General features: G+C 70.3%; 50 protein-coding genes and 1 pseudogene (1 of these 51 cut by a window edge). 27 read left to right on the plus strand and 24 right to left on the minus strand.

Annotated elements, in window-relative coordinates; all coding sequences use genetic code 11:
* The 8 genes and pseudogenes from JHN45_RS09070 to JHN45_RS09105 all read left to right on the plus strand — a co-directional run.
* Window positions 1–244, plus strand: a pseudogene (locus tag JHN45_RS09070) (hypothetical protein); the annotation flags it as partial.
* Window positions 245–415: 171 nt separating this feature from the next.
* Window positions 416–1,258: a nitrilase-related carbon-nitrogen hydrolase gene (locus JHN45_RS09075; protein ID WP_200716502.1), complete on the plus strand. Its 843-nt coding sequence runs from the start codon at window positions 416–418 to the stop codon at window positions 1,256–1,258.
* A complete protein-coding gene (locus JHN45_RS09080) occupies window positions 1,255–2,541 on the plus strand; it encodes an aspartate aminotransferase family protein (protein WP_200716501.1) in 1,287 nt (428 codons plus the stop codon). The genes JHN45_RS09075 and JHN45_RS09080 overlap by 4 nt, the downstream gene beginning before the upstream one ends.
* Window positions 2,542–2,568: 27 nt before the next feature.
* On the plus strand, window positions 2,569–4,131 hold the full coding sequence (locus tag JHN45_RS09085; protein ID WP_200716500.1) for a PucR family transcriptional regulator: 1,563 nt from the start codon (window positions 2,569–2,571) through the stop codon (window positions 4,129–4,131).
* A 155-nt stretch (window positions 4,132–4,286) separates the two neighbouring features.
* Complete coding sequence (locus tag JHN45_RS09090) at window positions 4,287–5,129, plus strand: nitrilase-related carbon-nitrogen hydrolase (protein ID WP_019071248.1); 843 nt, start codon at window positions 4,287–4,289, stop codon at window positions 5,127–5,129.
* 118 nt (window positions 5,130–5,247) lie between these two features.
* Window positions 5,248–6,651, plus strand: coding sequence for a dihydropyrimidinase (gene hydA / locus JHN45_RS09095; RefSeq protein WP_200716499.1), 1,404 nt, complete (start codon window positions 5,248–5,250; stop codon window positions 6,649–6,651).
* Between the two features lie 11 nt (window positions 6,652–6,662).
* A complete protein-coding gene (locus tag JHN45_RS09100; protein WP_201048630.1) occupies window positions 6,663–7,682 on the plus strand; it encodes a TIGR03842 family LLM class F420-dependent oxidoreductase in 1,020 nt (339 codons plus the stop codon).
* 127 nt (window positions 7,683–7,809) lie between these two features.
* Window positions 7,810–9,357 (plus strand): NCS1 family nucleobase:cation symporter-1, encoded by a 1,548-nt coding sequence (locus tag JHN45_RS09105; protein WP_201048631.1) that lies wholly within the window; start codon window positions 7,810–7,812, stop codon window positions 9,355–9,357.
* Window positions 9,358–9,404: 47 nt separating this feature from the next.
* On the opposite strand, the gene JHN45_RS09110 is transcribed toward JHN45_RS09105, so the two are convergent.
* Both JHN45_RS09110 and JHN45_RS09115 read right to left on the minus strand, forming a co-directional pair.
* Entirely contained in the window at window positions 9,405–10,076 is a 672-nt protein-coding gene (locus JHN45_RS09110) for a hypothetical protein (protein WP_200711302.1), read from the minus strand.
* Between the two features lie 177 nt (window positions 10,077–10,253).
* Window positions 10,254–11,249 (minus strand): carboxymuconolactone decarboxylase family protein, encoded by a 996-nt coding sequence (locus JHN45_RS09115; protein WP_201048632.1) that lies wholly within the window; start codon window positions 11,247–11,249, stop codon window positions 10,254–10,256.
* A gap of 166 nt (window positions 11,250–11,415) precedes the next feature.
* Between JHN45_RS09115 and JHN45_RS09120 the strand changes: the two genes are divergently transcribed.
* From JHN45_RS09120 to JHN45_RS09130, 3 genes are read left to right on the plus strand one after another with little or no spacing between them, the layout of a single operon-like run.
* On the plus strand, window positions 11,416–12,531 hold the full coding sequence (locus tag JHN45_RS09120; protein ID WP_200711300.1) for a sensor histidine kinase: 1,116 nt from the start codon (window positions 11,416–11,418) through the stop codon (window positions 12,529–12,531).
* Window positions 12,528–13,235, plus strand: coding sequence for a response regulator transcription factor (locus JHN45_RS09125; protein WP_200711299.1), 708 nt, complete (start codon window positions 12,528–12,530; stop codon window positions 13,233–13,235). The genes JHN45_RS09120 and JHN45_RS09125 overlap by 4 nt, the downstream gene beginning before the upstream one ends.
* Window positions 13,232–14,059, plus strand: coding sequence for a bifunctional 2-polyprenyl-6-hydroxyphenol methylase/3-demethylubiquinol 3-O-methyltransferase UbiG (locus tag JHN45_RS09130; RefSeq protein ID WP_201048633.1), 828 nt, complete (start codon window positions 13,232–13,234; stop codon window positions 14,057–14,059). The genes JHN45_RS09125 and JHN45_RS09130 overlap by 4 nt, the downstream gene beginning before the upstream one ends.
* A gap of 22 nt (window positions 14,060–14,081) precedes the next feature.
* On the opposite strand, the gene JHN45_RS09135 is transcribed toward JHN45_RS09130, so the two are convergent.
* The 7 genes from JHN45_RS09135 to JHN45_RS09165 all read right to left on the minus strand — a co-directional run bounded on the left by JHN45_RS09135 (window position 14,082) and on the right by JHN45_RS09165 (window position 25,301).
* Window positions 14,082–16,265 carry an alpha-galactosidase gene (locus tag JHN45_RS09135; RefSeq protein ID WP_201048634.1) on the minus strand — a complete coding sequence of 728 codons (2,184 nt, stop codon included), beginning with the start codon at window positions 16,263–16,265 and terminating at the stop codon, window positions 14,082–14,084.
* Window positions 16,266–16,360: 95 nt separating this feature from the next.
* Window positions 16,361–17,722 carry a sugar ABC transporter substrate-binding protein gene (locus tag JHN45_RS09140; protein ID WP_201048635.1) on the minus strand — a complete coding sequence of 454 codons (1,362 nt, stop codon included), beginning with the start codon at window positions 17,720–17,722 and terminating at the stop codon, window positions 16,361–16,363.
* Complete coding sequence (locus tag JHN45_RS09145) at window positions 17,719–18,756, minus strand: acetylxylan esterase (RefSeq protein ID WP_201048636.1); 1,038 nt, start codon at window positions 18,754–18,756, stop codon at window positions 17,719–17,721. Before JHN45_RS09145 ends, JHN45_RS09140 begins: the two co-directional genes overlap by 4 nt.
* Entirely contained in the window at window positions 18,750–21,167 is a 2,418-nt protein-coding gene (locus JHN45_RS09150) for a glycoside hydrolase N-terminal domain-containing protein (RefSeq protein ID WP_201048637.1), read from the minus strand. The genes JHN45_RS09145 and JHN45_RS09150 overlap by 7 nt, the downstream gene beginning before the upstream one ends.
* Before the next feature lie 32 nt (window positions 21,168–21,199).
* Window positions 21,200–22,138, minus strand: a complete 939-nt coding sequence (locus tag JHN45_RS09155; protein WP_201048638.1) for a carbohydrate ABC transporter permease — start codon at window positions 22,136–22,138, stop codon at window positions 21,200–21,202.
* A gap of 11 nt (window positions 22,139–22,149) precedes the next feature.
* Window positions 22,150–23,175 (minus strand): carbohydrate ABC transporter permease, encoded by a 1,026-nt coding sequence (locus tag JHN45_RS09160; RefSeq protein WP_201048639.1) that lies wholly within the window; start codon window positions 23,173–23,175, stop codon window positions 22,150–22,152.
* A 56-nt stretch (window positions 23,176–23,231) separates the two neighbouring features.
* Complete coding sequence (locus JHN45_RS09165; protein ID WP_236583512.1) at window positions 23,232–25,301, minus strand: fibronectin type III domain-containing protein; 2,070 nt, start codon at window positions 25,299–25,301, stop codon at window positions 23,232–23,234.
* A 369-nt stretch (window positions 25,302–25,670) separates the two neighbouring features.
* Between JHN45_RS09165 and JHN45_RS09170 the strand changes: the two genes are divergently transcribed.
* The 5 genes from JHN45_RS09170 (at window position 25,671) to JHN45_RS09190 (ending at window position 31,689) form a co-directional block, all read left to right on the plus strand.
* Window positions 25,671–26,825: an ROK family transcriptional regulator gene (locus JHN45_RS09170; protein WP_201048640.1), complete on the plus strand. Its 1,155-nt coding sequence runs from the start codon at window positions 25,671–25,673 to the stop codon at window positions 26,823–26,825.
* Window positions 26,826–26,905: 80 nt separating this feature from the next.
* On the plus strand, window positions 26,906–28,708 hold the full coding sequence (locus tag JHN45_RS09175) for a gamma-glutamyltransferase family protein (RefSeq protein WP_201048641.1): 1,803 nt from the start codon (window positions 26,906–26,908) through the stop codon (window positions 28,706–28,708).
* A 109-nt stretch (window positions 28,709–28,817) separates the two neighbouring features.
* The gene (locus JHN45_RS09180) at window positions 28,818–29,660 is read left to right on the plus strand and encodes an inositol monophosphatase family protein (RefSeq protein WP_201048642.1); all 843 of its coding nucleotides are present in this window, start codon (window positions 28,818–28,820) and stop codon (window positions 29,658–29,660) included.
* Window positions 29,661–29,764: 104 nt separating this feature from the next.
* Window positions 29,765–31,174 (plus strand): NAD(P)/FAD-dependent oxidoreductase, encoded by a 1,410-nt coding sequence (locus JHN45_RS09185; RefSeq protein WP_201048643.1) that lies wholly within the window; start codon window positions 29,765–29,767, stop codon window positions 31,172–31,174.
* Window positions 31,171–31,689 (plus strand): O-acetyl-ADP-ribose deacetylase, encoded by a 519-nt coding sequence (locus JHN45_RS09190; protein ID WP_201048644.1) that lies wholly within the window; start codon window positions 31,171–31,173, stop codon window positions 31,687–31,689. The genes JHN45_RS09185 and JHN45_RS09190 overlap by 4 nt, the downstream gene beginning before the upstream one ends.
* Window positions 31,690–31,725: 36 nt before the next feature.
* Here the strand turns inward: JHN45_RS09190 and JHN45_RS09195 are convergent, their stop codons facing one another.
* Window positions 31,726–33,462, minus strand: coding sequence for a serine/threonine-protein kinase (locus tag JHN45_RS09195; protein ID WP_236583513.1), 1,737 nt, complete (start codon window positions 33,460–33,462; stop codon window positions 31,726–31,728).
* Window positions 33,463–33,630: 168 nt separating this feature from the next.
* Here JHN45_RS09195 and JHN45_RS09200 point away from each other — a divergent pair, with 168 nt between their 5' ends.
* Window positions 33,631–34,776 (plus strand): FHA domain-containing protein, encoded by a 1,146-nt coding sequence (locus JHN45_RS09200; protein ID WP_201048645.1) that lies wholly within the window; start codon window positions 33,631–33,633, stop codon window positions 34,774–34,776.
* 53 nt (window positions 34,777–34,829) lie between these two features.
* On the opposite strand, the gene JHN45_RS09205 is transcribed toward JHN45_RS09200, so the two are convergent.
* The gene (locus JHN45_RS09205; RefSeq protein WP_201048646.1) at window positions 34,830–36,689 is read right to left on the minus strand and encodes a M1 family aminopeptidase; all 1,860 of its coding nucleotides are present in this window, start codon (window positions 36,687–36,689) and stop codon (window positions 34,830–34,832) included.
* A 292-nt stretch (window positions 36,690–36,981) separates the two neighbouring features.
* Between JHN45_RS09205 and JHN45_RS09210 the strand changes: the two genes are divergently transcribed.
* Genes JHN45_RS09210 through ppk2 form a run of 3 tightly spaced genes read left to right on the plus strand, consistent with a single transcriptional unit; the run spans window position 36,982 to window position 39,328 of the window.
* Window positions 36,982–38,136 (plus strand): inorganic phosphate transporter, encoded by a 1,155-nt coding sequence (locus JHN45_RS09210; protein ID WP_201048647.1) that lies wholly within the window; start codon window positions 36,982–36,984, stop codon window positions 38,134–38,136.
* Window positions 38,137–38,153: 17 nt separating this feature from the next.
* Complete coding sequence (locus tag JHN45_RS09215) at window positions 38,154–38,387, plus strand: hypothetical protein (RefSeq protein WP_200711283.1); 234 nt, start codon at window positions 38,154–38,156, stop codon at window positions 38,385–38,387.
* A 50-nt stretch (window positions 38,388–38,437) separates the two neighbouring features.
* Window positions 38,438–39,328 (plus strand): polyphosphate kinase 2, encoded by an 891-nt coding sequence (ppk2, locus tag JHN45_RS09220; protein WP_200711282.1) that lies wholly within the window; start codon window positions 38,438–38,440, stop codon window positions 39,326–39,328.
* A 24-nt stretch (window positions 39,329–39,352) separates the two neighbouring features.
* Here ppk2 and JHN45_RS09225 read toward each other — a convergent pair whose 3' ends face one another.
* Both JHN45_RS09225 and JHN45_RS09230 read right to left on the minus strand, forming a co-directional pair.
* Complete coding sequence (locus tag JHN45_RS09225; RefSeq protein WP_019071279.1) at window positions 39,353–39,739, minus strand: luciferase family protein; 387 nt, start codon at window positions 39,737–39,739, stop codon at window positions 39,353–39,355.
* Between the two features lie 113 nt (window positions 39,740–39,852).
* Window positions 39,853–41,139, minus strand: coding sequence for an aminotransferase class I/II-fold pyridoxal phosphate-dependent enzyme (locus JHN45_RS09230; protein ID WP_201048648.1), 1,287 nt, complete (start codon window positions 41,137–41,139; stop codon window positions 39,853–39,855).
* Between the two features lie 159 nt (window positions 41,140–41,298).
* Between JHN45_RS09230 and JHN45_RS09235 the strand changes: the two genes are divergently transcribed.
* From JHN45_RS09235 to JHN45_RS09245, 3 genes are all read left to right on the plus strand, one after another.
* Window positions 41,299–42,765 carry an AlkA N-terminal domain-containing protein gene (locus tag JHN45_RS09235; protein ID WP_201048649.1) on the plus strand — a complete coding sequence of 489 codons (1,467 nt, stop codon included), beginning with the start codon at window positions 41,299–41,301 and terminating at the stop codon, window positions 42,763–42,765.
* Between the two features lie 30 nt (window positions 42,766–42,795).
* Entirely contained in the window at window positions 42,796–43,281 is a 486-nt protein-coding gene (locus tag JHN45_RS09240; RefSeq protein WP_201048650.1) for a methylated-DNA--[protein]-cysteine S-methyltransferase, read from the plus strand.
* A gap of 95 nt (window positions 43,282–43,376) precedes the next feature.
* Window positions 43,377–44,177: a DeoR/GlpR family DNA-binding transcription regulator gene (locus JHN45_RS09245; protein WP_201048651.1), complete on the plus strand. Its 801-nt coding sequence runs from the start codon at window positions 43,377–43,379 to the stop codon at window positions 44,175–44,177.
* Here the strand turns inward: JHN45_RS09245 and JHN45_RS09250 are convergent.
* Both JHN45_RS09250 and JHN45_RS09255 read right to left on the minus strand, forming a co-directional pair.
* Entirely contained in the window at window positions 44,174–44,911 is a 738-nt protein-coding gene (locus tag JHN45_RS09250) for a Sir2 family NAD-dependent protein deacetylase (RefSeq protein ID WP_201048652.1), read from the minus strand. The two genes, JHN45_RS09245 and JHN45_RS09250, sit on opposite strands and share 4 nt — an antisense overlap.
* A 43-nt stretch (window positions 44,912–44,954) precedes the next feature.
* Entirely contained in the window at window positions 44,955–45,266 is a 312-nt protein-coding gene (locus JHN45_RS09255; protein ID WP_201048653.1) for a hypothetical protein, read from the minus strand.
* 66 nt (window positions 45,267–45,332) lie between these two features.
* Between JHN45_RS09255 and JHN45_RS09260 the strand changes: the two genes are divergently transcribed.
* Complete coding sequence (locus tag JHN45_RS09260; protein WP_200711274.1) at window positions 45,333–45,533, plus strand: type II toxin-antitoxin system VapB family antitoxin; 201 nt, start codon at window positions 45,333–45,335, stop codon at window positions 45,531–45,533.
* 26 nt (window positions 45,534–45,559) lie between these two features.
* Here JHN45_RS09260 and JHN45_RS09265 read toward each other — a convergent pair whose 3' ends face one another.
* The gene (locus JHN45_RS09265) at window positions 45,560–46,057 is read right to left on the minus strand and encodes an NUDIX hydrolase (RefSeq protein WP_201048654.1); all 498 of its coding nucleotides are present in this window, start codon (window positions 46,055–46,057) and stop codon (window positions 45,560–45,562) included.
* A complete protein-coding gene (locus JHN45_RS09270; protein ID WP_201048655.1) occupies window positions 46,054–46,911 on the minus strand; it encodes a helix-turn-helix transcriptional regulator in 858 nt (285 codons plus the stop codon). The genes JHN45_RS09265 and JHN45_RS09270 overlap by 4 nt, the downstream gene beginning before the upstream one ends.
* A 101-nt stretch (window positions 46,912–47,012) precedes the next feature.
* Here JHN45_RS09270 and JHN45_RS09275 point away from each other — a divergent pair, with 101 nt between their 5' ends.
* The gene (locus tag JHN45_RS09275; protein ID WP_201048656.1) at window positions 47,013–47,903 is read left to right on the plus strand and encodes an SDR family NAD(P)-dependent oxidoreductase; all 891 of its coding nucleotides are present in this window, start codon (window positions 47,013–47,015) and stop codon (window positions 47,901–47,903) included.
* Here JHN45_RS09275 and JHN45_RS09280 read toward each other — a convergent pair.
* On the minus strand, window positions 47,872–48,429 hold the full coding sequence (locus JHN45_RS09280; protein WP_200711550.1) for a TetR/AcrR family transcriptional regulator: 558 nt from the start codon (window positions 48,427–48,429) through the stop codon (window positions 47,872–47,874). The two genes, JHN45_RS09275 and JHN45_RS09280, sit on opposite strands and share 32 nt — an antisense overlap.
* Window positions 48,430–48,563: 134 nt before the next feature.
* On the opposite strand from JHN45_RS09280, the gene JHN45_RS09285 reads away from it, so the two are divergent.
* The gene (locus tag JHN45_RS09285; RefSeq protein WP_201048657.1) at window positions 48,564–49,583 is read left to right on the plus strand and encodes an NAD-dependent epimerase/dehydratase family protein; all 1,020 of its coding nucleotides are present in this window, start codon (window positions 48,564–48,566) and stop codon (window positions 49,581–49,583) included.
* On the opposite strand, the gene JHN45_RS09290 is transcribed toward JHN45_RS09285, so the two are convergent.
* Window positions 49,580–50,656 (minus strand): ADP-ribosylglycohydrolase family protein, encoded by a 1,077-nt coding sequence (locus JHN45_RS09290; RefSeq protein WP_201048658.1) that lies wholly within the window; start codon window positions 50,654–50,656, stop codon window positions 49,580–49,582. The two genes, JHN45_RS09285 and JHN45_RS09290, sit on opposite strands and share 4 nt — an antisense overlap.
* Before the next feature lie 198 nt (window positions 50,657–50,854).
* Between JHN45_RS09290 and JHN45_RS09295 the strand changes: the two genes are divergently transcribed.
* Complete coding sequence (locus JHN45_RS09295; RefSeq protein ID WP_200711557.1) at window positions 50,855–51,973, plus strand: glycerate kinase; 1,119 nt, start codon at window positions 50,855–50,857, stop codon at window positions 51,971–51,973.
* Between the two features lie 79 nt (window positions 51,974–52,052).
* On the opposite strand, the gene pssA is transcribed toward JHN45_RS09295, so the two are convergent.
* The 5 genes from pssA to JHN45_RS09320 form a co-directional block, all read right to left on the minus strand.
* Entirely contained in the window at window positions 52,053–52,871 is an 819-nt protein-coding gene (gene pssA, locus JHN45_RS09300; protein ID WP_200711556.1) for a CDP-diacylglycerol--serine O-phosphatidyltransferase, read from the minus strand.
* A gap of 22 nt (window positions 52,872–52,893) precedes the next feature.
* Window positions 52,894–53,550, minus strand: coding sequence for a phosphatidylserine decarboxylase (locus tag JHN45_RS09305; protein WP_200711547.1), 657 nt, complete (start codon window positions 53,548–53,550; stop codon window positions 52,894–52,896).
* Between the two features lie 169 nt (window positions 53,551–53,719).
* Window positions 53,720–54,925: an acyl-CoA dehydrogenase family protein gene (locus tag JHN45_RS09310; RefSeq protein WP_200711546.1), complete on the minus strand. Its 1,206-nt coding sequence runs from the start codon at window positions 54,923–54,925 to the stop codon at window positions 53,720–53,722.
* A 2-nt stretch (window positions 54,926–54,927) separates the two neighbouring features.
* The gene (locus JHN45_RS09315; RefSeq protein WP_201048659.1) at window positions 54,928–55,440 is read right to left on the minus strand and encodes a MaoC family dehydratase; all 513 of its coding nucleotides are present in this window, start codon (window positions 55,438–55,440) and stop codon (window positions 54,928–54,930) included.
* Window positions 55,441–55,442: 2 nt separating this feature from the next.
* Window positions 55,443–56,089, minus strand: the 3' portion of a protein-coding gene (locus tag JHN45_RS09320; protein ID WP_200711544.1) for a CoA ester lyase. Its footprint extends 325 nt past the window's final position; only the last 647 of its 972 coding nucleotides appear in the window; the start codon falls outside the window, past its right edge; the stop codon is at window positions 55,443–55,445.

Genomic DNA, 56,089 nt, shown 5'->3' on the forward strand with positions numbered 1-56,089 from the left:
GGCCCGCCCGGCCGAGGAGATCGGTGAGGCGGTGCTCGCGCTCGTCGCCGAGGGCCGCCGCCGCGAGATCAACGCCATGCTCGACGCCTACGTCCGGGTCCGCACCCCCGAGGAGGCGGCCCGCAGCGTCGCGGCCGACCCCCAGCAACTCGTCCCCCTGCTGCTGGAGGCCGCCCAGGGCGTCTCGGACGAACGCCACTGGGACCTGGTCCACGCCCTCCGGGTCGCGGGCTTCACTGCCTGACCGGCTGGGGCCGGTCGCCACAGACTCGCCCACCGGAGTGTGAAACGCGATCGACTCCGCGGGTTAACGACGATGGTCTTGGCAAGGCTCCTCCGGAGGCTTACGTTCATGCCTCTACGGCCTTTGTCTACGGGCGTAGAGGCTCTGACGTCCCCGTCGAAGGAGCAGCTCATGGCCAACGTCGTACGCGCCGCTCTGGTCCAGGCCACCTGGACCGGCGACACCGAGTCCATGGTGGCGAAACACGAGGAACACGCCCGCGAGGCGGCCCGACAGGGGGCCAAGATCATCGGGTTCCAGGAAGTGTTCAACGCCCCCTACTTCTGTCAGGTCCAGGAACCGGAACACTACGACTGGGCCGAGCCGGTGCCCGACGGGCCGACCGTGCGTCGTATGCAACAGCTCGCGCGCGAGACCGGCATGGTGATCGTCGTCCCGGTCTTCGAGATCGAGCAAGACGGCTTCTACTACAACACCGCGGCCGTGATCGACGCCGACGGCACCTTCCTCGGCAAGTACCGCAAGCACCACATCCCCCAGGTCAAGGGCTTCTGGGAGAAGTACTACTTCAGGCCGGGCAACGCCGGCTGGCCCGTCTTCGACACCGCGGTCGGCAAGGTCGGCGTCTACATCTGCTACGACCGCCACTTCCCCGAGGGCTGGCGCCAACTCGGCCTCAACGGAGCCCAGTTGGTCTACAACCCGTCCGCCACCTCACGCGGCCTCTCCGCCTACCTCTGGCAGCTGGAGCAGCCCGCCGCGGCCGTCGCCAACGAGTACTTCATCGCCGCGATCAACCGGGTCGGCAAGGAGGAGTACGGGGACAACGACTTCTACGGGACGTCGTACTTCGTCAACCCGCGGGGCCAGTTCGTCGGCGACGTCGCCAGTGACAAGGACGAGGAACTCGTCGTCCGCGACCTCGACTTCGGCCTCATCGAAGAAGTGCGGCAACAGTGGGCGTTCTACCGCGACCGCCGCCCCGACGCCTACGAAGGGCTGGTGCAGCCGTGACCAAGGATCTGCTGGGACGCCACAAGGCGGTGCTCCCGGACTGGCTCGCCCTCTACTACGACAACCCGCTCGAGATCACGCACGGCGAGGGCCGGCACGTCTGGGACGCCGAGGGCAACAAGTACCTCGACTTCTTCGGCGGCATCCTCACCACCATGACCGCGCACGCGCTCCCCGAGGTCACCAAGGCGGTCAGCGAGCAGGCCGGGCGGATCCTCCACTCGTCCACGCTCTACCTCAACCGCCCGATGGTCGAACTCGCCGAGCGCGTCGCCCAGTTGTCCGGCATCCCCGACGCCCGTGTCTTCTTCACCACCTCGGGCACCGAGGCCAACGACACCGCGCTGATGCTCGCGACCTCGTACCGGCGCAGCAACCAGATCCTGGCCATGCGCAACAGCTACCACGGCCGCTCCTTCAGCGCGGTCGGCATCACCGGCAACCGCGGCTGGTCCCCGACCTCGCTGTCCCCGCTCCAGACGCTGTACGTCCACGGCGGTGTGCGGACGCGCGGACCCTACGCCCAGCTGTCCGACGCCGAGTTCATCGCCGCCTGCGTGGCCGACCTGAAGGATCTCCTCGGTCACGTCCGGCCGCCCGCGGCCCTCATCGCCGAACCCGTCCAGGGCGTAGGCGGGTTCACCTCCCCGCCCGACGGCCTGTACGCGGCCTTCCGCGAAGTCCTTGCCGAGCGCGGGGTGTTGTGGATCGCCGACGAGGTGCAGACCGGCTGGGGCCGCACCGGCGACCACTTCTGGGGCTGGCAGGCGCACGCGCAGAACGGTCCGCCGGACATCCTCACCTTCGCCAAGGGTATCGGCAACGGCAGCTCGATCGGCGGTGTCGTCGCCCGCGCCGACATCATGAACTGCCTCGACTCCAACAGTATTTCGACCTTCGGCGGCACCCAGATCACCATGGCGGCGGGCCTCGCCAACCTCAGCTACCTCCTGGAGCACGACCTCCAGGGCAACGCCCGCCGCGTCGGCGGCCTCCTCATCGAGCGCCTGCGGGCCGCCGCGGCCAAGCATCCGGGCGTACGGGAAGTGCGCGGGCGCGGACTGATGATCGGCGTCGAACTGGTGAAACCGGGCACCGACGAGGCCGATCCGCAGGCCGCCTCCGCGGTGCTCGAAGCGGCCCGCGAGGGCGGGCTGTTGATCGGCAAGGGCGGCGGCCACGACACCAGCGCCCTGCGCATCGCCCCGCCGCTGTCCCTCACCGTCGCGGAGGCCGAAGAGGGCGCCGCCATCCTCGAACGGGCTCTGGCGAGCACGCAGTAGCAGCAGTACGAGCAAGGGAAACGCGCTATGGCCACCACCCTCGACCCCCTGGAACCCGCTCTGTCGGTCCGTCAGGTCCTCGCCCTGGAACGGGTGCTGGCCGGGGAACCCGAGGTGGTGGCCGGCGCGAGCCAACTCGACCGCGCCGTGCGGTGGGTGCATGTCGCCGAGGCCGCCGACGTCGGCGTGATGCTCACCGGCGGCGAGATGGTCCTCACCACCGGAGTGCTCCTCGCCGGTGACGAGGGCGCCCAGGCCGAGTACATCCAGTCCCTGCACCGCGCGGAGGCCTCGGCCGTCGTCCTCGGTCTCGGCCGCGCCTTCCCCGCCCCGCCGGACGTGATGCGCCGCGCGGCCGAGCGGTGCGGGCTGCCCATGGTGGTGCTCCACCGCCCCTTCCCGTTCGCGGAGTTGACGGAAGAGGTCCAATCCCGGCTGGTACGGCGGAAGTTCGCCGCCGTCAGCCTCTCCGAGGCCGTACGGACCGCGCTCACCGGACTCATCACCGGCGGCGCCCCGCTGCAGAGCCTGCTCGACGAGGTCGCCGCGCACAGCGCCTGTCCCGTGGTCGTCACCAACCTCGCCCACCGCGTCCTGGCCACGGCGGGGGAGCGGTCGGCGGTGGACGACGTGCTGCGCGACTGGGAGCGCATCTCCCGGCAGGCCGGCGGCAGCGAGGGCGACGGCTGGATCCGCGCCGAACTGGGCGGACGCGGCGAACGCTGGGGCCAGATCATGCTCTGCGGCCACCGCGGCGACACCGCCACCGGCCGCCTTCTCGCCGACCGCGCCGCCGAGGCCCTCGTCCTGCACCGCATGCTCGGCGGCTCCGCCCACACCTGGGAGGAACAGTCAGCGCAGAGCCTGCTCACCGACCTGGCGAGCGGCGTCGTACCGGCCCGCCAACTCCTGCCCCGCGCCCGCGCGGCCGGACTCCCCGTCAACCGGCGCACCTTCGTACCGATGGTCGTCCGCGACGGCGACACGGCCCAACTGGACCGGGTGCTACGGCTGTTGGGCCTGCCCGGACTCGTCGCCGAACTCGCCGACGGCGTCACCGCCGTCCTTCTCAGCCTCCCCCGCGACCAGGACGCGGACGCCCTCGCCGCGCACTTCGCGAGCCGGCTGCGCACCGAGTCGGGGGCGTTGAAGGCGGTCGTGGCCGCCGCCGGCCAGCGCACCGTCTGGGACGACGTGCCCGCCGGACTGCGCGAGGCACAGCACGTGGCCGACGCCGTAGCGGATTCCAGCGACGCCCTCGAACTCCCCACCGTCGTACGCCTCAAGGACGTCCATCTGCGCGGCCTGATCCGGCTGTTGCGGGACGACCCCCAGGTGCAGTCCTTCGCCGAACGGGAGTTGGACGGGCTGCTGTGCGCCGCCGACGAGGACCTGCTCGCCGTACTGCGCACGTATCTGGCCACCGGCCGCAACAAGTCGCGCACCGCGCAGCTCCACCATGTGTCACGGCCCGCGCTGTACCGCCGGCTGGAGGCGATAGAGGGCCGGCTCGGCGTGGACCTCGACGACTTCGAGCAGGCCGCGTCGGTGCACATCGCGCTCCTCGCGCACGACGCGCAACAGGGGTGAAACATGGGACTACCTGCGAAAACGGCGGTGAAACATGCGGCCACGACAGGGTGACACCGTGGAACGCCGAGCCTCCGCAGACGTGACACCGTGCAACTCAAAGACGACTTCCGGACTTCCTAGGCTCCTCCCACACCTAGCGACCGGAGGTCCCGATGAGCACCGTGATTCGTGCCGCCCTGTTCCAGACAGCCTGGACGGGCGACAAGGAGTCCATGATCCAGGTCCACGAGCAGGCGGTGCGCGATGCCGCCGCGCAGGGTGCTCAAGTCCTGTGCTTCCAGGAGCTGTTCTACGGACCGTACTTCTGCCAGGTCCAGGACAAGGCGTTCTACGAGTACGCCGAGGCGATCCCGGACGGCCCGATCGTCAAGCGCTTCCAGGCGCTCGCCAAGGAACACGGCATCGTGCTGGTCCTGCCGATGTACGAGGAGGAGCAGCCCGGCGTCCTCTACAACACGGCCGCCGTGATCGACGCGGACGGCTCCTACCTCGGCAAGTACCGCAAGCACCACATTCCCCAAGTCCCCGGATTCTGGGAGAAGTTCTACTTCCGCCCGGGCAACAGCGGCTGGCCGATCTTCGACACCAAGGTCGGCAAGATCGGTGTCTACATCTGCTACGACCGCCACTTCCCGGAGGGCTGGCGTGCGCTGGGCCTGGCGGGCGCGGAGATCGTCTTCAACCCGTCGGCGACCTCGCGCGGACTGTCGGCCTACCTGTGGCAGCTGGAGCAGCCCGCTGCCGCCGCCGCCAACGAGTACTTCGTCGGCGCCATCAACCGTGTCGGTGTCGAGGAGTTGGGCGACAACGACTTCTACGGCACGACCTACTTCGTCGACCCGGAGGCCCAGTTCGTCGGCGAGGTGGCCAGCGACAAGGAGCCCGAACTGGTCGTCCGCGACCTGGACTTGGCCAAGCTGCGGGAAGTCCGCGACCGCTGGCAGTTCTACCGCGACCGCCGCCCGGACGCGTACGGCCCGTTGACCGCACCGTAAGAGACCGTAGGTTCCCCCGCGCTTCTTTGGAGGGCGCAGCCCTCCCAAAGGGGCGCGGGGAACTGCGCGACCAGCCCCCACCGACCCGCACCCGACCACAACCCAGCGGAGTCAATCGATGAGCACCCGTACCGTAATCCGCGGCGGCCTAGTCATCACCGCGTCCGACGAACTCCACGCCGACGTCCTCATCGAGGACGGCCGCATCGCAGCCCTGGCCACCTCCGGCACCCCGACGGCCGACGCCTGGACCGCCGAGCGGGTCATCGACGCCACCGGGAAGTACGTCATCCCGGGCGGGGTCGACGCCCACACCCACATGGAGATGCCGTTCGGCGGCACCAAGGCCGCCGACACCTTCGAGACCGGCACCCGGGCCGCCGCCTGGGGCGGTACGACGACCATCGTCGACTTCGCGATCCAGAGCGTCGGCGGAGCCCTCCGCGAGGGCCTCGACGCGTGGCACGCCAAGGCCGAGGGCAACTGCGCCATCGACTACGGCTTCCACATGATCGTCTCCGACGTCAACGAGGACACCCTCAAGGAGATGGACCTGCTGGTCGAGGAGGGCGTCACCTCCTTCAAGCAGTTCATGGCCTACCCGGGCGTCTTCTACAGCGACGACGGCCAGATCCTGCGCGCCATGCAACGCGCCGCCGACAACGGCGGGTTGATCATGATGCACGCCGAGAACGGCATCGCCATCGACGTGCTGGTCGAGCAGGCGCTGGCCCGCGGCGAGCGGGACCCCCGCTACCACGGCGAGGTCCGCAAGGCCCTCCTCGAAGCCGAGGCCACCCACCGCGCGATCAAGCTCGCGCAGGTCGCCGGCGCCCCGCTCTACGTCGTGCACGTCTCCGCGATGGAGGCCGTCGCCGAGCTGGCCAAGGCGCGCGACGAGGGCCTCCCCGTCTTCGGCGAGACCTGTCCGCAGTACCTGTTCCTCTCCACCGACAACCTCGCCGAGCCCGACTTCGAGGGCGCGAAGTACGTGTGCAGCACGCCCCTTCGGCCGAAGGAGCACCAGGCCAAGCTCTGGCAGGGCCTGCGCACCAACGACCTCCAGGTGGTCTCCACCGACCACTGCCCCTTCTGCTTCGTGGGCCAGAAGGAACTCGGCCGGGGCGACTTCTCGAAGATCCCCAACGGTATGCCGGGCGTCGAGAACCGCATGGACCTGCTCCACCAGGGCGTCGTCGACGGGCACATCAGCCGCCGCCGCTGGATCGAGATCGCCTGCGCCTCCCCGGCCCGGATGTTCGGCCTCTACCCGAAGAAGGGCACCATCGCCCCGGGCGCCGACGCCGATGTCGTCATCTACGACCCGCACGCCGAGCAGACCGTCTCCGCCGAGACCCACCACATGAACGTCGACTACTCGGCCTACGAGGGCAAGCGCCTCACCGGCCGCGTCGAGACCGTCCTCTCGCGCGGCGAACTCGTCATCACCGAGCGGGAGTACACCGGGCACGCGGGCCACGGCGTCTACACCCCGCGCTCCACCAGTCAGTACCTCAACTAGGAGTGGCGCACATGGACTTCGGACTCGTCCTGCAGACCGACCCGCCGGCCTCGCGGGTCATCAGCCTGATGAAGCGCGCCGAGCGCAACGGCTTCACCTACGGCTGGACCTTCGACTCCGCCGTGCTGTGGCAGGAGCCGTTCGTGATCTACAGTCAGATCCTGGCCAACACCACGAAGTTGACGGTCGGCCCGATGGTCACCAACCCGGGCACCCGCACCTGGGAGGTCACCGCCTCCACCTTCGCCACCCTGAACGACATGTTCGGCAACCGCACGGTCTGCGGCATCGGCCGCGGCGACTCCGCGATGCGCGTCGCGGGCCGCACCCCGAACACCCTGGCCCGGATCAGCGAGGCCATGAAGGTCATCAGGGCGCTCGGCTCCGGCCAGGAGGCGGACCTCGGCGGCACGGTCATCAAGTTCCCCTGGGCCAAGGAGGACGCCCAACTCCCGGTCTGGATGGCCGCGTACGGCCCCAAGGCCCTGAAGATGACCGGCGAGGAGGCCGACGGCTTCATCCTCCAGCTCTCGGACCTCTACCTCACCGAGTACATGGTCAAGGCGGTGAAGGACGCGGCCGTCGCCGCCGGGCGCGACCCGTCCGAGGTCAAGATCTGCGTCGCCGCCCCCGCCTACGTCACCGAGGACGACTCGCCCGAGGCGCTCGCCCACGCGCGCGACCAGTGCCGCTGGTTCGGCGGCATGGTCGGCAACCACGTCGCCGACCTCGTCTCCAAGTACGGCGAACACTCCGCCGCCGTACCCGAGGAACTCACGGACTACATCAAGGCCCGTGAGGGGTACGACTATTCGCACCACGGTCGCGCCGACAACCCCGACACCGCCTTCGTCCCCGACGAGATCGTCGACCGGTTCTGCATCATCGGCACGGCCGAGAAGCAGATCGAAAAGCTCAACGCCCTGCGGGAGTTGGGCGTCGACCAGTTCGCCGTCTACGACATGCACGACGCGCAGGAGGCCACGATCGACGCCTACGGCGCGAAGATCATCCCGGCCGTCAACGCCTGAGCCGCACCGCTGAAACCGCTCAACTCCCCGTCCCCCCACTCCAGTTCTCCCCCTCCCCACCGTCCTGGGGAGGGGGGCCGGAGCCCCGCACGGCCTTTCCGGACCCACCTCATTGATTGGCCTGCCCATGACCGACACCGCTCCCACGGCCATAGAGCCGACCGCTCAAGTCACCCTCGCCGACGGGCGGGTGGAGATCGCCCCCGGATCTCCGCAGCCCAGCGGGCCGTACGCCAACGACGATCTGCTGCCGGTTCCCGTCGAGAAGCGCACCTGGACCACGTACAACTTCTCCGCGTTGTGGGTCGGCATGGCCCACAACACGGCCTCCTGGACCCTGGCTTCCGGGCTCATCGCCGTCGGCATGGACTGGAAGCAGGCGGTGTTCACCATCGCCCTGGCCAACCTGATCGTGCTCGTGCCGATGCTGCTCACCGGGCACGCGGGACCGAAGTACGGCATCCCCTTCCCGGTCTTCGCGCGTGCCTCGTTCGGTGTGCGCGGCGCCAACCTCCCCGCTGTCGTTCGGGCGTTGGTGGCGTGCGGCTGGTTCGGCATCCAGACCTGGATCGGCGGTGAGGCGATCTTCTTCCTCGCCGGCAAGCTGATCGGGGACAGCTGGGCCAACGCCTCGCAGATCGGCGGGTACGCCTGGACGATGTGGCTGTCGTTCGCGCTGTTCTGGGTGCTCCAAGTGGCCATCATCTACCGGGGCATGGAGACGATCCGCCGCTTCGAGAACTGGGCGGCGCCCTTCGTGCTCGTCGGCGCGTTCGTGATGCTGTGGTGGATGAGCAGCAAGGCCGGCGGCCTCGGCCCGCTCTTCGACCAGCCGTCCAAGCTCGGTTGGGGCGGCAGCTTCTGGAAGCTGTTCTGGCCCTCGCTCATGGGCATGATCGGCTTCTGGTCCACGCTGTCGCTGAACATCCCCGACTTCACCCGCTACGGCAAGAGCCAGAAGGCCCAGACCTGGGGCCAGGCACTCGGTCTGCCGACCACCATGACCCTGTTCGCGTTCCTGTCGGTACTGGTCACCTCCGGTTCGCAGGCCGTCTACGGCAAGGCGATCTGGGACCCGGTCCAGCTCGCGGCGAAGACCGACAACGTCGTAGGTCTGCTGTACGCGCTGGTGACCGTCCTGGTGGCCACCCTGTCCGTGAACATCGCGGCCAACCTGGTCTCGCCCGCCTTCGACTTCTCCAACATCGCGCCCCGGAAGATCAGTTTCCGTACCGGCGCCCTGATCACCAGCGTCCTCGGCGTGCTGATCTTCCCGTGGAAGCTGTACTCCGACCCGCAGGGCTACATCTTCACCTGGCTCGGGCTGGTCGGCGGTCTGCTCGGTACGGTCGCCGGCATCCTCATCGCCGACTACTGGATCCTGCGCCGCGGCAAGCTCGACCTGACCGACCTGTACAAGGCGGGCGGCCGTTACTGGTACGACGGCGGCTGGAACTGGCGTGCCGTCGTCGCCTTCCTGGTGGGTGGTGTGCTCGCCGTCGGCGGCGCCGACTTCCACCCGCTGATCGACGGCCGTCCCATCCCGGCCCTGTCCTCCCTCGCCGACTACGGCTGGGCGGTGGGCCTCGGCACGTCGATGGTGCTCTACGTGGCGCTGACGCTGCTGACCGGGAAGAAGGAGGCGCCGCAGGGGCCGACGCTCGTCAAGGCGTAGGACTCGTCGTGCCGGAGGGTGCTGGGGCCGGGCCTGACGTACAGGCCCTAGCTGGCCTTGGCGCCCTCCAGCGCGGTCACCGCTTCCTTCGCGGCCTTGATCGCGCCCTTGTTGATGACGTCCGTGCTCGGCGCCTTCTTGTTCTCGAAGTCGCTGCCGTTGTAGGTGATGGTCACCAGCGCGTTGCCCGCGCGGACGACGACCGTGCCCTCACGCGTCTGCTGCTTGTCCTCCGTGGTGAGGTTCACGATGGAGTAGGCCGCGTCCCCGAGCCCGGGCACCACCCCGCCGCCGCTCTTCTCCGTAGTCGTCTCGGTGTACGACTTTTTCGCCGCTTCGTCCGATTCCGTGATCTCGTACGACACGTCGAGCCAGCGGTAGTCGTAGCCCTTGAGCGCGTTCCACGAGCAGGTGCGGCGCACCTTCGTGTCCGTCGACGGGATCTCCTTGCCGGCCGTCTTGGCGCCCGGAACCAGTGACTTGAGCGTCGCCACCGTCACACTTCCGCACGGGGCGGGGGACGTGGAGTACGCCTTGACCACGGGCGCCGTCGACGGGGCTGAGCTCCCGGACGAGGAGTCGGACTCGGGCGTCGCCTTGTGATCGGCGGTCGTCGTCGCGGCGAACGGACCGGACGTCAGGGCCCAGCCCATCGCGGCGAGCACGACGACCGGCGACAGACGCGCGGTGAGAGCGAGCGGCAGAGGTAGAGAACGCAAGTCGCACTTCTCGTGGGGGAAGGGTGCGGAGCGGGTCCGCACTGCGGACAGGAACGTCAGTGTCACATGACTCCCTGTGAGGCGGAAGTGTGAACTCGCTCCGTGCCTGTGCGGTGACAGTGCCTGACTGTGGACGCGTTGTGTGTCCTCTTATGTCCGTCCTCCTGTGTCCACGTGTCAGGTGCGAGCGGCCGGCACCCGCATCGTCGTCTCGATCCGTTCGACGGCGGCGAACGCCCCGTACGCGACGAGCCGCACGAGACTCGCGTCACTCCGCGACGGCTCCCGCCAGGCGGCCACGTCCTCCTCCGTTATCCGGTACGGCGCGAGCGCGGCCAGTACCGCCAGTCGCGCCGCCGGCCGCTCCCGCCGGTTCGGGAAGCCGCGCAGCACGACCGGCGGATGCGATCCGTCCCAGGCCCACAGCGTCTCCCGTACGAGGGTCAGGTCGTCCGTGTCGAGAAGGTCCGCGCCCGCGAGCGCCGCCGTGCGCAGGGCGTCGTAGGCCGGGCCCACCGGGGTTCCGGCCGCCCAGCCAGGGCCGGGGCCGGGCGTGTCGAGCAGGGGGAGTGCCGCTCCCGGTACGGCGCTGCGGCGCACGGTGCGGGCCACGCTGCGGCCGGCGAGGCTGCGTACGGCCCGGAACCGCTGGGCGTTGCCCGGCAGCAGCTGCTCGGTCAGCAGGGCCGACACGATGCGGTTGATGAAGTGGAAGGCGAGCGCGGTGCCGAGGTAGGCGGGTGCCTGCTCGGGCGGGAACGGGTACGGCGCCAGGTCCGCGCCCGGGACCCGGGTGCGGCGGCCCCAGTCGAGCACACGGGCGTGCTCCTCGTCCTCCGGTGTGCCGCCGCGCGCCAGGTGCTCGGCGAGGGCGTGGTCGCCGGTGGCGTGCAGCAGGACGGTGTGCGCGTCCGCGCAGAACGGGCACTTGTTGGCGAGCGAGACCCCGAGCGCGGCCAGCTCCTTGCCGGTGCGGCTGCCGTCGCCCGCGATCAGCGACTCCCGCATCAACGCCCAGGTGGGCGCCAGGAGTTCGGGCACGGAGGACAGGACCACGAAGGTCGGGGGCCGTTCGATCCCGAAGTCGACGGCGATCTGCTCGAAGACCTCGGCGGTGCGGCCGGTGGCGGACTTGGGCGACGGGGGCAGGGTGTGACGGAAGGGTGTGGGCATGGCAGTAGCGTGCGCTGTCCGGGTGCCCCGGGTCGTCGTACGGCCGAAGCGAGTTGACGCTGCGTCGGCCGGGTGGCGCGGGGCCGGGGAGTACTGCGTGGGGAGTAGTCCAGGAGTTGTCCACAGGGCTGACGCCCGCGTCGGCGCGGCGGTCTACTGTGCGGTCATGAGCGGGTACCCGGTCGATGTGACCCCACGCAGGCGCCTCGCCGACGCTTCCCTCGCGGTCGTGATCGGCGCCCTCGTCATGACCGTCGCCGCCTTCGACGCGGACACGACCGCCGTCGACTACGCGCTGATGGCGCTCGCCTCGGTGACCCTGGCGTTCTACCAGACGGCTCCGCGCGCGGTCCTCGCCGTGGCCACACTGGGGGAGGCGGCCTACGTCCTGCACGCCCACCCGGGGCCGGTCGCCGGTCTGCCCGTGCTCGCCGCCATGCACACGGCGGCCCGCGCGGGACACCGCGGCTGGGCGGCCGGGGCGGGCGGGCTGTTCCTGGCCGCGTACTTCGCCACGGGCCCGACGACCCAGCAGGTGGTCGAGCGGACCGCGCTCATCGCCGGCTGGTTCCTGTGCGCGGTGGTCACCGGCCTCGCCGATCGCAACTGGCAGGCGTATCTGCGCCAGACCGAACAGCGCGCCCTGGAGGCCGAACGCACCCGCGAGGAGGTCGCGTTGCGCCGCGCGGGCGAGGAACGCCTGCGCATAGCGCGGGAGTTGCACGACTCCCTCACCCACAGCATCTCGATCGTCAAGCTCCAGGCGGGCGTCGCCGTCCACCTCGCCCGCAAGCGCGGCGAGGAGGTGCCACCCGCCCTGCTCGCCATCCAGGAGGCGGGCGGCGAGGCGATGCGGGAGCTGCGCGCCACCCTGGAGATCCTGCGCACCACCGAGGAACCCACCGGCACCCCCGAGCTGCTCGTCGAGCGGGCCTGCGCGGCCGGCCTCGCCGTCGAACTCGCGGTGACGGGCGAGGAGCGCCCCCTCGCGGCGACGGTCGACCGCGCGGTGTACCGCATCGTCCAGGAGGCCCTGACCAACGCGGCCCGGCACGCGGGCCCGGCCAAGGTCAGCGTCCAACTCGACTACGGAGACGACGACTTGACGATCCGGGTGGAGGACGACGGAGCGGCCGACCCCGGCTGTCCGCCGAAGCCCGGAATCGGACTCACCGGCATGCGCGAGCGCGTCACGGCCCTGGGCGGCACCCTGCACACCGCCCCGCGCGCGGAGGGCGGCTTCGCGGTACGGGCCGAACTGCCACTGGGGGAGGCGGGATGATCCGGGTCGTGGTCGTCGACGACCAGGCGCTGATGCGCGCGGGCTTCCGCGCTCTCCTCGACGCCGAGGACGGCATCGAGGTGGTGGGCGAGGCGGCCGACGGCGAACAGGGCGTGGCCCTCGTCCGTGCGCAACTGCCCGACGTCGCGCTGATAGACGTACAGATGCCGGTCATGACGGGCATCGAGGCGACCCGCCGTATCGCCGCGGACCCCGCGCTCGCCGCGGTCCGGGTCGTCATCCTCACCAACTACGGTTTGGACGAGTACGTCTTCGAGGCGCTGAGGGCGGGCGCCAGCGGCTTCCTCCTGAAGGACACCGATCCGGCGGACCTGCTCCAGGCGATCGGGATCGTCGCAGGCGGCGAGGCCCTGCTCTCCCCGTCGATCACCCGCACCCTCATCGGCGAGTTCGTCTCCCGGCCCCCCGACCGCTGCACCGCCACCGGCCTGGAACACCTCACCCGCCGCGAACGCGAGGTCACCGCCCTGGCCGCGCGTGGCCTCACCAACGAGGAGATCGCCGCCCACATGGTCATCAGCCCGTTCACGGCGAAGACCCACATCAGCCGGGCCATGACCAAGCTCGGCGCCCGCGACAGGGCCCAACTCGTGGTGTTCGCCTACGAGTCGGGCCTCGTGACGGCCCGCGCTCCGGAATCCCGTTGCGAGGCGGTGACGCCGGATCGCAGTCTGGGGCGATGACCGAGACGACACGCGCACAAGGCCCTGCCGTCGCTATTCGCGAGGAGATCCTCGCCTACTACGCCGAGGGCAACGAGGACGGACGCCTCAGACAGGGCTCCGACCGGCTGGAGTTCTGGCGGACCCAGGACGTACTGCGGCGCCTGCTGTCGACGGCCCCCGCGAAGGTGCTGGACGTCGGCGGCGGCAGCGGCATCCACGCCGAGTGGCTCGCCAGGGACGGGTACGAGGTCGAACTCGTCGACCCCGTACCGCTGCACGTGGAACAGGCGGGCCGGCTGCCGGGGGTCACCGCCCGTGCCGGGGACGCCAGGGCGCTGCCCGCCGAAGACGCGTCGTACGACGTGGTGCTGCTGCTCGGACCGCTCTACCACCTGCCCGAACGGGCGGACCGCGTACGGGCGTTGGGCGAGGCGCGTCGTGTCCTGCGACCGGGTGGGCTGGTGGTCGCGGCGACCATCAACCGGTTCGCGGGACTGCACGACATGCTCAGGCAGGAGTTGTACTTCATCGACCCGCATCGCACGCGGATCGACCGCGAGATGGAAGAGGGACGCCACGACTCCGAGGACGGCGGCCACTTCACGACCGCCTATTTCGCCCAACCCCACGAGGCCCCCGAGGAGTTCGAGGAGGCCGCACTCACCGTCGACGCTCAGTACGGCCTCGAAGGCGTCGCCTGGCTGATGGGTGGCATCGAGGACTGGCTGGACGACCCGGACCGCCGCGAGGCCGTCCTGGTGGCCAGCCGCCACATCGAGTGCGAGCCCACCCTGCTCGGCACCAGCGGCCATCTGCTCACCGCGGGCAGACGGCCCCGCTGACCGTGCGCCTCGCCGCGTCCGGTCAGCGGGCCGTCCTCGTGAGTTCGAGGAGCAGGGCCTGCTCGGGGTTGAGGTTCGGCAGGGGCAGGCCGGCGACGGTGAGCACCGAACCGGGCAGCGACAGGCCGTCGTCGAGGGCGGCGGACAGCCAGGCCGGTTCCGCTGTCTCGTGGAAGGACGGCAGGCCCAACTCGGCGCGTACTCGCACCCGGTAGGTCGCCTCGGGGTCCAGGCCGGGCAACTGCACTCGCCCGTACTGGCCCTCGGGGGACGTGGCGAGCCGCGCCCAGCAGTACAGCGCGGCCGACCCGTCGTGAGCCACGACTCCGTGCAGCAGCGTCGACTCGTCGGCCAGGTCGGCGCGGACCGTGCGGCCGCCGTGGAGCAGCGGGCGCAGTTCGCGGTGGAGGGCGGTCCAGGCGGTGAGGCGGGCCAGTTCCTCGGGGGAGCAGCGGGTGAGGTCCTGTTCGATGCCTGCGTGGCCGAACAGGGCGGTGCTCAGGCGGAGTTGGTCGGAGCTGACGCGGTCCGTGGTGTGGCTGGTGCGCGGGCCCACATGGGTGCCGACCAGTTCGGGGGGCAGCAGTTGCGCGGTCCAGCGTTGGATCGTCTGGCGCTCCACCGGGTCGTTGCAGTCCGAGGCCCAGACCCGGTCGGTCCGCTCCAGGATGCCCAGGTCGATCCGGCCGCCACCGGCGGCGCAGCTCTCGATCTCCAGCGCGGGATGGCGCTCCCGGAGGGCGTCGATCAGCCGGTAGAGGGCCAGGACCTGTGCGTGCGTCACGGGACGGTCGGCTGCGGAGTGCACGGTCTCGTGGAGGTCCCGGTTGTGGTCCCACTTGAGATAGGCGATGGCGTACTTCTCCACCAGCGCGTCCAGCGCGTCCAACAGGTACTGCCAGGCATCGGGGTTGGCCAGGTCCAGCACATGCTGATGGCGGGCCGCAGGGCCGACCCCGCGGGCGGGGCCCAGCACCCAGTCGGGGTGCTCGCGGGCCAGGTCGGAGTCCAGGTTGATCATCTCCGGTTCCACCCACAGCCCGAACTCCATGCCGAGCGACCGCACATGGTCCACCAGCGGGGTCAGTCCCTCGGGCCACACCACCGGGTCGACGGTCCAGTCGCCGAGCCCGGCGTCGTCCGAACGACGGCCCCGGAACCAGCCGTCGTCCAGCACGAACCGCTCGACACCGACCTCGGCGGCCCGGTCGGCCAGCCGTAGCAGCCGGTCCAGATCGTGGTCGAAGTACACCGCCTCCCAGCTGTTGAGGATCACCGGGCGGGGGCCGCGCGGATGCGTGGGGCGGGCCCGGAGGAGGGTGTGGAAGCGGTCGGCGAGCCCGTCCAGGCCCCGGTCGGACCAGGCGAAGTGACAGACCGGAGCGGTGTACGACTCGCCGGGCGCGAGCCGGATCTCCCCGGCCCGCAGGAGTTCGCCGCCGCCGAGCACCCCCGCATGGGCGCCCGCGCCCTCCGGCAACTGCTCGGCCAGATACCGCTGGTCGCCGCTCCAGGCCACATGAACGGCCCAGATCTCCCCGTCGCGGAACCCGAACCCGGGCACACCCACCGCCATGACGTACGGCGAGTCCACCCCCGGCTTGCCCCGCCGCACCTCACGGGCATGCGTGCCGAAGCCCAGCGGCTGCCGCTGCGGTGAACGTTCCCGGCTCCACTTGCCGGTGAAGTCTAGAACCTCGGACGCCCGGCGCGGCAGCGGCAGCAGCGTCGTGAGGCCCGCCAGGTCGTACGGCACCGGGTCGGCGTCCGGCCGGCGGGTGAGCGTGGTCCGTACCCCCAGTACCCCGGAGGGCTCCAGAACGTAGGAGAGCGTGACGTCGAGTCCGGTGCCGGAGTCGGTGAGGTGAAGGGTCAACTCCCCGCCCGCAGAACGGGGTTGGTGTGAACTGCCGGTCAGGGTCAGCCGGGGTGCGGCGAACGCGCCCGCGAGATGGCCCTCCTGGGCCGGGGTGCCGGACCAGGCGTCGGCCTCGGTGGGCCAGACGGTGAACCGGCGCGGGATGTCGACGGAGTTGTTGAGCACGGCGGGCTCGCCGGTCAGGGCGAGCGCGGCCAGGGCGTCCTGCGGGAGGTCGCCGAGGTCGGCCCCCCAGTGCAGCACCCTGGGCACCGGTTCGGTGAGCTCCACGACGAGGGCGGTGCCCGCCGCGCGCAGGATGTGGATCCGCGCCGTGGTGTCCGGCATGAAGAGTCCTTTCCGAGCGCCCGGATCTCACCGGACGGGCCCGGCTCAGTGGGCCCGTCCGGCGGCCGGACAGGGAGTGCGGAGGAGTGGTGGGGTCACTTCTTGGCGAGCAGCTGCTTGCTCTGCTTCTGCATGTCCGTGAAGACGGAGTCGCTCTTCTGCCCGGCGAAGTAGGCCTGGAACAGCGGCTGGAACGCGTCCTGGAGGGCCGCGCCGTTGCCGTAGACCGGGGACGGGTAGAGCACCTTGTCCTTGATCATGTCCGTGAAGACGGACAGGTCCACGCCCGTCTTGGCCAGCGCCGCGGCCGAGGCGTCCATGGAGGCCGGGATCGACGGGAAGAAGGTACCGGTCAGGGAGGCCTTGGACTGGCAGGCCTCACTGCCCATGTAGGAGACCCACTTCCAGGTCTGCTCGGGGTTCTTGGTGCCGGCCCAGATGTTGTTCCCGTTGGAGTTGCTCAGCACGGACCTGGTCTTGCCGTCCGGGCCGTAGGGGGTGGGCGCGATGCCGACCTTGAGGCCGGGAATCTTCACGAAGGTCGAGGCCTCCCACGAACCGCCGGTCTCCATCGCGACCTTGCCGGAGGAGAGCAGGTCGACATCGCTGACGCTGTCGTTGAACTGTCCGATCTTGGGCGCGTAGCCCTTGTCGGTCAGGGAGCGGATCCAGTCCATGGTCTTCACGAACCGCGGGTCGGCGTAGTTGAACACCGTCGGCCAGGTGGTCTTGTCGCCCAGCCGCCAACCCGTGGTGCTGACCAGCGGGTTCCAGGTGAACTGGCCGATGAAGTCCTTCGACGCGACCTCCCCGTAGCCGTACGTCTTGACGTGGGACTTGTCGAAGCCCTTCTCGTCGCCGCGACGGCCCTTGGTGTCGATCGACAGGTGGGCGATCATCTTGCCGAGCGTGCCGCCGTTGTCCGGGTTCCAGTTCAGCGACTTGACGTCCTGGTCGGTGTATCCGGCCTTCTTTACGGCGTCCTCGTTGAAGTAGACGCCGGACGCGGCCCAGTCCAGCGGCAGGGCGTACTGCTTGCCGTCGGTGAACTTCCAGGCGTCCACACCCACCGAGAACCGGGACAGGTCGAAATTGTCCTTCTTGATGAAGTCGTCCATCGCCAGCAGTTGGTGCTGGGAGGCGTACGCCTGGAAGAACTGGACGCTGTTCTGGAAGGCGTCGGGCGCGTTGCCGGCCACGAACCCGGCGGTCAGCTTGGTGAAGTAGTCGTTGACGTTGTACTGGGTGATCTTCACCTTGATGTCGGGGTTGGCCTTCTCGAAGTCCGTGGCGCACACCTTGTACGCGGCGGCCTGCTTGTCGTCCCAGGTCCACCAGTTGACGGTCTTCGAACCACCGGCGGAGGAGGCGCCGTTGGAGCACGCGGAGAGCAGCGCGGCCAGCGTGAGCGTGGCGCCCAGCGCGACCGTCTTCCGAACTCCCTTGATTCTTCTCATTGTTCCTTCTTTCGGGATGACGCGGTCGGTGCGGGGGACGGCTGCACCAGCGGATGGGACGACGTCTTGAGGAGGGCGCCGAACGCGCCCAGTGCGATGGCCAGGTCCTCGGGCCCGCCGGCGTCGTGGCCGTTGAACTCCCAGAGCCGCAGCTCCTTCTGGCCGGCGTAGGCGTGGTAGGCGGCGATCGCGGTGACGGCAGGGCACACCTCGTCGCGCAGCCCGGCGGAGAACCAGGCCGGGGCGTTCGCGCGGCGGGCGAAGGCGAGTCCGTCGAAGTAGCCGAGGGTGTCGAAGGTCTGCTCCACCCGGTCCCGGCGGGCACCCAGATAGCCGACGATCTCGGCGTAGGGCTCGGCGGAGGTGAGCCGGGTGGCGTGCCGGATGTCGCAGAGGAACGGCGACTGGAAGTGCGCCGCCGCCAGGTCGGGCACCAGTCCGGCGACCGCGAGGGCGATACCGCCGCCCTGGCTGGGGCCGACCACGGCGACCCGCTCCGGGTCGACGAGATCGGTGCGGGCGCGCAGCGCGTCCACGGCCCGGACGGCGTCGGTGAACACCCGCCGGTAGACGTAAGTTTCCTTGTCCTCGATGCCCCGGGTGAGGAAACCGGGATGCGCCGGACCGCTGCCGACCGGGTCGGGGGTCGCGCCCCCGCCCGCCCAGGCCCCGCCCTGGCCGCGTGCGTCCACCAGCAGATGCGCGTACCCGGCGGACGCCCACAGCAGGTCGTCGATCGGGGCGCCGCGCCCGCTGCCATAACCGTGGAACTGGACCACGGCGGGCAGTTGGCCGCTCCGCCGCCGGGGCATCCGCAGCCAGGCGCGGACGGGGTGGCCGCCGAAGCCGGGCAGCACGGCGTCGTGGACGTCGACCGTCTCCAACCCGGTGGCGACCTCGGTCAGTTGGAGAGTGGCCTGCTGTCCGGCGCGGGTCTCGGCGAGAGTGCCCTTCCAGAACGTGTCGAAGTCGGCGGGTTCGCGATAGGCGCTGCGATAGGCGAACAACTCGGGGACGTCCTGCTCGGTCAGCACGGCACCGGCTCCCCTCGGGGCCGAAGCTCGGCGTCCAACTCGACCTGGTGACCGGCCGGAAGCAGCAGCTCGGTCGTCCGGTCGCGGTACCGGACCCGCACGGTCTCACCGGAGTCACCCGCGTGCCGGCGTACGGTCGCACCGGTCAACTCGCCCTCGTTCCAGGCGAAGTCGACGGCCAGCCCGCCCCGGCAGCGCAGGTCCCTGGCCTCGCCCTCGGCCCACTGCACGGGCAGCGCGGGCAGCAGATCGAGGGTGCCGGTGTGGCTCTGCACCACCATCTCGGCGATGCCCGCCATCAGCCCGTAGTTGCCGTCGATCTGGAACGGCGGATGCGTGGAGAACAGGTTGGGCAGCAGTCCGCCCCAACGCGAGCCGTCCACGGGGGCGTTCACTCCCGAGTCGCCGTCAAGTGGCTGTACGGCCTCGAGGAACAGCGAGCGCGCGGTGGGGGCATCACGCAGCCACGCCCGCAGAGCGATCTTCCAGGACCACGACCAGCCCATCGCCCCGGGCCCGCGCCGGTCCATCGACTTCCTTGCCGCGGCGGCCAGTTCAGGGGTCGAGTCGGGATCGATCAGACCCAGCGGGTGTACGGCGATCAGGTGCGAGAGGTGCCGGTGGTGCGGGTCGGCCTCGGTCAGATCCTCGGCCCACTCCTGGAGCCGGCCCTCCGGAGAGACCGGCAGGCGGCGCAGTCGGGGCAGCGCCGCGCGTATCTCGCCGGTCAGCGGGGTGTCCAGACCCAGCAACTCGGCTGCCGCCAGGGTCCGTTGGAAGGTGGCCCGGATCAACGCCAGGTCCATGGTCGCGGTGCGGGTCAGCGACCTCGGGACGCCGTCGGCCAGGAACAGGTTCTCCGGAGAGGTCGACGGCAGGGTGTCCAGACAGCCACTTCCGTCGTCGACGAGCCAGTCGAGCAGGAACTCCGCGCAGCCACTGAGCAACGGCCAGGCCCGCTCCTGCAGGAAGACGGGGTCGCGGGTGAACTCGTAGTGGTCCCACAGGTGTTGGGACAGCCAGGCGCCGCCCATCATCCACAGCGCCCACGAGGTGTTGCCGTGCCCCATGCCGACCGGCAGCGCCCATCCCCACGGATCGGTGTTGTGATGCGCCACCCAGCCCCGCGCGCCGTACAACTCCCGTGCCACGGACGCGCCTTGGACGGCCACGCGGTCGAGCAGGTCGAACAGGGGCGCGTGACAGTCGCTGAGCCCGACCGTCTCCGCGCCCCAGTAGTTCATCTGGGTGTTGATGTTGATCGTGTAGTTGGACGACCAGGCGGGTCGCAGCTCCGCGTTCCAGATGCCCTGGAGGTTGGCCGGGGGGCCGGTGTGCGGGCGGGAGGCGGTGGCCAGGAGATGGCGGCCGAGCTGGAACAGCACGGTGGCGGTGAGGAGTTCGTCGTCGCCGCCGAGGATGTCGCGGGCGACGTCGAAAGTGCCGGAGCGGCGCGGCCCGACACGAAGGGACGTGCCGCCCGACAGGGCCCATACGTCGGCCTCGTGGTCCTTGAGGAGACGGTCGGCGCCCTGCGCCACGGCCCGTGCCGCGAGGTCGCCCGCGGTGGCCAGATGGGCGGCGCGGGCCACGGCCGGGGCCCCGCTCCAGTCGCGGTCGGCCGCGGTGGAACTGGCCAGGGTGAGCAGGACGTGCGAGGCGCCGGTGACGCGCAGACCTCCCTCGTCGTCCGCGGTCGTCTTGCCGTCGGTGTGCGCGGCGAGCGCGAGGGCGCCGAAGGGGTCGTAGCCGTCGACGGGACCGTCCGCGTAGCGCAGCGGTTCCGCGACCTCGGGTTCGTGGGCGGGGGCGCCGTCCACGGGAATCTCGATGCCCAGGGTGATGCCGTCGGGCGCGGCCGAGCGGAGTATCTCCCGCAGGGGAGTGGAGAGTTCGACGGCCAGGTCGACCGTGCCGCCGTCCGCGTCCAGGGTCGCGCACAGGGCGCCGGTGACGGCGTCGGCCCAGACCCGGCGCCGAACCGTCGTCCCTCGAAGGTCGAAGGAGTCCTCGGCGACCGCCGTGTCCAGGTCGAGCGTCCTGCCGTGGTAGGTGGCGTGCTCGCTGCCCGACACCGTCAAGTACAGGTCGGCGTACGGCAGATACTCCTGGCTGTAGGGGCCCTCGAAGGTCATGAGGAGGGACTCGGCGCGGTCCTGGTCGCCGGCGCGCAGCGCGGCGCGGACCTCTTCGAGCCGCTCCGGGCCTGCCCCTTGCGCGCGGAGTGCGGCGAGGGCGGTCGCCGGTCCGGAGGGGGTGCCGGACCAGACGGTGGAGTCGTTGATCTGGATACGGGTCCGGCCGGTGCCGCCGAAGACCATCGCGCCGATCCTGCCGTTGCCGACCGGGGCGGCCTCCGTCCAGGTGGCGGCGGGCGCGGGCCAGCTCAGCACCAGGTCGCTGGAGTGCATGGCTGTGTCGTCCAATCGAGGGGTACGGCCGGTCACTTGAGGCCGGAGAAGCCGATGGAGTTGACGATGCGCTTGCCGAAGGCGACGAACAGCAGCAGCATCGGCAGGGCCGCGACCAGGGCGGCGGCCATCAACCCGGCCCAGTCGGGGGCGGCTTGGGGCGAGGACTGCTTGAAGACGCCGAGCGCGAGCGTCAGCGGCTCCACGTTCTCGCTGTTGGTGATCAGCAGCGGCCAGAAGTAGTCGTTCCAGGCGTTGACGAACATCAGCAGCGACACCGTCGCGATCGGTGCCGTCGACATCGGCAGGATGATCCGGAAGAAGATCCGCAGCGGGCCCGCGCCGTCGATGATGGCGGCTTCCTCGACCTCCGTGCTCAGGCCCAGCATGAACTGCCGCAGGAAGAACAGCGTGAACGCCTGGAAGAGTGCCCCGGGCAGGATCAGTCCGGCGAACGTGTTCGTCAGGCCGAGGTCTTTCACGAAGACGAAGTTGGGCAGCAGCGTGAAGACGCTGGGCACCATCAGCGCGGTGATCAGGATGTTGAACACCAGGTTGCGGCCACGCCAGTGCAGCCGGGAGAACGCGTAGGCGCCGGCCGAGGCGAACAGCACGATCAGCACCGTCTGCACGGACGCGTAGATCAGCGAATTGCGCAGGTACAGCGCGATGTTGATGGCCGCGCCCGAGCCGCCCTGGGCCTGTGCGTCGGCGGTGGAGGCGATCCCGAGGACGCGTTCGAAGGCGCCCCAGGTGAAACCGACCGGCAGCGGCGAGGACGGGTGCGTCGACAGCTTGTAGTTGTTGGACAGCGCGGTGCGCAGGATCCAGTAGAACGGGAAGAGCGTGATCAGGACGATGATGCCCAGATAGATCCAGGCGACGATCCTGCCGGGGGAGAGGCTTCTGCGGTTCTTCCGGGGCCGGGGCCGCGCGGTGGCCGCCGGGCCGGGGGCGAGGGTGACTGCCATGACGGGCTCCTTCAGCTCAGGTCGGATTCGTTGGCGCGGGCGAGCCGCAGCTGGGTGAAGGTGACCGTGATGAGCAGGGCGAACAGGGCGAGCGAGAGGGTGGCCGCGTAGCCGAAGTCGAACTGCCTGAACGCCTTGCTGTAGATGTACATCTGCAGCACGTTCGAGGCGTTGGCCGGGCCGCCCTGGGTGGTGACCTGCACGATGTCGAACACCTGGAAGGAGTTGATCACCGTCAGGACGACCACCATGACCAGGATCGGCCGCAGCAGGGGCACCGTGAGGCGCCGGAACATCTGCACCTCGCTGGCGCCGTCCACCCGGCCGGCCTCGTAGACGGTGGCCGGGATGGTCTGCAGTCCGGCGAAGATCAGCAGGGAGTAGTAGCCCATCCACTTCCAGATGCTGATCGCGGCGAGGGACGGGATGGCCCAGGCGCTGCTGCCGAAGAAGAGAATGGAGTGGCCCGTCAGATGCTGCAGGACGAGGCTGACGACACCGAGGGACGGGTCGAGCATCCACTGCCAGACCAGCGCGGCGATCACGTTGGAGATCAGGAACGGCAGCAGGATCACTCCGCGCAGCGCCGACGACTTGGTCACCCGGTGCAGCACCACCGCCGTCACCAACGAGGCCAGGGTGTCGAAGACGACGGCCAGGATCACGAAGTAGACGGTGACGAGCAGCGAGTGCCAGAAGACGTCGTCGCCGAACATCTGGTGGAAGTTGGCCAGTCCCACCCAGTTCGGCGGGGTGAGGACATGGAAGTCGGTGAAGCTGAGGTAGATGCCTCGGAGGGTCGGATAGGCGTAGAAGACCGCGAATCCGACGACGGACGGGATGATCAGCAGGAGTGCGACCGGCAGGTCGCGGCGGCGGGCCGCCGCGGACCTGGTCGGCGCGTTGCGGCTCGCTCTGCGGGCCGAACGGGTCTTGCGGACGTGGGGGGTTGGGCCGGGGGCGGTGGCCGTGGTGGTCACCGCGGCGGACGGCGGTGTGGTCGGCGTCTTGGGCTCGCCCTGTGATGTGACCACCACGGAACTCTCCTCGGATGTCGGTCGGTTGGAGGCTGGTCAGGTCGGACGGACGACGGTCAGAGGACGATCCGGTCCACGTCGGCGGCGTAGTCCGTGGCGTTGCCGAAGGTGATCGTGTTGTCGCCGGCCTTCAGCTGGACGGGCACGGTGATAGAACTCGGCTGTCCCCAGACGTTGTCGTTGCTGCCGGGCAGGAACTGCTGGAAGGACGTGCCGCCGGTGGTGATGATCATCGTGCGGCCGGTGTCGCCGTCGGTGTAGTCGAGCTTCATCAGGTACGTGCCGTCCCGGGGCGCGGTGACGTGGTTGACCGCCACGGTTCCGGTGCCGCCGAGGTTGCCGACCTTCTTGCCGCCCGAGCACGCGGAGCAGTCGCCCACGGAGGCGTTGCCGCTGAGGGTGTTCCCGGAGGCCTCGGACTCGTAGGACACCGGTCCGCCGGCCGCCGGGGTGGTGACGTCAACTCCCTTGCTGGGGGCGGACTTTCGTCCCTTGGCGTCATGCGCGACCACGGTGAGGGAGTAGGCGGTGCCCGCCTTCAGACCGCTCACGGTGGCGGAGGTGCCGGTGACGGTGGCCTTCTTGGTGCCGTTGGCGTACACGTCGTAACCGGTGGTCTTCGTACCGGAGTTGACCGCGCTCCAGGCGAGCGAGACGCTGCCGGCCGTCGACGCGGTGCCGTGCACGTTCAGCGGCACACCCGGGTGGCTGCCGGTGCTCGGCGGTGTGATGCGCAGCAGACGCGAGCCGTGCGGGGCCAGGTTGGCGGTGAACTTGCCGCTCGCCGAGGCGAGGTTCTTGTGGCTCCACAGGTCGCGGACCTTGGCCTTGCCGGTGATGCCGAGGTCGCTGAAGTCCGCGGTCACGTCCGAGTAGCCCTTGCCCAGGTTGAACAGGGCCACGGTGTAACTGCCGTCGGCGTTGCGGGTGTACCAGGTCTGCTGCGGGGTCTTCTGGCTGACCGGCCGGGCGGGGGTGCCCGCCTGGTCGACGGCGATGACCTCGTCGTTGGTGAGCAGCTTCAGGCCGTACTTGTCGAGCTTGGTGAGGTCGTCACCGATGTACAGCGGCGCGGCCTCGATGGCCCACAGCGTCATGTAGCTCTGCCGCTCGGTCTGGTTGACGCCGTCCATGACGTCCGAACCCACGTCGAGCGAGTCGAGGTTGTTCCAGTGGCCGGGCCCGGCGTCGTCGATCCACGGCACGACGTCGTTCCAGCGCGCCTTCACCGAGTTGTTCCACGTCACCAGGGTGTCGCAGTAGCACTCGACGTCCGTGTCGATGCGCCAGCCGTTGGAGTTGGCCTTCCAGACGTCGGCCTGGTTGTGGCTGAGCGACCAGGACAGGGTGAACTCGATGGGCCGCCCGGTGTTCTTCAGGGCGGTGTGCCAGGCCTGGATGTCGGGGACGTTGTTGTGCGCCGCGTCGCCCTGGTTGGAACCGGGGCCCACGCCGTCGATCTTGAGGAAGTCGACGCCGAAGGAGGCCAGTTGATCAGCCTCGGACTGGATGTACTTGGTGGTGCAGGGGCTGGAGAAGTTCAGCTGGTAGGAGACGTCGTCCCAGCCGCTGGTCTTGCGCAGGTCCGGGTAGACGATGTCCTTGGTGGTGCAGCCCGGCGCGTTGTAGATGGGCGTCTTGCCGTCGTTGTACGCCTGCTGGTAGAGGCCCACGGCCAGATAGAGGCCGAACTTCAGTCCCTTGCGGTGGAGTTGGTCCGCGAGGTACTTCATCCCGTGCGGGAACTTCGTCAGGTTCGGGGTCGGCCGGGCGTAGGCGTCGCCCTTGGCGTCGTTCCAACCGGCGTCCACGTTCACGTAGTTGTAGCCGTGCGACTTCAACTTCGAGGACAGCACGTCCGCCTGTTGCAGGACGTGCGCCTCGGTGAGCCAGTCCCCGCCGTAGCCGGGGAAGTTGGTGGATTCGACGCTCCAAGTGCTGTAGCCCATATAGGGCTTGGCGGCCACGACGGGCGCGGTCGTGGCAGTCGTGGTACCGGATGCCCGGGCCCCCGAGGCGTCCGCGGTGGTCGCGGCCCGTGCGGAGGCGGGCACGACGAGCGCCGCCGTCAGCGCGGTGAGGCAGGTGAGAGTTCTCAGACGGGTGGATCGAGCTGGACGAGGCATGTGTGTACTCCGTCAGGGCGCGGCTGCAGGCGGGGTTCCCGCCTGAGGTGTCGAGGTGCGGGGAGCCTCTCGGTGGTGGTCGTCCCGGGACATCACCGAGAGGGTTCGCTGGGACCAACGGGCGAGTGGGTGGGGGCCACACACTCCTCACCGGCGCAGGACCGTCCCGTCCGCCCCGACGAGGAGTGCGGCGAATCTAGGCTTAGTTTCCTTCCAGCGTCAACATAGTCAACGCCCAGAAAACTCCGACCTTTGTGTGGCCTGGTGGGGGGTTTCAGCCACCTGCTGCCGAATGACCTGCGGTTTCAGGCCCATAGGGCCGATGAATATCCCTTGTCTTAGTTTCCAAAGGAAAGGTAACGTCGCCCCATGACCCTCGCCGACCAGCCCCCCGCGGCCGCACTCGTCCTGCAGACCCTGCTCCAGCACGGTCCGCTGAGTCGCGCCGAGATCGGCCGGCGGACCGGACTGACCGCGGGAGCCGTCACCAAGGTGGCCACCTCGCTGATGGCCGACGGATGGATCACCGAGGGCGGCAGGACCGCCACCGAGCGGACGAACGGCCGCCCGGCGACCCCGGTCGAAGTACGGCCCGAACGCGCCCTGTTCGCCGGTGTGAAGGTCACCGGCGAGGAACTCATCGGCGTACTCGCCGATCTGACGGCCCGTCCGCTGGCCTCCCGGCGCGTCCGCCTCGACTCGCGTGACGTGGGCACCGTGGTGCTGGCCATCGCCCGGCTCGTCGACGAACTGCGCACGGCGGCGAACCCGGCGGGCGCCGCCGACCTCCACGGCGTCGGGGTCACCATCTCCGGTGACGTGGACAGCCAGTCGGGCACGGTCCAGTACTCGCCCTTCCTCAACTGGCGCCGGGTACCGCTCGCCCAGCTCGTCGAGACGGCCACCGGGACACCCACGGTCATCGAGAACGACGTACGCGCGCTGACCGTGGCCGAGCAGTGGTTCGGCGCCGGTGTCGGACTGTCGATCTTCGCCCTGGTCACCGTCGGCGCCGGCATCGGCGCCGGGCTCTGTGTCGCCGGCCGGGTCGTCTCCGGAGCGCACGGCGTCGCGGGCGAGGTGGGACACCTCCCGGTGAGCGGCACCGACCGCATCTGCACCTGCGGCAACACCGGGTGCGTCGAGGCGGTCGCCTCCACCCACGCGATCGTCGAACAGGCCCGACAGGCCACCGGCGACGCGGAGTTGACCATGGACGGCGCGATCCGCCTCGCCCACACCGGCGACCCCGCCGTGCGGGCCGTCTTCGCCCGCGCAGGCCACGCGGTCGGCCTCGCCCTCGCCTGCGTCGCCAACCTGATCGGACCGGAGCGGATCATCATCTCCGGCGAGGGCGTCGCCTCCTACGACCTGTTCGCCGACCACATCCGGCAGGCCTTCGTGGACCACGCCTTCGGCGCGGCGGTGGACTGCGATCTCGTGGTCCGCCCCCTGCCGTTCGAGGAGTGGGCACGCGGCGGTGCGGTGGTCGCGGCGCAACGCGTGTTCGCGCCCGCGAAGTAGGAAGGTGACGTGTGCACGCCCCCGGTCGATAGTCTGCTGCCCGATCAGGACGACCACGCGCGCGACCGCAGAGGTGAGACATGTCCTTCACCACCCGCCCCACCCTCCAGGGCACCTTCGGCATGGTGTCCTCCACTCACTGGCTGGCCTCGCAGTCGGCGATGGCCGTCCTGGAGGACGGCGGCAACGCCTACGACGCCGCCGTCGCCGGGGCCTTCGTCCTGCACGTCGTGGAGCCGCACCTCAACGGCCCGGCCGGCGAGGTGCCCGTCCTGCTCGCCCCGGCCGGCGGCGAGGTCCGGGTGCTGTGCGGACAGGGCGTCGCCCCCGCCGGAGCCACGATCGACCACTACAGGGGACTCGGTCTGGATCTCGTACCCGGCACGGGCCCCCTCGCCGCGGCCGTCCCCGGCGCCTTCGACGCCTGGATGCTGCTGCTCCGCGACCACGGCACGAAGTCCCTCGCCGACGTCCTGAAGTACGCCATCGGGTACGCCGAGGACGGGCACGCGTGCGTGGAGAACGTCGGCGCGACCGTGGAGACCGTACGGCCCCTCTTCGAGACGGAGTGGACCTCGTCGGCGGACGTGTACCTCCCCGGCGGGAAGGCGCCCCGCCCCGGAGAGCTGTTCCGCAACCCCGCCCTCGCCGCCACCTGGAAGCGGCTGCTCGCCGAGGTCTCCGGGGCGGGCGACCGGGAGGCCCAGATCGAGGCGGCACGGGCGGTGTGGCGGTCCGGGTTCATCGCCGAGGCCCTCGTACGGCAGTCCGGGCGGCCCACCATGGACACCAGCGGCGAACGCCACACCGGCACCCTCACGGCCGCCGACCTCGCCTCCTGGTCCGCGTCCTACGAGGCCCCGGCGACCTACGACTGGAACGGCTGGACACTCTGCAAGGCCGGCCCCTGGAGCCAGGGCCCGGCCTTCCTCCAGCAACTCGCGCTCCTTCCGCCCGAGTTGCCGCCCTACGGGTCCGCCGACTACGTCCACCTCCTGATCGAGGGCTGCAAGCTCGCGATGGCCGACCGGGAGGCCTGGTACGGGGACGCGGGCGAAGAGGCCGTACCGCTGGGGGAGTTGCTGTCGGCGGAGTACAACGCGGCGCGGCGGGAGCTGATCGACGAGAAGGCCTCGCACGAGCTGCGGCCCGGCAGCCCCGGAGGGCGCGTTCCGCGGCTGAGCGGGCACGCGCGCGTGGTGGCGCCCGCGGAGTCCGGGTTCGACCCGCTGGGGGCGGGGGAGCCGACCGTCGCGCGGGTCACGGCCGACGGCGGCACCCGGGGCGACACCTGCCACCTGGACGTCGTCGACCGCTGGGGCAACATGATCGCGGCCACGCCCAGCGGCGGCTGGCTCCAGTCCAACCCCGTGGTGCCCGAACTGGGCTTCCCCCTCGGTACCCGGCTGCAGATGGCCTGGCTGGAACCGGGGCTGCCCAACTCCCTTGCCCCGGGCCGCCGTCCGCGCACCACGCTCACGCCGTCGATCGCCCTGCGCGACGGAGTGCCGGTCCTGGCGTTCGGCACACCGGGCGGGGACCAGCAGGACCAGTGGCAGCTGCACTTCTTCCTCGCGGTCGCCACGCGCGCGAAGGCACGCGGCGGCCTCGACCTCCAGGGCGCGATCGACGCCCCGAACTGGCACAACGACAGCTTCCCCGGCTCCTTCTACCCGCGCGGCATGCGACCGGGCAGCGTGACTGTCGAGTCCCGCATGGACGAGGGGGTGGTGGAGGAGCTGCGGCGGCGCGGCCACGACGTGACCGTCGGGGACGCCTGGTCGGAGGGACGGCTGTGCGCGGTCGCCCGGGAACCGGCGGCCGGGATCCTCTCGGCGGCGGCGAATCCCCGGGGCATGCAGGGGTATGCCGTCGGACGCTGATGCATCCACTGGTTCGGTCGGTGATCGCGAATCCGGGTGTTCATGGTGATTCCACCCGGAGTGCACCGGGCGGGTGTGGATTGTCAGTGGCCCGTGCTCTCATGGAGACATGATCGAAGACACCGAAACCATCGACGAGTTTCTCGTACAGCACACGGCCGACGTCGCGGACGCGATCCGCAAGGCGGCGGCGGCCGAGATCATGCCCCGCTTCCGGCAGCTCGCCGCGCACGAGATAGACCAGAAGAGCGGCCCGCACGACCTGGTCACGGACGCCGACCGCAACGCCGAGCGGTATCTGACGAAGGAACTCGGCATCCTCCTGCCCGGCTCGGTCGTGGTCGGCGAGGAAGCGGTGCACGCCGACCCGGAGACCTACGAGGCGATACAGGGCGACGCCCCGGTCTGGATCGTCGACCCGGTCGACGGCACCCGCCAGTTCGTGCGCGGCGAGACCGGCTTCTGCACCCTGGTCGCGCTCGCCCGGCACGGCGAACTGCTCGCGTCCTGGACCTACGCCCCCGCCCGCGACCAACTGGCCACGGCGGTGAAGGGCCGCGGCGCCTTCCTCGACGGCGTCCGGCTGCACTCCGGAGCCCCCGACCCCGCCCGGGACCTGGAAGTGGCCACCTCCCACCCCGACTACACGACGGACGCCCAGAAGCGCGCCCTGCTCGGTCTGTGGGCGGACGGGGTGCGCACGCGCCCGTGCGGATCGGCCGGACTGGAGTATCTGGCCATCGCCCGGGGCGAGTTGGACGCCACGGCCTTCTCCTGGGAGGCCGCCTGGGACCACGCGGCGGGCCTGCTCCTCGTCGAGGAGGCGGGCGGCGCCCACCTCACGCTCACCGGAGAGCCCTTCCGCATCACGGGCGGCAACGCACTGCCGTTCACGGCGGCCCGGGACGCGGCGACGGCCCGCCGCGTCATGGAGCTGCTGAGGGCGTCGTAGGGTCACGGGTTCCGCACACTGGACGGACCGGCCCCGGCGATGTCGGTCCTGCGGCATATCCTGGCCCCCAGGGCTGACGAAGAAGGGGTCCGAAGGTGCCGTCGATGCTCGATGCGGTCGTGGTGGGTGCGGGGCCGAACGGACTGACGGCTGCCGTGGAGCTGGCCCGGCGCGGCTTCTCCGTGGCCGTGTTCGAGGCCCGGGACACCGTGGGCGGCGGCGCCCGCACCGAGGAGCTCACCCTCCCCGGCTTCCGGCACGACCCCTGCGCGGCGGCGCACCCGCTCGGCATCAACTCGCCCGCGTTCCGCGCCCTGCCCCTGGAGCGCTACGGCCTGGAATGGCTGCACGCCGAGCTGCCCATGGCGCACCCCTTCACCGACGGCAGCGCGGCCGTGCTCTCCCGGTCCGTCGCGGAGACGGCCGCCTCCTTCGGACCGCGCGACGCGGGGACGTACCGGAGGCTGGTCGAGCCCTTCCTCCCCAAGTGGGACACCCTGGTCCGCGACTTCATGTCCCTGCCGTCCACCTCGCTGCCCCGCGACCCGGTCACCCTCGCCCGCTTCGGCCTCGCCGGACTGCCCCCGTCGACCTGGCTGACGGGCCGCTTCCGCGACGAGCGGGCCAAGACCCTGTTCGCCGGACTGGTCGGCCATGTCATGGCCCCGCTCAACGGCTTCGCCACCGGCGCCATCGGCCTGGTCTTCGCCCTCGCGGCACACGCGCGCGGCTGGCCGGTGGCCCGCGGCGGCTCCCAGTCCATCTCGGACGCCCTCGCCGCCTACCTCAGGGACCTCGGCGGCGAGATCCACACCGACTACGAGGTCAAGCGCCTCGACGACCTCCCCCCGGCCCGCGCCTACGTCTTCGACACCTCGCCAACCGCCCTGGCGAAGATCGCGGGCTTCGGCAACCACTACGACAGCTACCGCTACGGCCCCGGCGTCTTCAAGATCGACTACGCGCTGGACGGCCCGGTGCCCTGGACCGCCAAGGAGGCGCGCACCGCCGGCACCGTGCAGATCGGCGCCGACAGCACGGAGATCGGCAACGCCCTGCGCGCCGCGTCCCGCGAGAACCGAGCCCCCGAGCGGCCGTTCATGATCACCGTGCAGCCCAGCGTCGTCGACCCCACCCGGGCCCCGGCCGGCAAGCAGGTCTTCTGGGCCTACGGCCACGTCCCCAGCGGCTGGACCGGCGACCTCACGGACGCCCTGGAACGCCAACTGGAGCGCTTCGCCCCGGGTTTCCGCGACCGCGTCCTTGCCCGCGCGACCGCGGGCCCGCCCGAACTCGCCGCCCGCAACGCCAACTACGTCGGCGGCGACATCGGCACCGGAGCGGTCTCCGGACTCCAGATCCTCCTCCGCCCCAAACTCTCCCTCTCTCCCTACGGCACCCCGCACCCGGCCGTCTTCATCTGCTCCTCGGCGACCCCGCCGGGACCCGGTGTGCACGGCATGTCGGGCCATAACGCGGCGAAGGCCGTCTGGCGCAGACTGAGGCAGGCATGACCACCAGCACCACCATCAAGCTCGTCCGGGGCGACATCACCCGCCAGAGTGCCGACGCGATCGTCAACGCGGCCAACTCCTCGCTCCTGGGCGGCGGAGGCGTGGACGGCGCGATCCACCGCCGGGGCGGCCCCGCGATCCTGGAGGCCTGCCGAAAACTCCGCGCCTCGCACTACGGCAAGGGCCTGCGTACCGGGCAGGCGGTCGCGACGACGGCCGGCGAGCTGGACGCCCAGTGGGTGATCCACACCGTGGGCCCCGTCCACTCCCGCGAGGAGGACCGCTCGGACCAACTCGCCTCCTGCTACCGGGAGTCGCTGCGCGTCGCCGACGAACTCGGCGCCCGCACGGTCGCGTTCCCCGCGGTCTCCGCCGGGATCTACGGCTGGCCGATGGACGACGCGGCCCGCATCGCCGTGGAGACGGTGCGGGATACGCCGTCGGCGGTGGAGGAGGTCACGTTCGTGCTGTTCGACGAGGCGGCGTACGAGGCGTTCGGTCGGCTGGTGCGCTGAGGGCGGTCGGGGAGCGGGTGCTCAACTCCCCGTCCGTCAGGGCGTCTTCCAGAGGGTCAGCTCGGTGACGTAGTCGCGGGCCTCGACGCCGGAGGCGTCCTTCCGGACGACGACGTCCTTGATGTCGAGCAGCGCCAGGTTCTTCTCGTCGGTGACGGTGCACAACAGTGTGCCCTTGGTCAGTTCCTTGCCCTGGTCGGCGTCGGCGAGTTGGGAGGGCAGCGCGTTCGCCGCCGCGCCCTGGGCGCACTGTTCCGGCGTGGGGCCCGCGCTCTTGCCCATGGTCGTCACGAGGTTCAGGGTGTGGGCGGTGCCCCACTCCGCGTACTGCAGCTCGGCCCCGGTCGTCGAGCTGGAGGCGTGGGTGTCGATCCGCGGTGCGTCCAGGTCGACGTTGGTGTACGAGCTGCGGCCGGTCGTGAACTGGGCGCGCAGGGTGAGGGGTTCGGCCTTGAAGACCGTGGTGTAGCCGTTCGGTGTTGCGGTCGTGTTCGTGCCTGCGCTCGTGCTGGGGGACGAGGCGGTCTTTCCGCCGCCTCCCTGTGCGGCGGTGTCCTTGCCCTTGTCGTCGTCGCGGGTGAGGACCCAGGCCGCGGTGGCCACAACCACCACGGCGAGCGCGGCGGCGCCGACGACCAGCGGGGTTCGCCTGCGGGTCGGTACCGTCGGTACCGAAGCGGAAGCCGAAGCCGAAGCCGGGGGCGCCGGGTCGGCCGGGGGCCGGGGCGGCCGTGTCGGGGCATGCTGCGTCGGCTCGCCGGGCCCCGACCCCGGTACGTGGGTGGGTGTGTACCCGTCGGGCGGTACGGTCGTCGCGCCGGCCGCACCCGCACCCGTGGAGGCACCCGCGACGCTCACATCGCCGCCCGACACCCCCTCCTCAAGCGCGAGTTGCTCCTGCCGGGCGATGTCCTCCGCGACCGCGGCGGGCAGCCAGCCGGTGAAGTCCCGCAAGGGGCGGCCCGCCGACTCCTGGCACAGGTCGGCCAGTTCGGCCGGGGTCGGGCGGGCAGCCGGGTCGGCGATGAGGGTGCGTTCCAGGATCGTGCGCAGCGGCTCGGGGTACGAGGACAGGTCCGGTGGGCGGAACTCGGTGTTGGCGATCTTCGTGGCCAGCGTGATGGCCCCCGAGTCGCCGTACGGATGGCGGCCGGTCGCGGCCACGGCGGCGATCAGGCCGAGGGAGAAGACATCGGCGGCCGGGGTCTGTTCCTGGCCGTTCGCGTGCTCCGGCGACATGAACTGCGGGGTGCCGATGAGCCCGCCGCTGCGGGTGAGCTGGGTCGCGTCGGCGGCCCGTGCGATGCCGAAGTCGATGATCCAGGGGCCGTCGGAGCCGACGAGGACGTTGCTCGGCTTCATGTCCCGGTGGATGACACCGGCCTTGTGCACGGCCTGCAGCGCCTCCGCCGCGCAGCCGGTCAGCTGGAGCACCGTGGGCAGCGGGAGCGTCCCGTACCGGGCGAGGACCCGGTCCAGGGCGAGGCCGGGGACATAGACGGTGGCGAGCCAGGGCTGTGGCCCGGTGGTGTCGTGGTCGACGACCGGGACGATGTGGTAACCCTGCACCCGGCGGGCGGCGGCCGCCTCCTGCTCGAAACGGCGGCGGAACTCCTCGTCCTCGGCGTACTCCCGGCGGATCACCTTCAGGGCGACCGGCTGGTTGCCGCGGGTGCGCGAGAGATAGACGGACCCCATGCCGCCCTCGCCGATCCGGGCGAGCAGTCGGTAACCGGCCACGTCCTGCGGGTCGTCGGGACCCAACGGTCTCAAGTGGCCAGCGTTTCCAGCGTCGTTCAAGATGATCGGCCCCCCTCGCCAGGCGAGTGATCGTACCGGTGCAACCCGGTCATCCGGAAGGGCCCGAGGAGATCAAGGAATCAAGGCGAAGTTCGGGGAGAATCAGGGCAGTTGACGGTCACGTCGGACGGTGAGGCGCGCATGGAACACCACCTGGTCCCTTCGGCGGAGGGCGCCGACTATCTGCTGGAACTCTCCAACGTCGTACGCCAGACCTCCATCGGCCCCCGAGGACCGCGCTCGCTGCGCCGACTCGACCTCGTCCTGCGGGCGTTGACGGAACTCACGGGGGACCCCGATGTCTCCGTCTACCTCGTCGCCGACACCAGTCTGCTGGGCGGGCACCGGGAGTTCGGCGATCCGGCCGAGGTCCGGCGGCTGCGCCGGTGGGTGGCCGAGGGGCTGGTCGAGGAGGTGGACGACGCCGACGAGCGCGTCCTGGACCTGGCGCGGATGACCGGTACCCGGGTCGTCACCGGGGACCAGTACGTCGACCATCGCGTGGAACACCCGTGGATCCAGGGGAACACCTGGCAGTTCCTCAGACCCGAGCCCCGCCCCGACGGCTCGGTCGCCCTCGTGGCCATGGACATGGGCGTGCGCACGGAGGCCGAGATCTCCTACCGCATGGAACTCGCGGCCCTGAAGAAACAGGGCCTGCTCGGCCCGGCCCGCACCCCGCTGACCGAGGTCGTCATGCGCAACTGGCGCTGCCCGGAACCCCGTTGCACGCTCTACGACGTCCACCGGGGTGACCGCGTCCTGCTGCCGCGCATGCGGCGCGGTGTCCCCACCTGCGAACTGCACGGCGCCCCGCTGGCCGACGAGGGGCCGAGGCCCGCCGCCGCCCAGCTCAAGGTCGTCATCGACCGTGTCTGCGTGGCCCGTTACACCCTCGCCGAGGGTTCCGAGGCCCATGTCGGACGGCTGCCGGGACCTGAGGGCATCGCCCTGCACAGTCTGCTGTCGCCGGAGGTCGCCGCGCGGGTCAGCCGCCGGCATGTGGCGCTCTCCGCGCGGGGCGGGACGCTCCTGGTCCGAGATGTCAGCACCTACGGGACACGGATGCGCGGCGCCGGCCGTAGAGGTGTGCCCGGCCCCTGGGAGACGCTGCCGCCCGGAGTGGACCGGTCCTTTCGGCCCGGCGACGAGGTCGAACTCGCCCCCGGGGTCGTGCTCGTCCGCAGCGGCCGGCGTTTCCCCGCCGAACTCGCCGACGCCTGGCGTACGGAGGCCGGCGGGACCGTCGTACCGCCGGCCGCTGTGGCACCCACACGACGGGTCTGACCGCAGAGGGGGGTCGGCGTGCCACCGCCAACCCCCCTTCCGCCGGCCGATGATCAGCCGATGATGCGGTGTGTCGTCCAGAACGAGGTCAGGTCCGTGGTCGTCGCGGCCTGGGCCGCCGCCTTGAACTCGGCCGTGGTCGAGACGCCGTACCAGTGCGAAGTGGCGTAGTCCTTCAGGAGTTTGGCCATCACCGTGTCACCGAGGGTGCGGCGCAGGTCGTGCAGGGCGCACTTGCCGTAGCCGTAGACGACGGTGGAGTAGCGGGACGAGTGGGCGTCCCAGTACGCCATCGAGTTGGTGATGTTCTCCGCCGAGGACGCCCAGGAGACGCTGTTCCAGCAGTTGGTGCCGGTCAGGCCCTGGGCCAGGTCGGTGGCGTAGTCGGTGAACGCCTCGTCCAGCCAGGGGCTGTTGTACTCGTCGTCGCCGACGATGCCGTAGAACCACTGGTGGCCGATCTCATGGGTGAGGGCCGTGGTGCTGACCAGGTCGAGGACGAAGCCGGGGTACTCCATGCCGCCGAACCAGAAGTTGTTGTCGATGACGGCGTCCAACTCGCCGTACGGGTAGGCCCCGAAGCGGCCCGCGTGGGCGTCGACTGCTGATTTGGCCGTGGTCAGCATCGACTGGGCGTTGGCCGAACTGATGCCCGTCACCGAGTAGATGTTGATCGGGGTGCCCGCCGTCGACGTACCCGAGATCTTGGTGAACGGGCCCGCCGCCCACGCGAAGTCGCGGACCTTGGAGGCGGTGGCCGTGGTGATCGTGCGGCCGCTGGAGCCGGCGGTGTCGACCGACGCGCCGGTGGCCGGGACCAGCAGGGTGGTCGGGTGGTCCAGGGTCACCTTGAAGTCGGCGGCCAGGGAGTAGAAGGACTCGCCGTTGTTCGTGTACGGGTCCAGGTGCCAGCCCGAGCCGTCCTTGATCGCGAGGACCGGCAGCGCGTTGCCGATCATGCTGAACGCGCCGTCGTAGCCGAACCGGTCGGCGCCGCTGGGGACAGTGATCCCCAAGTCGAAGCCGATCGTGGTGGATTGGCCCTGCGCGAGCGGGGTCGGCAGCGCGATCTGGAGGGCCGTGCAGGCGACCGAGAGGGCGCCCGCGGTGCCGCCGGTGACATTGGTGACCGTGATCGGCGGGGCGGTGCAGGTGCCGTGGTAGTTGTCCCACAGCCGCAGGTACACCTCGGTCAGCGGAGTGGCCGAGGCGTTGGTGAAGGTCGTGCTCTCGTGGCCGGTCCAGACCGTGCCGGCGGTGTTGCTGCTCAGGCTCACGGTGTACGCCGGGGCGGCCGGTGTACGCGTCGAGTCGGCCGGCGGGGCGGTGTCGCCCGAGGTGTTGAGGGCGATGTCGTCCACGACGAAGCTCGTCTGGAGGCTGGAGTCCTCGACACCGGAGAAGGCGAGGCTCACGGTCTGGCCCGCGAACGACGACACGTCGAACGACTTCTGAACGTATCCGGTGGCCTTGTTCAGGTTCGAGTAGGTCGCCAGCGTCGTGCTGCCGATCTTCGCCGTGAGCTTGTCGTACGCGGTGGACGAGGTCGTCTCGGCGGTGTCGATGTGCAGCCAGAAGGTCAGCGTGGCGCTGGCGCAGCCGGACGGGATCGTCACGCTCTGGGAGAGCGTGTCGGTGTGCGTGCCGCCGGTGCCGTCCAGCCAGGCGAAGCTGGTGCCGCCGTGGGCGCTCTGCCCGGTGCGGCTGGTGATGACGGTCGTCGAGGACTGGGTCCAGGACGTGGTGCCGCTCTCGAAGCCGCCGTTGGCGACCACCTGCGCCGGGGCACAGGCGGCGGCCACGGGAGCCGCGTCCGGTGCCGCGGCGGCCGGGGTGACGGGGAGCGAGAGGGCGGCCACCGCGGCGACGGCGAAGACGCCGGCTGCGAGAGCCTTGTGGGGGGTCGGTCTCACACGGAACTCCTTATACGGCGGCCGGGATTCCGGCCTGCTCGGTGGCCGCCCGGCCGGACTGGGTGTGCCGGCGGGTGGCCTCGGGAACGCGCGTAGCTGGTGCGTGATCGCGGGGGAAGCTTCGCAGATTTGACCGGGCCATGCCATAAAAAGAAGGAAGTGTGCGCATGGAGTGGAGGAAGGTGCGAACGAGGGCCGGAGTGTGCCGTACGTAGGCCTACGTTGACCGGGCCATGCCTGGATTTGGCCTCCGGTTGGCCGAATGTACGCCTTCGATTGCTTCCATCGAGCGATGGACCACATCACGTTCCTCGTGGCCGTCGTCATCGTCACGGCCTTGGCCTTCGACTTCACCAATGGATTCCACGACACCGCAAACGCGATGGCGACATCCATCGCCACCGGGGCGCTGAAGCCCAAAACGGCGGTCCTGATCAGTGGGGCCCTCAACATCGGCGGCGCCTTCCTGTCCACGGAAGTCGCCAAGACGATCTCCGGTGGCATCGTCGACGACACCCTGGTCACACCGGGGATGATCTTCGCGGGGCTCGTCGGAGCGATCCTCTGGAATCTCCTGACCTGGCTGCTGGGACTCCCGTCCAGTTCCTCGCACGCGCTCTTCGGTGGCCTGATCGGTGCCGTCTGGGTCGGCGCGGGCTCCAACGGCGTCCACTTCGACAAGGTCGTGGAGAAGATCCTGATCCCGGCGGTGGCCTCCCCGCTCGTGGCCGGAATCGCCGCTCTCCTCGCCACCTACCTCGCCTACAAGATCACCGCCCGGGCCCGCAAGGACTCGGTCACCAAGGGCTTCCGGATCGGCCAGATCGCCTCGGCCTCGCTGGTCTCCCTCGCGCACGGCACGAACGACGCGCAGAAGACGATGGGCGTCATCACCCTGACCCTGATCTCCGTGGGCGCGCTCGGCCACGACGCCGGTCCGCCGGTGTGGGTCATCGCCTCGGCGGGCCTCGCGATCGGCCTCGGCACCTACATCGGCGGCTGGCGCATCATCCGCACGATGGGCAAGGGCCTCACCGACATCGAGTCGCCGCAGGGCTTCGCGGCCGAGGCCGCCTCCACGACCGTCATCCTCACCTCCGCCCACCTCGGCTTCGCGCTCTCCACCACCCAGGTCTGCTCCGGCGGCATCCTGGGCGCGGGCCTCGGCAGGCGCCTCGCCGAGGTGCGCTGGGGTACGGCCGGCCGTATGGTCATCGCCTGGCTGGTCACCCTTCCGGCCGCCGCCGCGGTCGGCGGTCTGTCCGCGAGCGTCGTCAAGCACGGCGGCAACCTCGGTACGGCCCTGATCGCGCTGATCGCCGCCGCCGTGGCCGGATTCATCGTGATCGCCTCGCGCCGCAACCCCGTGCACGCGGACAACGTCAATGAGACCCACGAGGTCACCATCCGCGGTGGCGCGTCCTCGGACGTCCGTACGGCCGCCTGAGTCAAGGGAGTTGACTGATGAGTGTGGACTGGAACGCCCTCGGCGAGGTCTTCGCGGTGAGTGTCGGAGTGACCGTCGGTGTGGTCGTCGTCTTCGCGCTGGGGGTGCTCGGCATCGCCCAGGTCGAGGCCGCCCGCGAACAGGACGGCGGCACCCACGCCCTCGGATTTGCCCAGGCGGGGTTGTGCTTTCTCGCCTGTGCGGCTGTCGTGGCATACGGCATATATCTCATCGTGCCGCAGTTCCACTGAATACCGCTGATACCAGTGATCAACCGAACACCATCGAGAAGGAGGCCGGGATGACTGAGCTGTTGTCGGGGCTGCGCGTCGACTACACGGACCAGGACGACCCGGTGCTGATCCGGCCCGACGGCAGCCCGGTGGACACCTGGCGGGAGAACTACCCGTACGAAGAGCGCATGGAGCGCAAGGAGTACGACTGGCACAAGCGGCTCCAGCAGATCGAACTGCTGAAGCTCCAGCGCTGGGTCAAGGAGACCGGCCGTCGTCTCGTCATCGTGTGCGAGGGGCGCGACGCGGCCGGCAAGGGCGGCACGATCAAACGGTTCACCGAGCACCTGAACCCGCGTGGTGCCCGTGTGGTGGCGCTCGAGAAGCCGAGCGAGCGCGAGAGCGGTCAGTGGTACTTCCAGCGCTACGTCCAGCATCTGCCGACCGCAGGCGAGATCGTGCTGTTCGACCGGTCCTGGTACAACCGGGCCGGCGTGGAGCGCGTGATGGGGTTCTGCTCGGACGACGAGTACCGCCGCTTCATGCGCCAGGCCCCGCTGTTCGAGCGGATGCTGGCGGACGACGGCATCGACCTGATCAAGTTCTGGTTCTCCGTCTCACAGGGTGAACAGCGCACCCGTTTCACGATCCGCCAGGTGGATCCTGTACGGCAGTGGAAGCTCAGTGCGATGGACCTGGAGTCCCTGGACCGCTGGGACGACTACACGGCCGCCAAGGTCGCCATGTTCCGGGAGACCGACACCGAGCAGGCGCCCTGGACCGTGGTGAAGAGCAACGACAAGAAGCGGGCCCGTGTCGAGGCCATGCGCAGCGTGCTCGCCCGCTTCGACTACGCCGACAAGGACGAGGAGGTCGTCGGCAGCCCCGACCCACGCATCGTGGGCGCGGCGGCGACCTTGCTGGAGGCGGGGGAGGACGACACGGCGGCGGTGTTCTAGGGGCGAGGTCCTTTTGGACCGGTCCTAGTCGCCGTCGCGCGGCACGAGTGTCACCCGGTGGAAGTTGCACCCGGTCATGGGCGGGTTCCCGGAAGGGGGCCCGCCCGCGTGTGCCTTGAGGGCGACGCTGACCAGGCTCAGCAGCAGGTCGACGTCCGTCTCGCAGTCCAGGTGGACGGTCACCCAGCGGGAGCCCGGGATGATCCGGATCGCCGTCGACTCACTGAGATCATGATGGAACCGCAGGATCGCCCCGACGGTGAGATGCAGATCCACATCGTGGTCGGAGTGGAAGTGCACGATCTCGCTGTGGACGGATCGCAGCGCCCGCCCCGTGCCACAGCTGGCCGGGCCCGGACTGAGGTCGGGCCAGCCTGTCAGTCGCTGCATGGCTCTCTCGGCCAGGGTCATGTCCCCATCGTGGACTGCTCACCGCTTCGCAACCAGAGGTTGAGCGATTTGTAACCGTGGCGTGAGGTACCGCACACCTCCGGGACGTCCGGTGTGCGGTGCCTCGCACCGGGTCAACTCGCGTCCGCCACCAGCTTTTCGTAGCCCACGAGCCGTACACACGTGGCCACCCCGTCGATGATCTCCTCGATCTCCGAGGCGTCCGGGAAGGAGGGGGCGATCCGGATCGTACGGTCCTGGGGGTCGTCGCCGTACGGGTGGGTGGCGCCCGCCGGCGTGAGCGCGAGACCGGCGTCCGCCGCGCGGCGCACCACCTCGCGGGCGCAGCCGTCGGGGACGTCGAGGGTGATGAAGTAACCGCCCCTGGGCGTCGACCAGGTGGCGAGACCGGTGTCTCCCAGCCGGTCGGCGAGGATGCGCAGCACGGTGTCGAACTTCGGCCGCAGCAGCTCACGGTGCTTGCGCATATGGGCACGCACCCCGTCGGGATCGCGCAGGAACATCGCGTGCCGCAGCTGGTTGACCTTGTCGGGGCCGATGGAACGCTTGGCGCTGTAGCCGCGCAGCCAGGCCACGTTGGCCGGGGACGAGCCGAAGAACGCCACGCCCGCACCGCCGAGCGTGATCTTCGAGGTGGACCCGAAGACGAAGACCCGGTCGGGGCTGCCGTGTTCGGCGCAGGCCGCCAACAGGTCGGCGATCTCCACCTCTTCCTCGGTGAGGTGGTGCACGGCGTAGGCGTTGTCCCAGAAGATCCGGAAGTCGGGCGCCGCCGTCGGCATCGCGGCGAGCCGTCGTACGGTCTCGTCGCTGTAGCAAGTCCCGTCCGGGTTGCTGTACTTGGGCACGCACCAGATGCCCTTGACCGCCGGGTCCTCGGCGACCAGGCGCTCCACCACGTCCATGTCGGGACCCTCGGCGGTCATCGGCACCGGGATCATCTCGATGCTGAACCGCTCGCACAGCGCGAAGTGCCGGTCGTAGCCGGGGACCGGGCACAGGAACGCGACCCGCTCCTCGTCCGCCCAGCGGCGCGCCGCTCCGGGAAGCGTGCCGAGCAGTGCGTGCACCAGGCAGTCGTGCATCAGCTCCAGGCTGGAGTTGCCCACGGCGAGCAGTTGCGCTGCCGGTACCTGGAGGAACCCGGAGAAGATCTCCCGGAGCTCCGACAGCCCTTCCGCGCCACCGTAGTTGCGGCAGTCCGTGCCGTCGGCGGCGGTGTACCGGTCGCCGGGCAGCGAGAGGAGTTCGGCGGAGAGGTCGAGCTGCCGCGCGGAGGGCTTGCCGCGGGTCAGGTCGAGCGACAGTTTCTTCGCGAGGAGGGCTTCGTAGTCGCTCCGGGCCGCGTCGAGGCGGGCCGGGAGGGAATCGGCGCTGTGCGAGGGTGAGGGAGGGGTCACGGAGGTCGACGCTACAAAGCCGCGTCTCACACCACAAACCGATAAGCCCGGCCTCCACCGGCACCGACCGGGGCGAGGACCAGGCCACGCGACGTCGATGTCGGATTCCCGCCAGCCCGAGCCCGGCCCGTATCGGATGCTGGACATATGCAGAACGGGATGCACACCGATACGGAGCGCTGTGTACGCGCGGTCCAGTCCAAGGACGCGCGCTTCGACGGCTGGTTCTTCACGGCCGTCCTGACCACCCGCATCTACTGCCGGCCCAGCTGCCCGGTCGTACCGCCCAAGCCCGAGAACATGACGTTCTACCCGAGCGCGGCGGCCTGCCAGCAGGCGGGCTTCCGGGCCTGCAAGCGCTGCCGCCCCGACACCAGCCCCGGGTCCCCGGAGTGGAACCAGCGGGCCGACCTGGTCGCCCGCGCGATGCGCCTGATCGCCGACGGAACGGTGGACCGCGAGGGCGTCCCCGGCCTCGCCGCCCGCCTCGGCTACAGCACCCGGCAGATCGAACGCCAGCTCCTCGCCGAACTCGGCGCCGGCCCCCTCGCCCTGGCCCGCGCCCAACGCGCCCAGACGGCAAGGCTGTTGATCGAGACGACCGCGCTCCCGATGGCGGAGATCGCCTTCGCCGCCGGCTTCTCCTCGATCCGCACCTTCAACGACACCGTGCGCGAGGTCTTCGCCCTCTCCCCGAGCGAGCTGCGCAACAGGCGCCCGAGGACGACCGTCCTCACCCCCGGCACGCTCACCCTCCGCCTGCCGTTCCGCGCCCCCCTCAACCCCGACAACCTCTTCGGCCACCTGGCGGCGACCGCCGTACCGGGCGTCGAGGAGTGGCGGGCCGGCGCGTACCGCCGCACCCTCCGCCTCCCCTACGGCCACGGCATCGCGTCGCTCACCCCCCAGCCCGACCACATCGCCTGCCGCCTCACGCTCAGCGACCTGCGCGACCTGCCCGTGGCCATCAGCCGCTGCCGCCGCATGCTCGACCTGGACGCCGACCCGGTCGCGGTGGACGACCAGCTCCGTACGGACCCCGTCCTGGCCCCGCTGGTGGACAAGGCACCGGGCCGCCGCGTCCCGCGCACGGTCGACGAGGCCGAGTTCGCCGTACGGGCCGTACTCGGCCAGCAGGTCTCCACGGCGGCGGCCCGCACCCACGCGGCCCGCCTGGTCACCGCCCACGGCGAACCGGTCGACGACCCCGAGGGCGGCCTGACCCACCTGTTCCCGTCCCCGCAGGCACTGGCGGCCGTGAACCCGGAGTCGCTCGCCATGCCGAACACCCGCCGCACCACGTTCACCACGCTCGTCGCCCAACTGGCCGACGGGACGCTCCACTTGGGAGTGGAGAGCGACTGGGCGGAGGCGCGAGCCCAACTGCTGAACCTTCCCGGCTTCGGCCCCTGGACGGTCGACGTCATCGCCATGCGTGCCCTCGGCGACCCCGACGCCTTCCTCCCCACCGACCTCGGAATCCGGCGCGCCGCACAGGAGTTGGGCCTCCCGTCGACCCCGGCCGCCCTCACCGCCCGCGCGGCGGCCTGGCGGCCGTGGCGGGCGTACGCGGTCCAGTACCTGTGGGCGACCGACACCCACCCGATCAACTTCCTCCCCGTATAAGGGAATCGCAGACAGCGGAGTACGGACGACATGAAGCACCACACCGTGATCGACAGCCCCTACGGCCCGTTGACCCTCGTCGCGGACGAGGACGGCGCCCTGTGCGGCCTCTACATGGTCGACCAGCGCCACCGCCCCCCGGAGGAGTCCTTCGGCACTCCCGACGACACCCCCTTCGCCGAGACGACCGCCCAACTACAGGCGTACTTCGCGGGCGAGTTGAAGGAGTTCACCCTCGAACTGCGCCTGCACGGAACCCCGTTCCAACGCACCGTCTGGGACCAGCTCCGCCGCATCCCCTACGGCGAGACCCGCTCCTACGGCGACCTCGCCGACGCCCTCGGCAACCCGGGCGCCTCCCGCGCGGTCGGCCTCGCCAACGGCAAGAACCCCATCGGGATCATCGTCCCCTGCCACCGGGTCGTCGGCGCGAACGGCAGCCTCACGGGCTACGGCGGCGGCCTGGACCGCAAGCAGCGCCTGCTGGACTTCGAGAGCGGGGCGGCGCTTTTCTGAGCGCTCGCCCGACGGGCGCCGGATCCCGCCAAAGTGCTTTGCGGGCACGGGAGTTGAAAGGAGTCGTTCGGCAGGTCCGTGTAGTGTCCTGTCGCGTGCTGGCCGAACAACGACACCAACTCATCCTGCGGGCCCTGCGATCCGGCGGCACTGTCACCGTGACGGATCTCGCCGGCCGCTTGGACGCCAGTGCCGCGACGATCCGTCGTGACCTCCTCAAGCTGGAAGCGGACGGGCTGCTCACGCGGGTTCATGGCGGAGCGGTCGTGGAGGAGGCTCCCGCACCGTTCACCGAGGCTGCCGAGGCCCAGGTGGACGTGAAGGACGCCATAGCCGCCGAGGCGGTCAGGATGATCGAGGACGGTCAGTCGATCATCCTGGACTCCGGCTCGACGGTTCACCGGCTCGCCCGGCGGTTGCACGGGCGCCGGATCACCGTGATCACCAACAACCTGGCGGTGTACGAGGAACTCGTCCAGGACGAGCACGTCCAGCTCATGCTGCTCGGCGGCATGGTCGTACGGGAGTCGCGCATGCTGGACGGCTTCATGGCGGAGGACAACCTTCGCCAGGTGCACGCCGACTGGCTCTTCATGGGAGCCTGCGGGGTCCGCGCGGGTGCTCAGGTCATGGACACCACGGTCGCCGAAGTGCCCGCGAGACGGGCCATGATCGCGGCCAGTGACAAGGTGGCGCTGCTCGTCGACGACACCAAGTTCCCCGGAACCGGCATGGTGAAGATCTGCGGTCCGGAGGACCTGGATGTCGTCGTGACCGACGCGGTGCCCGGCGCCGCGGCCTGGACGGCTTTCGAGGAAGCGGGCGTGGACGTGATCCGGGCGAAACCCGTTGGAGCGGTCCAAACCGCTGCTGTCGTCGATGCCGTCGGCGCCTAGGAGTCCCGCTCCTGGCTCAGCCGGTGCAGCAGCTCGGGCAGAGCCGTCCCGATCGGCTCTCGTACGACCTCGTCGGCGAGTTCGTCGTACGGCGTCGGCTCGGCGTTGACGATGATCAGGCGGGCGCCGTGGTCGGCGGCGACGCCGGCGAGGCCCGCGGCGGGCTGGACCTGGAGGCTGGTACCGACGGCGATGAAGACCTGGCAGGCCTTGGTGATGGCGACGGCCTCGCCGAGGACCGCCGGGTCGAGGCGTTCGCCGAACATCACGGTCGCCGACTTCAGGATTCCGCCGCACTCCAGACACGGCGGGTCCGCCTCGCCGGCCGCGACGCGGGCCAGGGCGTCCTGCATCGGGCCCCGCACATGACACTTCGTGCACACGAAACTCCGTGCGCTGCCATGGAGTTCGAGCACTTTGCGGGCGGGCACACCGCCGAGCTGGTGGAGTCCGTCGACGTTCTGTGTGATGACCCTGACCGGTACCCCGGACCGTTCCAACTCGGCCACCGCCCGGTGCGCGGCGTTCGGCTCGGCCCGGAGCGCGCGGTTGTCGCGGCGCATCTGCCACGACCGGCGGCGGATCTCGGGGTCGCCCATGTAGTACTCGTACGTCACGAGTTTCTCGGCCTCGGGGTCGCGCCGCCACAGCCCGTTGGGGCCGCGATAGTCGGGGATGCCGGAGTCGGTGGAGATGCCCGCGCCACTCAGGAGGGCGACGAGAGGCTTGTTCATGGGCCGAGGGTAGGTCGCCCGGGCGCCGGGAGGCGAACGGATATCAACCGCCCGTCGCCCAGCGGATCGCCGCGATCGCACCGGCCAGTACGGCGGGGCCCGTCCACCACCAGCCCGTGATCCGCCGCACGGACGGCAGCGAGCACACCGCCACCACCGCACCGGCGGCACCGATCGCGAGGACGCACGAGAGGACGATCCCGGCGTACGCGTCGCCGTCCCAGGGCCCCGACGGGCGGATGGTCAGCGCCGTCCAGCAGCACAACACGGCGGTGAGGGTGAGCAGGACGAGCGGTACGGCGAGGACCAGACGCAGGCAACCGCGGTCGTCGTCCACGGGGGAAGGGCCGGTCATCGGTGCGGTGGATTCCTTGCCTCGTGCGGATGTTCGGGGCGCGCCGGCGGGTGCTAGCGTCCACGCATGGCCAAGGTGAACGTCTCGCTCGACGCAGCGCTCGTCGTGGAAGTCATGGTCCTCGCAGGAGTGAACAACCCGCAGGACGCCGTCGAACTCGTCGTCCGCGACTACATCCAGCGCGGCCACCGCACCGAGGCCAGGGCCGAGGCCCGCGACGACGCGCGGCGCGAGGTGGACGTGAAACCCCGCGAGGTCGAGGGCTGAGACCGGCGGGGCCGTCGGGAAGGGGCTCAGCCCACCCGTCGCCCGTTCTCCAGCTCCGCCGTCCCCGCCCCCTCCGCCAGTACGTCGAGCCCGACCAGGACCCGGAGTCCCAGGGAACCCGGCAGGTACTCGGTGAGTTCGTCGCGCGGGACGAGGCGCCAGGACAGGAGTTCCTCCTCCTGGAGCCGGATCGACTTGAGGTCGTTCGCGGTGAGGACTCCGCCGTCGTAGAGGTAGGCCACCAGTGGCGGGTACTCCGGCCCGTGGTAGATCCAGTCCACGGCGAGGAGTTGCCCGAGTTCGACGTCGAGGCCGATCTCCTCCAGCGTCTCGCGGCGCGCTCCCTGGCGCGGTGTCTCGCCGTCGTCCGACTCGATGGTGCCGCCCGGAAGAGCCCAGCCCTCACGGTAGTTGGGCTCGACGAGCAGGACGTTGCCCTCGGTGTCGCGAAAGAGCGCGGCGGCCCCGGCGAGGATGCGGGGGAGTCCGGCGAGGTACGTGGCGAAATCTGGCGTGGTGGTCATTCAGGAAGGGTAACCAGCCCGCGCAGCCGTCTCTCCGACTCGCTGCCGGGCTCCGGGAAGTGACAGATCAGGCTCAGCCAGGGCGCTTCCTGCACCGCGAGCCGTACGTACGACACCTCGATGTCACCCGCGGAGGGGTGGCGGTAGCGGCGCACGGAGGAGCGGAACTCCACCACTTCGTGTGCTTCCCACAGACGTGCGAAGTGCGGGCTGGTGGTGGTGAGTTCGTCGATCAGCTCGGCGAAGCGCGGGTTGTCCAGTTCGTACGCCGCCTGCTGCCGCAGCAGGCCCGCCATCCACTCCGTCTCCGCCTCCCACTCGGGCATCAGGGCGCGGATGCCGGGTTCCCTGAACAGCAGCCAGGCGCTGTTGAGTTCACGGCGCGGCCGGTCGAGGAGGGCGGCGCCGAGGACGGCCTCCTGGGCCCGGTTCCAGGCCAGGACGTCGAAGCAGCGGTCGATGACGAACGCGGGGTTCGGCATCAGCGTGTCGAGGAACGCCCGTACGGCGTCCGGTACTTGGAGGGACCGCTCGGCCGGCTCGGGCGCCGGCCTGCCCGCCAGCCGGAACAGGTGGGCGCGTTCCACCTCGTCCAACTGCAGCGCGCGGGCCAGGGCGAGCAGGATCTGCGGGGAGACGTTGATGTCACGGCCCTGCTCCAGCCACGTGTACCAGGTCAGGCTGACACCCGAGAGGAGGGAGACTTCTTCGCGGCGCAGACCGGGAGTTCGGCGCCGGCCACCCGCGGGCAGCCCCGTACCGTCCGGGTCGGCGCGCTCACGGCGGGACCGCAGGAAGGCGGCGAGGGCCTTGCGGCCGTGATCCCCGGATTCTGGTGGTGGTGTCGCTGGCACCAGTCAATTCTGCACTCTTCAACCGGGCGGCCCACCGGCGCAGGGTGAGAGGGACACCGGTCTCCATGGTGTTCTGAACTCCCTTGTGAAAGGCGGCCCTTGTGGCTGAGCTTCCCCTGTCCACTCCCCGCACCGTCCTGGTCACCGGCGCCACCGGCGGCGTCGGCTCCGCCGTCGCACGCGCCCTGCGCACCGCCGGCTGGACCGTGTACGCCGCCCACCGCCGCCCCGAGGACGCGGAAGCGCTCCGGGACGCCGGCTTCACCCCCGTCCGGCTCGAACTGACCGACGAGGACTCGGTGTTCACCGCGGCCGAGCAGGTCGGAGCGCGGCTCGACGGACTCGTCAACAGCGCCGCGATCATGGGCCAGGGCCCCGTCGAACTGACGCCCGTCGAGGCGTGGCGCCGCCAGTTCGAGATCAACGTGATCGGCCAGGCCACCGTGATCCGCGCGTTCCTGCCCGCGCTACGGGCGTCCGGCGGCCGCATCGTCAACGTCGGCGCCGTCTCGGCCCGTGTCCCGCCGCCCTTCTTCGGCCCCATCGCCGCCTCCAAGGCCGCGCTCGCCGCACTCACCCACTCCCTGCGCGCGGAACTCCGCCACCAGGGCGTCAAGGTCACCCTCGTCGAACCCGGCGCCATGGACACCCCGATCTTCGCGACGGCGGACAAGGCGAGCGCGGACCTGGGCTGGGCGGCCTCGGCCAGGACCCAGCAGCACTACGCCCGCGCCCTGGACGCCGTACGAGCGACAGCCGCCCGCCGGCCGCTCGGTCCGGTCACCCCCGCGGTCGACGCCGTCGTACGCGCCCTGACCACCCGCCACCCGGCCACCCTCACCACCACCGGCCGCGACGGCCGCGCCCTCGCCCTGCTGCGGTTCCTGCCGGACGGCCTGCGGGACCGGCTGGTGCTGAAGGCGTTCGGAGTGACGGCGGAGGCGTTCGACGACACGGCCCCTACGGAGTCGCCCGCAGCCCGTCGACGATGAGATCGAGGATCCGCCCGGCCCGCTCCTCCGAGCCCGGCCGCGCCGGATCGATCCGCCACAACACGCTGAGCTGGAGCAGCACATCCTCCGGGTCGATACCGGACTTCAGCGAACCGTCGGCGGCCCCGGCCTTCAGGAGGACGTCGATCGCGGCCACGAAGGGCGCGAAGTACTCGTCGTCCGCGCCCCCGTCGGTCGCCGCGTGGATGACCTCGGCGACGCCGTATTTGAGCCGCCCGTAGTGGGCGACTTCGTCAAACCAGAGTCGTAGCGCTGCGAGCGGCGGATGTTCGGCCAGCAGCGCGGGCGCGCGGTCGATCAGGTGCTGGATGTCGTGCCGGTACAGCTCCAGGATCAGCGCCTCCCGGGTGGGGAAGTGCCGGTAGAGCGTCCCGATGCCGACGCCCGCCTGCTTGGCGATCGCGGTGAGGGAGGCGCCGCTCGACGCGGCGACGGCCTCGCGGGCGACGGCCAGGATGCGCTCCCGGTTGTCGAGGGCGTCGCGGCGGGTCGGTTTCGGGTTCACGGGTGCGGGTCGTCCGTCCGGTGTCGGATTGCTAAGCGGAGGGCCCTCCGGTACGTTGGTGAATGTACCGGAGGGGCCTCCGTTTCGCTCTCCATTCTGGCACACCCCCACCCGACACCGCAGGGAGCACCGTCATGCCCGAACTCGTCCTGGTCACCGGAGGCAGCGGCTACATCGCCGGCTGGTGCATCGCGGAACTGCTGCGCCGCGGCTACGACGTCCGTACGACCGTCCGCGCCAAGGGCAAGGAGCGCGCGGTCACCGACGCCGTCGCGACCGTGGCCGACCCCGCCGGGCGGCTGAGCTTCGCCGTCGCCGACCTCACGGCCGACGCGGGCTGGGACGCCGCGCTCAAGGGCGTCGACTACGTCCTGCACGTCGCCTCCCCGCTCGGCGCCGCCTCGGACGACCCCGACGCTCTGATCGCCCCGGCCCGCGACGGCGCCCTGCGCGTCCTGCGCGCGGCCACCGAGGCGGGCGTACGACGCGTCGTGATGACCTCGGCCGCGAACGCCGCGAGCCCCTCGTCGTACGCCTCGGAAGGTGTCACCGACGAGACGCTTTGGACCGATCCAGACGACCCGACCCTGATCCCGTACCGCCGCTCGAAGACCCTCGCCGAGCGGGCCGCCTGGGACTTCATGAGCGGCTACGACGGCCCGACCGAGCTGACCACCGTGCTCCCCGGCGCCGTCTTTGGACCGGTCCTCACCACCGCGAACCTCGGCTCCGTCGGCATCATCGCGCGCATGGTGAGCGGCAAGATGCCCGGCGTCCCGCGCATCGGCCTCGAGGTCGTGGACGTCCGGGACCTGGTCGACGTACACCTCCGGGCGATGACGTCACCGGAGGCCGCCGGTCAACGCTTCCTGGCCACCGGGGAGTTCGTGTGGATGGCGGACATCGCGCGCACCCTGCGCGACGGCCTCGGCGAGCACGGTCGTACCGTCTCCACGCGCCGCCTCCCGGACTTCGCGGTCCGTCTCGCCGCCCGCTTCTTGGACCGGTCCCTCCGTGAGATCATCCCCGCGCTCGGCCGCCGCAACCGCCACAGCACGGAGAAGGCGCGCCGCGTCCTCGGCTGGGAACCGCGCCCGGCGCGGGAGGCCGCCCTCGACTGCGCCCGGAGTCTTGTCGCCCAGGGGGCCGTCTAGTTGTCGGCGGTCTGCGCCAACTGCACTGTCCGCTCGGCGAGTTCACTGATCCGTACCCCGTCGAACCCGAACACCGCACTGCGCACGGTGTTTTCGAGCGGGTCCTTCCACTGTGCCGGGATCGCGGCGGCGCCGTTCAGCACCCCGGCGACGGAACCGGCGGTCGCGCCGTTCGAGTCGGTGTCGAGGCCGCCGCGGACGGTGAGCGTGATGGTGCGGGTGAAGTCGCCGTCGCCGTACAGGAGTCCGGCGGTGAGGACGGCCGCGTTCGGGATCGTGTGGATCCAGCCGAGGCCCGCCGTCTCCTCGGACAGTGTGGTGAGCGTGTCCTCCCAGGTCATCCGGGTCTCGTGGAGCGTGAGCACCCGGCGCACGGTGCGGGCGAGACGGCAGCCCGGCGGGATCACGGTCAGCGCCGTGTCCAGCGCGTGCCGCACGGTCGGCGCGGTGAACGCCGCCGAGATCAGGGCTGCGGCCCACATCGAGCCGTAGACACCGTTCCCCGTGTGGGACAACACGGCGTCCCTGCGCGCCAGTTGGGCCGCGCGGCGCGGGGCACCAGGGTTGGTCCAGCCGTGGATGTCGGCGCGGATCAGGGCGCCGATCCACTCCTGGTACGGGTTGTCGTACGTCGCCGTCAGCGGTGGCTTGAGGCCGTTGGCGAGGTTGCGGTAGGCGGCGCGCTCGGCCGTGTACGTCTGGAGGTACGGGAGGCGCAGCAGCCACAGTTCGCCGACCTGCTCGGTGCTGAAGCCGAAGCCGTGGGTCTCCAGGAGGTCGAGGCCGAGAATGGCGTAGTCGACGTCGTCGTCACGGCAGCTGCCGTGGATCCGGCCGCGCACGCACCGCTGCCACTCGGGGCGCAGCTCGAAGCCGTCGTCCTCGCCGGGCGGCTCCGGCAGGTAGTCGGTGAGCGGCAGGGCGGCGGCCCGCCGGAGATAGCGGTCGATGCGGTCGCGGGTCCACAGGTCGCCCTGCTCGACGGGCTTGCCGAGCATGTTGCCCGCGATCCGGCCCAGCCAGCCCCCGAGGACACGGTCCGCGAGCGCCTGCTCAGTACCTACTGGGGTCATGTCTCCGGTCTACCCGATTCCGGGCCCGGCAGCGGCACAGCGGACGCTCAGCCCGGTCCCAGCGTTCGGTCGGGGCATGACGGCGGGGGCGTCGGCCGGTTAGGGTCGCAAGCGGCGCGACTGGCCCTGAAGTGTGCGGGGCCCGTAGAGCAAGGGGATCGCAAGGTGGCGGACGCTGCACAGAGGGGCACCCACAGGGTGCTCATCGCCGCGGACAAGTTCAAGGGGTCGCTGACGGCCGTGCAGGTCGCCGAGCGGGTGACGGCCGGGCTGCGCCGGGTCGTACCCGATCTGGAGGTCGCCGCGATGCCGGTCGCCGACGGCGGCGACGGCACGGTGGACGCGGCCGTCGCGGCCGGGTTCGAGCGACGGGAGATACGGGTCGCCGGACCCCTCGGCGACGAGGTCACCGCGGCCTTCGCGGTCCGCGGCGACACGGCCGTCGTGGAGATGGCCGAGGCGAGCGGGCTGCAGAGACTGCCCAAGGGCGTCTTCGCCCCGCTCACCTCCTCGACGTACGGCTCCGGCGAACTGCTGCGGGCCGCACTCGACGCGGGCGCCCGCACGATCGTGTTCGGCGTCGGCGGCAGCGCCACGACCGACGGCGGCGCGGGCATGCTCTCCGCGCTCGGCGCCCGCTTCCTGGACGCGGACGGCGAACCGGTGCCCCCGGGCGGCGGCGCCCTGATCGACCTGGCCTCGGCCGACCTCTCGGGCCTCGACCCGCGCCTCGCCTCCGTCGCCCTCGTCCTCGCCAGCGACGTCGACAACCCGCTCACCGGCCCCAAGGGCGCCGCCGCGGTCTACGGCCCCCAGAAGGGCGCCGCACCGGACGACGTGGACGCCCTCGACGCGGCCCTCGGCCACTACGCGAAGATCCTCGAGGAGTCGATCGGCGCTCGGGCCGCCGAGTACGCCATCGCGCCCGGCGCGGGCGCGGCGGGTGGCATCGGCTACGGCGCGCTCCTCCTCGGCGCCCGCTTCCGCCCCGGCATCGAGGTCATGCTCGACGTCCTCGGCTTCGCCTCCGCGCTGGAGGGCGCCACCCTCGTCATCACCGGCGAGGGCTCCCTCGACGAACAGACCCTGCACGGCAAGGCCCCGGCCGGAGTCGCCGCGGCGGCCCGCGCGGAGGGCAAGGAGGTCGTCGCCGTCTGCGGCCGCCTCGCCCTGCCCCCACAGGCCCTCGGCCACGCCGGCATCCGCCGCGCCTACCCCCTCACGTCCGTCGAACCGGACGTCGTGAAGTGCATCGCCGACGCGGGCCCGATCCTGGAGCGGGTGGCGGAGAACATCGCGCGGGACTTTCTGGTCTGAGTCCCGCACGAGGAACGCTGAAGGGCCCCGAGCCAAGCGGCTCGGGGCCCTTCGTTCTTGTCTGCTACGACCGCTGCGACTACGGCTGCGCTGCTCGCGCCTCGCGCCGGTTGTCGCGGAAGTTGTTCACGCGGCGGGCCGTCGCGAACAGGGGGATCACCGCGCCCATGACCAGCTGGAGCGCGCAGCCCGTCTGGAGGAGCAGTTGGCCGCTCGGGGCGTCGAACGCCCAGGCCGCCAGCAGGCCCATCGACAGGACGATCCAGGCGAGCATCGCGACCGCGAGGCGACCGCGCGGCTTCGGGTACTCGACCCGGCTCACCATCAGCCAGGCGGTGCCCAGGATCGCCATGAGCGTTGCCACGAAGGGCAGCTCGAGGAGCACGATCGAGACCACCGTCAGCGCGCCGAACGGGGAGGGCATGCCCTGGAACATGCCGTTCGGCGGGGTCACGCACGAGAAGCGGGCGAGTCTCAGCACCACGGCCAGCAACACCACGATCGCACCGACCGCGGCCACTCTCTGGTGCGCGTCGTCCGCGACCATGCCGTAGACGAGGACGAAGTACGCCGGTGCGAGGCCGAAGCTGATCAGGTCCGACAGGTTGTCCAGCTCCGCGCCCATGGGGGAGGAGCGCAGCTTGCGGGCGACGAGGCCGTCGAAGAGGTCGAAGACCGCCGCGCACAGCATCAGGATGACCGCGGTGGCCGCGCTGTGGCGGGCCATGCCGGTCGACTCGTCGTTGCCCGTCAGGTGCGGGATCAGGATGCCGGTGGTGGTGAAGTACACCGCCATGAAGCCGCAGGTGGCGTTGCCGAGGGTGAGGGTGTCCGCTATTGAGAGGCGGAGAGAAAGAGGCATCTCCTCCTCGTCGTCCACCTCATCGGCCTCGGGCACCCAGCCCGCCTGTGTCTCCGGATCAATCACGGTCAATGCGAGTCACCCCAGCCACCGTCTTCTGACCGACCTCCACGTCCACCTCGACACCCTCGGGGAGGTAGATGTCGACACGCGAACCGAAGCGGATCAGTCCGATGCGCTCGCCCTGCTCGACCTTCGTGCCCTGCGGGACGTAGGGGACGATGCGGCGGGCGACGGCGCCGGCGATCTGGATCATCTCGATGTCACCGAGCTCGGTGTCGAAGTGCCAGACGACCCGCTCGTTGTTCTCGCTCTCCTTGTTGAACGCGGGAACGAAACCGCCCGGGATGTGCTCGACCGAAGTCACCGTGCCGGAGAGCGGCGCGCGGTTGACGTGGACGTTCAGCGGGCTCATGAAGATGGCGACGCGGGTGCGACCGTCCTTCCACGGCATGATGCTCTGCACCACACCGTCGGCGGGCGAGATGACCCGGCCCCGGGTGATCTCGCGCTCGGGGTCGCGGAAGAACCACAGCATGCCCGCCGCGAGCGCGGTGGCGGGTACGGCCACGGCCTTGGCGGCGCCGGACTTGCGCGCACGTACCAGGCTGAGGGCTGCGGTGGCGACGGTCGGCAGGAGCCACGGCGATGCTCCGCGCGCGAGGCGTACGCCTGCCAGGCTGTCGCGTGGTGCAGAGGTTTGGCTGTGGGGCATGGATGACCTTCGTAGCGGATGATGCCGCACTGTAACGGGGGACGGCGGCTTTCCCGGGATCGTACCGGTCGTGAGCCACAACTGGCTAAGCCAGTAAGTCGAGTCGGCGGCTGAAGAGCGTTGACGGGGTGTGATCTTCTTCTCGAAGAAAACACCCCGAAACGGACAATCAGCCCTGGAATCGATACTCTTCGAGCAACCTGCGCCCGATGATCATTTTCTGGATTTCGGCGGTACCTTCGCCGATCAACAGCATCGGCGCCTCGCGGTAAAGGCGTTCGATCTCGTACTCCTTGGAGAACCCGTACCCGCCGTGGATCCGGAAGGCGTCCTCCACGACCTCCTTGCAGTACTCGGAGGCGAGGTACTTCGCCATCCCTGCCTCAAGGTCGTTTCGTTCGCCGGAGTCCTTTTTGCGTGCCGCATTTACCATCATCGCATGGGCGGCCTCGACCTTGGTGGCCATCTCCGCCAGCTTGAACTGGATCGCCTGGTGCTGGGCGATCGGCTTCCCGAACGTGTGACGCTGCTGCGCGTAGGAGACGCCCAGCTCGAAGGCACGCTGAGCGACGCCGCAGCCACGCGCCGCCACATTCACGCGGCCCACCTCGACTCCGTCCATCATTTGGTAAAAACCTCGGCCGGTCTGGCCGCCGAGCACACGGTCGGCCGGGATCCGTAGACCGTCCATGATCAACTCGGTGGTGTCGACGCCCTTGTAGCCCATCTTGTCGATCTTCCCGGGGATGGTGAGACCGGGCCGGACCTCCCCGAAACCGGGCTCCTTCTCCACCAGGAAGGTCGTCATCGACTTGTGCGGCGCGGTGCCCTCCGGGTGCCCTTCGTCACTGCGTACGAGTACGGCCACGAGCGACGACGTGCCGCCGTTCGTCAGCCACATCTTCTGACCGGTCAGGACGTACTCGTCGCCGTCCTTCACCGCCTTCGACGTGATCGCCGAGACGTCCGAACCGAGCGCCGGCTCCGACATGGAGAACGCGCCCCGGATGTCGCCTGCCGCCATGCGCGGCAGGAAGTGGTCCTTCTGCTCCTGCGTGCCGTGCTGCTTGAGCATGTACGCCACGATGAAGTGCGTGTTGACGATGCCGGACACCGACATCCACCCGCGCGCGATCTCCTCCACACACAGGGCGTACGTCAGCAACGACTCGCCCAGGCCGCCGTACTCCTCCGGGATCATCAGGCCGAACAGGCCCAACTCCTTGAGCCCGTCGACGATCTGCTGCGGATACTCGTCGCGGTGCTCCAGCTCGGTGGCGACCGGGAGGATCTCCTTGTCCACGAAGTCGCGGACGGTGGACAGGATTTCCCGCTGGATGTCGGTGAGACCGGCGGTCTGGGCGAGTCGCGCCATGGCTACTTCTCCTGCTCCTTGAGCTGGGGGCGGCCGGGCTGCTCGCCGCCGCGCTCCTTGATGTACGTCTCGGTCGGCACCATCACCTTGCGGCGGAACACACAGACCAGCGTGCCGTCCTGCTTGTAGCCCTTGGTCTCCACGTAGACGATCCCGCGGTCGTTCTTCGACTTCGAGGGCGTCTTGTCGAGGACCGTCGTCTCGCCGTAGATCGTGTCCCCGTGGAAGGTCGGCGCCACGTGCTTCAGCGACTCGATCTCCAGGTTGGCGATCGCCTTGCCCGACACGTCCGGCACCGACATGCCCAGCAGCAGCGAGTAGATGTAGTTGCCGACCACCACGTTCTTGCCGAAGTCCGTCGTGTTCTCGGCGTAGTTGGAGTCCAGGTGGAGCGGGTGGTGGTTCATCGTCAGGAGACAGAAGAGGTGGTCGTCGTACTCCGTGACCGTCTTCCCGGGCCAGTGCTTGTAGACCGCGCCGACCTCGAACTCCTCGTAGGTGCGTCCGAACTGCATGGTCACGCCTCCGGAATCTCGAACTCGGTGGTGCGCTTCATGCCCGCCGCGCGCCCCTTGCCGGAGATGACCAGCGCCATCTTGCGGCTGGCCTCGTCGATCATCTCGTCGCCGAGCATCGCCGAGCCCTTCTTGCCTCCGGCCTCGGACGTGTAGTAGTCGTACGCGTCCAGGATCAACTCGGCGTGGTCGAAGTCCTCCTGGGACGGCGAGAAGATCTCGTTGGACGCCTCGACCTGGCCCGGGTGCAGCACCCACTTGCCGTCGAAGCCGAGCGCGGCGGCCCGCTGGGCGACCGCGCGGTAGCCGTCGAGGTTGCGGATCTGCAGGTAGGGGCCGTCGATCGCCTGGAGGTTGTTGGCACGGGCGGCCATCAGGATCTTCATCAGGATGTAGTGATAGGCGTCCGCCGGGTAGCCGGGCGGCTGCTCGCCCACGACGAGGGACTTCATGTTGATCGACGCCATGAAGTCGGCCGGGCCGAAGATGATCGTCTCGACACGTTGACTGGCTTGAGCGATGGCATTGACGTTGTTGAGTCCCTGCGCGTTCTCGATCTGCGCCTCAATACCGATCTTGCCGACCTCGAAGCCCATGGTCTTCTCGATCTGCGTCAACAGGAGATCGAGCGCCACGACCTGCTGGGCGT

Origin of the sequence: Streptomyces sp. MBT53 (assembly GCF_016654115.1) — a bacterium.
GTDB lineage: Bacteria > Actinomycetota > Actinomycetes > Streptomycetales > Streptomycetaceae > Streptomyces.

What these genes read in the sequence shown, in the direction of transcription:
- JHN45_RS09190 (WP_201048644.1), top strand. Translation starts at nt 31,171, where the DNA reads ATGACCACCAGCACCACCATCAAGCTCGTCCGGGGCGACATCACCCGC.
- JHN45_RS09255 (WP_201048653.1), bottom strand. Translation starts at nt 45,266, where the DNA reads ATGACCGGCCCTTCCCCCGTGGACGACGACCGCGGTTGCCTGCGTCTG.
- JHN45_RS09155 (WP_201048638.1), bottom strand. Translation starts at nt 22,138, where the DNA reads ATGGCAGTCACCCTCGCCCCCGGCCCGGCGGCCACCGCGCGGCCCCGG.
- JHN45_RS09240 (WP_201048650.1), top strand. Translation starts at nt 42,796, where the DNA reads ATGAAGCACCACACCGTGATCGACAGCCCCTACGGCCCGTTGACCCTC.
- JHN45_RS09185 (WP_201048643.1), top strand. Translation starts at nt 29,765, where the DNA reads ATGCTCGATGCGGTCGTGGTGGGTGCGGGGCCGAACGGACTGACGGCT.
- JHN45_RS09305 (WP_200711547.1), bottom strand. Translation starts at nt 53,550, where the DNA reads ATGCCCCACAGCCAAACCTCTGCACCACGCGACAGCCTGGCAGGCGTA.
- JHN45_RS09085 (WP_200716500.1), top strand. Translation starts at nt 2,569, where the DNA reads ATGGCCACCACCCTCGACCCCCTGGAACCCGCTCTGTCGGTCCGTCAG.
- JHN45_RS09150 (WP_201048637.1), bottom strand. Translation starts at nt 21,167, where the DNA reads ATGCACTCCAGCGACCTGGTGCTGAGCTGGCCCGCGCCCGCCGCCACC.
- JHN45_RS09290 (WP_201048658.1), bottom strand. Translation starts at nt 50,656, where the DNA reads ATGACCCCAGTAGGTACTGAGCAGGCGCTCGCGGACCGTGTCCTCGGG.
- JHN45_RS09125 (WP_200711299.1), top strand. Translation starts at nt 12,528, where the DNA reads ATGATCCGGGTCGTGGTCGTCGACGACCAGGCGCTGATGCGCGCGGGC.
- JHN45_RS09115 (WP_201048632.1), bottom strand. Translation starts at nt 11,249, where the DNA reads ATGCCCACACCCTTCCGTCACACCCTGCCCCCGTCGCCCAAGTCCGCC.
- JHN45_RS09175 (WP_201048641.1), top strand. Translation starts at nt 26,906, where the DNA reads ATGTCCTTCACCACCCGCCCCACCCTCCAGGGCACCTTCGGCATGGTG.
- JHN45_RS09310 (WP_200711546.1), bottom strand. Translation starts at nt 54,925, where the DNA reads ATGGCGCGACTCGCCCAGACCGCCGGTCTCACCGACATCCAGCGGGAA.
- JHN45_RS09100 (WP_201048630.1), top strand. Translation starts at nt 6,663, where the DNA reads ATGGACTTCGGACTCGTCCTGCAGACCGACCCGCCGGCCTCGCGGGTC.
- JHN45_RS09130 (WP_201048633.1), top strand. Translation starts at nt 13,232, where the DNA reads ATGACCGAGACGACACGCGCACAAGGCCCTGCCGTCGCTATTCGCGAG.
- JHN45_RS09250 (WP_201048652.1), bottom strand. Translation starts at nt 44,911, where the DNA reads ATGAACAAGCCTCTCGTCGCCCTCCTGAGTGGCGCGGGCATCTCCACC.
- JHN45_RS09180 (WP_201048642.1), top strand. Translation starts at nt 28,818, where the DNA reads ATGATCGAAGACACCGAAACCATCGACGAGTTTCTCGTACAGCACACG.
- JHN45_RS09215 (WP_200711283.1), top strand. Translation starts at nt 38,154, where the DNA reads ATGAGTGTGGACTGGAACGCCCTCGGCGAGGTCTTCGCGGTGAGTGTC.
- JHN45_RS09265 (WP_201048654.1), bottom strand. Translation starts at nt 46,057, where the DNA reads ATGACCACCACGCCAGATTTCGCCACGTACCTCGCCGGACTCCCCCGC.
- JHN45_RS09170 (WP_201048640.1), top strand. Translation starts at nt 25,671, where the DNA reads ATGACCCTCGCCGACCAGCCCCCCGCGGCCGCACTCGTCCTGCAGACC.
- JHN45_RS09105 (WP_201048631.1), top strand. Translation starts at nt 7,810, where the DNA reads ATGACCGACACCGCTCCCACGGCCATAGAGCCGACCGCTCAAGTCACC.
- JHN45_RS09285 (WP_201048657.1), top strand. Translation starts at nt 48,564, where the DNA reads ATGCCCGAACTCGTCCTGGTCACCGGAGGCAGCGGCTACATCGCCGGC.
- ppk2 (WP_200711282.1), top strand. Translation starts at nt 38,438, where the DNA reads ATGACTGAGCTGTTGTCGGGGCTGCGCGTCGACTACACGGACCAGGAC.
- JHN45_RS09225 (WP_019071279.1), bottom strand. Translation starts at nt 39,739, where the DNA reads ATGACCCTGGCCGAGAGAGCCATGCAGCGACTGACAGGCTGGCCCGAC.
- hydA (WP_200716499.1), top strand. Translation starts at nt 5,248, where the DNA reads ATGAGCACCCGTACCGTAATCCGCGGCGGCCTAGTCATCACCGCGTCC.
- JHN45_RS09120 (WP_200711300.1), top strand. Translation starts at nt 11,416, where the DNA reads ATGAGCGGGTACCCGGTCGATGTGACCCCACGCAGGCGCCTCGCCGAC.
- JHN45_RS09210 (WP_201048647.1), top strand. Translation starts at nt 36,982, where the DNA reads ATGGACCACATCACGTTCCTCGTGGCCGTCGTCATCGTCACGGCCTTG.
- JHN45_RS09140 (WP_201048635.1), bottom strand. Translation starts at nt 17,722, where the DNA reads ATGAGAAGAATCAAGGGAGTTCGGAAGACGGTCGCGCTGGGCGCCACG.
- JHN45_RS09090 (WP_019071248.1), top strand. Translation starts at nt 4,287, where the DNA reads ATGAGCACCGTGATTCGTGCCGCCCTGTTCCAGACAGCCTGGACGGGC.
- JHN45_RS09260 (WP_200711274.1), top strand. Translation starts at nt 45,333, where the DNA reads ATGGCCAAGGTGAACGTCTCGCTCGACGCAGCGCTCGTCGTGGAAGTC.
- JHN45_RS09165 (WP_236583512.1), bottom strand. Translation starts at nt 25,301, where the DNA reads ATGCCTCGTCCAGCTCGATCCACCCGTCTGAGAACTCTCACCTGCCTC.
- JHN45_RS09235 (WP_201048649.1), top strand. Translation starts at nt 41,299, where the DNA reads ATGCACACCGATACGGAGCGCTGTGTACGCGCGGTCCAGTCCAAGGAC.
- JHN45_RS09315 (WP_201048659.1), bottom strand. Translation starts at nt 55,440, where the DNA reads ATGCAGTTCGGACGCACCTACGAGGAGTTCGAGGTCGGCGCGGTCTAC.
- JHN45_RS09200 (WP_201048645.1), top strand. Translation starts at nt 33,631, where the DNA reads ATGGAACACCACCTGGTCCCTTCGGCGGAGGGCGCCGACTATCTGCTG.
- JHN45_RS09135 (WP_201048634.1), bottom strand. Translation starts at nt 16,265, where the DNA reads ATGCCGGACACCACGGCGCGGATCCACATCCTGCGCGCGGCGGGCACC.
- JHN45_RS09075 (WP_200716502.1), top strand. Translation starts at nt 416, where the DNA reads ATGGCCAACGTCGTACGCGCCGCTCTGGTCCAGGCCACCTGGACCGGC.